The following is a 56,635-nucleotide window of genomic DNA, read 5'->3' as shown; positions in this document are numbered from 1 at the left end:
ACGCCGGAGGGCGCCTTGACGGTGACCGTGGTGCCGATGCGGTAGGCGGTGACCTTTCCGGCGGCGACGGCCTGGTCCCAGGCGGTGCGGCGGCCCAGTTCGGTGCCGACGTCCTTCTGGGCCGGGTTCACCAGGGGCGTGTTCGCGGCGAACAGGGCCCGGTAGTCGGCGAGTACGCGGTCGAGGACGGGGTAGAGCAGCCGCTCCTCGGCGAGGTTGGACTGGTGCACGTAGTGCGGCCGGGGGTCGTTGCCGAGGACGTGGGAGAGGGCGGTGCGGGCCTCCTGCGGCACGATGTGGTCGGCGTAGCCGGTGGCCGTGGGGAGCGGGGCGGGCAGGCAGGTGGAGGCGGGGTTGGACTCGCAGATGCCGCTGCCGCCGTCGGCGCGCGCGGTGTAGATCCAGTTGTACTCGTCGGTCATCTCGGCGGCGGTGCCCACGTTGTAGTACACGTTCATGGGGTGGCGGGGCACGGTCTTCACGGTCCCGGTGCCCACCGTGCGCTGCTGGGGCTCGCGGGAGTTGTCGCTGCCGGTCCACTTCACGCCGTTGTCGGCGAGGGCGGCGGCGAGGTTGGGATTGTCGACGGGCTGCTGGGGCAGGGTCCTGAGGCCGGAGTGCTCGCCGGTGACGAGCTCGGAGCGGTCGACGGAGATGCCCTTGCCGACGGCCCAGTTGTAGTTGTCGCGGATCTGGCCGGAGATCTCGGAGCGGCTGACCCAGAGGGTGTTGCCGGCGGTGTCCTTGGCGCACTGCCAGGGGACGACGGCGTTGTCCTGGACGCAGCCGAGGAAGGGGTGGGTGTAGGTGTGGTTGATCCACCGGTACTGGGCGCGGTCGGCGACGAGCCGGTCGGTGAGCGCGTCGGTGCCGCCGTGCTCGGTCTTCCACTGCTCGCCCTGGCCGCCGTTGTAGACCATGTCGAGCGTGAAGCCGGAGGACTTCTGCCAGGCGGCGGCGTACTGGGCGTCGGCGGCCGTCATGCGGATCGGGTTGACGGCGTCGTCGCCGCCGCCGACGCAGTCGAAGTCGCCGGGGGTGCAGTTGAGCGCGGGGTCCCAGCGGGCGTCGGGCGCGAAGACGTCGTCGACGTGGACGGAGAGGTAGTTGCGGCTCTGCCCGAGGTGGACGCCCTGGGTGAGCCAGTCGACGATGCCGCGGGCGAGGGCGCGGAACTGCCGCTGGTACTGGTTGTAGGCGAAGGTGACGACGAGTTCGCGGCGCCCGTCGGCGGCGTACTCGCCGACGAGGCTGGCCCGGCCGCCGCCCTCGACGGGCATGTCGAGGTAGCTGGTGTAGCCGGCGCGCGGGCGGCCCGCGTAGCCGTAGCTCTCGGCGATCGAGGGGTCGTTGTCCTCGAAGGCGAGCGCCCCGGCGAGGTACCGGAAGGGGCCCGCCTGTCCGGCGGCGGTGACGCCGGCGGTGGTGCCGTCGAGGACGCCGGACCAGCCGCCCTGGTCGGTGTAGTCGAGGCCGACGCCGGGGTGCGACCACGTGTAGGCGTCGACCTGCGGGATCCCGAAGGTCCGCTCGTACGCCTTCAGCGCGGTCTGCTCGGCGGAGTCCGGGCCGAAGACGCTCTCGTGGGGCAGGACGACGCCCTGGTACTTGGCGCGGGGCCGCCCGTCGACCGTGTCGCTGAGGAAGGCCGCGTCGAGGACGGGCCGGTTCGGGTCGTCGAAGTCGATCCTGCGGTACGGGACGCCGGAGTTCTGGAGCTCCGCGGTGATCGCCCCGACCGCGCTGCCGCCGTCGTCGACGACGAGGACGGTGAGGTCCACGCGGGGCGCCGTCTCGGCGACCGCCTGCGCCGACGGGACGACGGTGGCGAGCAGCGCGGCGGCGGCGAGGGCCGCGATCCGACCCGTGCGGGGCGCGGTGCGGGCGGCGCGGGGCGCGGTTCTGGGCGTACGGATTCGGTCGGAGTCCATGGGCGGATGTCCCCCCTCGACGGCCCCGCTCGAACCGGCGGGACGCGTGGAGATGTCGCAGATGAGGCGAAGGACGGTGTGTCGTCCTTGCGTGAATGAGGCGAGTGTGACCGGGCCGCAGAGGCCGGAAGGGTAAACATGAAAGAGACACCACGGATGAGTGAATCAACGCCGCCGTGAGCGAACCGGGTGAGCGAGCGTAGGCTCGTTCTCGGCGCTCCCCGGGCCGAAATACGATGCGGCGGGCACGGTCGGCCCATCCCTCGACCGCCACAGAACTCAATGGAAGCGAGATTTCACCACCGTGACTGCTCTCACTCTCAGCACTGCCGGCGCGGCGACGCTGCGCGCCGACGCCCTCGTCGTCGGCGTCGCGAAGTCCGGGAAGACGCTGGTCGTCGCCCCGGGCGCCGAGGCCGTCGACAAGGCCTTCGACGGCCTCGCCGCCGTCCTGGAGACCCTGGGCGCCTCGGGTGCCGAAGGTGAGGCGACGAAGCTGCCCGCCCCCGCCGGTCTCAAGGCCCCCGTCGTCCTGGCCGTCGGCCTGGGCGCGGCCCCCGAGGACGGCGAGTCCTACGACGCGGAGGTCCTCCGCCGCGCCGCCGGCGTCGCCGCCCGCACCCTGACCGGCTCGAAGAAGGCCGCGTTCGCGCTGCCGATCGCCGCCGCCGAGGACGCCGCCGCCATCGCGGAGGGCGCCCTGCTCGGCGCGTACGCCTACACCGCGTACCAGGAGACCGGCAAGGACGCGAAGAAGCCCCTCGCCGAGGTGGCCCTGCTCGGCGCCAAGCCGCGCGACAAGGCCTACAAGGCCGCCGCGGAGCGCGCCCAGGCCGTCGCCGAGGAGATCAACCGCGCCCGCGACCTGGTCAACCAGCCGCCGAACGACCTGTACCCGGCGACCTTCGCCGCCGCCGTGCAGGCCGCCGGCAAGGAGTACGGCCTCAAGGTCCAGGTCCTCGACGAGAAGGCGCTCACCAAGGGCGGCTTCGGCGGCATCCTGGGCGTCGGCAACGGCTCGGTGAACCCGCCGCGCCTGGTCCGCGTCGCCTACACCCACCCGAAGGCGGAGAAGACCCTCGCCCTGGTCGGCAAGGGCATCACCTACGACTCGGGCGGCATCTCCCTGAAGCCGGCCGGCCACAACGAGACGATGAAGTGCGACATGGCCGGCGCCGCCGCCGTGTTCTCCTCCGTCGTCGCCGCGGCCCGCCTCGGCCTCGAGGTCAACGTCACCGGCTGGCTCGCCCTCGCGGAGAACATGCCGTCCGGCTCCGCCACCCGCCCGGGTGACGTGCTGCGCATGTACAGCGGCAAGACCGTCGAGGTCCTGAACACCGACGCCGAGGGCCGGCTCGTCCTCGCCGACGCGCTGACCAAGGCCTCCGAGGAGCACCCGGACGCGATCGTCGACGTGGCGACCCTGACCGGCGCCATGGTCCTGGCGCTCGGCGACCGCACCTTCGGCATCATGGCCAACGACGACGACTTCCGGACCGCGATCCACGAGATCGCCGAGGAGGTCGGCGAGCAGTCCTGGCCGATGCCGCTCCCCGCCGACCTGCGCAAGACGATGGACTCCCCCACCGCCGACATGGCGAACATGGGCGTCCGGATGGGCGGCGGCCTGGTCGCCGGCCTCTTCCTCCAGGAGTTCGTGGGCGAGGGCATCGCCTGGGCCCACCTGGACATCGCGGGTCCGGCCTTCCACGAGGGCGCCCCGTACGGCTACACCCCCAAGGGCGGCACCGGCTCCTCGGTCCGCACCCTGGTGAAGCTGGCCGAGCGCACGGCGGCCGGCGAGCTCTGAGCGCGTCGCGTGTGAGGAAGGCCCCGGGAGCTTCGGCCCCGGGGCCTTTCCCCTTTTGTCCGCCGGCGGCTCCGTCCACCGGCGGGTTTGTTCGCTCGCGACGAAATCCGTAGGTTCGTACGCGTCCGTGACCCCGCCGTACGGACGATCGGCCGTCTCAGACCACGGCCCCGCGTCCCGTCGTCCGTCAACAAGTGCGAAGATGGGTTCTCGGCAGGACAGGGCCCCCACCACAGGGCCGAAATAAAGCGGCCGGACACCAGCCGCCGCCAGGTCACCGAAGACCGGCGACGAGCGCACATGCATGGAGGACGTGACGTGGCGAACGACGCCAGCACCGTTTTCGACCTAGTGATCCTCGGCGGCGGTAGCGGCGGTTACGCCGCGGCGCTGCGCGGAGCGCAGCTGGGCCTGGACGTCGCACTGATCGAGAAGAACAAGCTCGGCGGCACCTGCCTGCACAACGGCTGCATCCCGACGAAGGCCCTGCTCCACGCCGGCGAGGTCGCCGACCAGGCGCGCGAGGCGGAGCAGTTCGGTGTCAAGGCCTCTTTCGAGGGCATCGACATCAAGGCCGTGCACAAGTACAAGGACGACGTGATCTCGGGCCTGTACAAGGGCCTGCAGGGTCTCGTCGCCTCCCGCAAGGTGACGTACATCGAGGGCACCGGCCACCTGTCCTCCCCGACCTCCGTCGACGTGGACGGCCGTCGCGTCGAGGGTCGTCACGTCCTGCTGGCCACGGGTTCCGTGCCGAAGTCGCTGCCCGGCCTGGAGATCGACGGCAACCGGATCATCTCCTCGGACCACGCGCTGACCCTGGACCGGGTCCCGGAGTCCGCGATCATCCTCGGCGGCGGCGTCATCGGCGTCGAGTTCGCCTCCGCGTGGAAGTCCTTCGGCACCGACGTCACGGTGATCGAGGGCCTGAAGCACCTCGTCCCCGTCGAGGACGAGAACAGCTCGAAGCTTCTTGAGCGCGCGTTCCGCAAGCGCGGCATCAAGTTCAACCTCGGCACCTTCTTCCAGTCCGCCGAGTACACCGACGGCGGCGTCAAGGTCACCCTGGCCGACGGCAAGACCTTCGAGGCCGAGGTCCTCCTGGTCGCCATCGGCCGCGGCCCGGTCTCCGCCGGTCTCGGTTACGAGGAGCAGGGCGTCGCGATGGACCGCGGCTACGTCCTGGTCGACGAGTACATGCGTACCAACGTGCCGACGATCTCGGCCGTGGGCGACCTCGTCCCGACGCTCCAGCTCGCGCACGTCGGCTTCGCCGAGGGCATCCTCGTCGCGGAGCGGCTCGCGGGCCTGAAGCCCGTGCCGATCGACTACGACGGCGTGCCGCGGGTGACGTACTGCCACCCCGAGGTCGCCTCCGTCGGCATCTCCGAGGCCAAGGCCAAGGAGATCTACGGCGCGGACAAGGTCGTCGCCCTGAAGTACAACCTCGCGGGCAACGGCAAGAGCAAGATCCTCAAGACCGCGGGCGAGATCAAGCTCGTCCAGGTCAAGGACGGTGCCGTGGTCGGCGTCCACATGGTCGGTGACCGCATGGGCGAGCAGGTCGGCGAAGCGCAGCTGATCTACAACTGGGAGGCGCTGCCGGCCGAGGTCGCGCAGCTCATCCACGCCCACCCGACGCAGAACGAGGCGCTCGGCGAGGCCCACCTGGCCCTGGCCGGCAAGCCTCTGCACTCCCACGACTGACGCTCACGTCATCACAGGGCGCGACGACCACTTTCCGCAATTCGTTAGGAGCAACTGAAACCATGTCGGTTTCCGTAACCCTGCCGGCGCTCGGCGAGAGCGTCACCGAGGGCACCGTCACCCGCTGGCTCAAGGCCGAGGGTGAGCGTGTCGAGGCCGACGAGCCGCTGCTCGAGGTCTCGACCGACAAGGTCGACACCGAGATCCCCGCCCCCGCCTCGGGCATCCTGGCCTCCATCAAGGTCGCCGAGGACGAGACGGTCGAGGTCGGCGCCGAGCTGGCCATCATCGACGACGGCACGGGCGCCCCCGCGGCCGCCCCGGCCCCCGCCGCCGAGGCCGCTCCGGCCCCGGTCGCCGAGCCGGCCCCCGCCGCCGAGGCCCCGGCCGCACCGGCCCCCGTGGCCGAGGCTCCGGCCGCCGCCCCCGCCGGTGCCGCCCAGGGCACCGACGTCGTCCTGCCGGCGCTCGGCGAGTCCGTCACCGAGGGCACCGTCACCCGCTGGCTGAAGTCGGTCGGCGAGACCGTCGAGGCCGACGAGCCGCTGCTCGAGGTCTCCACGGACAAGGTCGACACCGAGATCCCCGCCCCCGCCTCCGGCGTTCTCCTGGAGATCGTCGTCGGTGAGGACGAGACCGCCGAGGTCGGCGCCAAGCTGGCCGTCATCGGTGCCGCGGGTGCCGCTCCGGCCGCCGCCCCGGCCCCGGCCGCGCCGGCCCCCGCCGCCGCCCCGGCTCCGGCCCCCGCGCCGGCCGCTCCGGCTCCGGCCGCTCCGGCTCCGGCCCCCGCGCCGGTCGCCCCGGTCGCCGCTCCGGCTCCGGTCGCCGCCGCCCCGTCGATCGCCCCGGCCGTCGTCACCCCGGTCCCGGCGGCCCCCGCTGCCGCTCCGGCCGAGGACGGCGCGTACGTGACCCCGCTGGTCCGCAAGCTCGCCACCGAGAACGGTGTCGACCTGGCGACCGTCAAGGGCTCCGGCGTCGGCGGCCGCATCCGCAAGCAGGACGTCCTCGCGGCCGCCGAGGCCAAGAAGGCCGCCGCTGCCGCCCCCGCCGCCGCTCCGGCCGCCGCCGCGCCGAAGACCCCCGCCCTGGAGGTCTCCCCGCTGCGTGGCCAGACGGTCAAGATGACCCGCATGCGCAAGGTCATCGGCGACAACATGATGAAGGCGCTGCACGGCCAGGCCCAGCTGTCCTCGGTCGTCGAGGTCGACATCACCAAGCTGATGAAGCTGCGCGCCCGTGCGAAGGACGCGTTCGCCGCCCGTGAGGGCGTCAAGCTCTCCCCGATGCCGTTCTTCGTGAAGGCGGCGGCCCAGGCGCTGAAGGCCCACCCGGTCATCAACGCCCGGATCAACGAGGACGAGGGCACGATCACGTACTTCGACTCGGAGAACATCGGCATCGCCGTGGACTCCGAGAAGGGCCTGATGACCCCGGTCATCAAGGGTGCGGGCGACCTCAACATCGCCGGCATCTCGAAGGCCACCGCCGAGCTGGCCAGCAAGGTCCGCGGCAACAAGATCACGCCGGACGAGCTGGCCGGTGCGACCTTCACCATCAGCAACACCGGTTCGCGCGGTGCGCTGTTCGACACGATCATCGTCCCGCCGAACCAGGTCGCCATCCTGGGCATCGGCGCCACGGTCAAGCGTCCGGCCGTCATCGAGACCGCCGAGGGCACCGTCATCGGCGTCCGCGACATGACCTACCTGACGCTGTCGTACGACCACCGCCTGGTGGACGGTGCCGACGCGGCCCGCTACCTGACCGCCGTCAAGGCGATCCTGGAGGCCGGCGAGTTCGAGGTCGACCTCGGTCTGTAAGGCACGCTGCCGATAAGGCAACGTAACGAGCCTCACCTGCGGCGCCCCCGTCCGGAAGTGTTTCCGGACGGGGGCGCCGCCGTATTGTCTAAGTGTCAACACTCCCCGAGGAGCCGCTTCATGACCGTCCCCGTCGTCCACTCGCTGCGCGAGCAGATCCGCGAGCACATCGTGGAGGGGATCGTCAGCGGCCGCTGGAAGCCGGGCGAGCGCATCGTGGAGCGCCGGATCGCGACGGAGCTGGAGGTCTCCCAGACCCCCGTCCGCGAGGCGCTGCGCGAGCTGGAGTCGCTGCGGCTGATCGAGTCCGCGCCCAACAAGGGCGTCCGGGTCCGCAACCTCACCGCGGCCGACCTGGAGGAGAGCTACCCCGTACGGGCCGGTCTGGAGCAGATCGCGGCCGAGCTGGCGGCCGGGCGGCTCGCGACGGACTGCTCGGCCCTGGAGCCGCACGTGACGGCCCTGTACGAGGCGGACGCGGCCATGGACGGCACCGCGCAGGTCCGGCACACGGTGGCCTTCCACCGGGAGCTGGTGAAGGCGGCCGGGAACGGCGTCCTGCTGCACACCTGGGAGACGCTCGGCATCGAGGTCTTCACGGCCCTGTCGATCCGCTGGCTGGGCACGGTCCAGAAGTCGTACGCGGAGGAGCACCAGGAGCTGGTGGAGGCCTTCCGGCGGGGCGACCCGAACATCGGCGCCCTGGTGAAGGCGCACGTCCTGGGGTGCGCGCCGAGGGCGTGATCCAGCCAGATACCCGGATGTGAGAACGAGCGGGTCCGCCTCCGGGCGGGCCCGCTCGTTTGTGCGAGAGCGGTCTCAGATTTCCGCCCCACCTGCGAAAACAAGGCACCGGGTGCCCTTCTTCGCGGCACCCTGTGCCGACTTTGGTGCTCCGGGCATCTTTTTCTTGAGGAAGCTTTGATCGATCATCGATCGACGGCTTACAGTCTTCGGCGGGCCGTCACCCGGCCCTTCGCCCTGTCCTGCCAGACAAGGCCCCCTTATCTCCACCCCCATCTGTCCGGAAGGCGGCGATCATGACCGATCCCGTAGGCAAGATTCCGAGCGAGCTCGACCAGCTCCCGGACCGTGACACCGAGGAGACCGCCGAGTGGGCGGCCTCCCTGGACGCCGTCACCAAGGCCGCCGGCCCCCACCGGGCCGCCTACCTGATGCGTCGTACCCTCCAGCACGCCGAGGGCGCGGGCCTCGCCCTGCCGAAGCTCCTGGAGACGGACTACGTCAACACCATCCCCACCTCCGCCGAGCCCTCGGTCACCGAGTTCGGCGGCGACGAGGAGATGGAGCGGAAGATCACCGCGTGGAACCGCTGGAACGCGGCCGCGATGGTCACCCGCGGCTCCAAGCACGGCGTCGGCGGCCACATCGCCACCTTCGCCTCCGCGGCCTGGCTCTACGAGACCGGCTTCAACCACTTCTTCAAGGGCAAGGAAGCCGACGGTTCCGGCGACCAGCTCTACATCCAGGGCCACGCCTCCCCCGGCATCTACGCCCGCGCCTTCCTCGACGGGCGCCTGAACGAGGCCCACCTCGACAACTTCCGGCAGGAGGCCGGCGGCAACGGCCTGCCCTCCTACCCGCACCCGCGCCGCCTCCCCTGGCTGTGGGAGTTCCCCACCGTCTCCATGGGTCTGGGCCCGCTCTCCGCGATCTACCAGGCGCGGTTCAACCGCTACCTGACCAACCGCTCCATCAAGGACGTCTCCGCCTCGCACGTGTGGGCGTTCCTCGGTGACGGCGAGATGGACGAGCCCGAGTCGACCGCGGCCCTCGCCCTGGCCGCCCGCGAGGGTCTGGACAACCTGACCTTCGTCATCAACTGCAACCTGCAGCGCCTCGACGGCCCGGTCCGCGCCAACTTCAAGATCGTGCAGGAGCTGGAGGCCCAGTTCCGCGGCGCCGGCTGGAACGTCGTGAAGTCGCTGTGGGGCAACGCCTGGGACGAGCTGTTCGCGCTCGACACCACCGGCGCCCTCGTCCGCCGCCTCCGCGAGGTGCCGGACGCGCAGGTCCAGACGTACCAGACCCGCGACGCCGCCTACATCCGCCAGGACTTCTTCGGCAAGGACCCGGCGCTCGTAGCGATGGCGCAGCTGCTGTCCGACGACAAGATCCTCGAGTGCTTCCACCTCTCCCGCGGTGGCCACGAGCCGCGCAAGGTGTACGCCGCGTACAAGGCCGCCCTGGAGTTCAAGGGCGCGCCGACGGTCATCCTCGCGCAGACCGTCAAGGGCTTCACCCTGGGTGAGGGCTTCGCGTCGAAGAACGCGAACCACCAGATGAAGAAGCTGACGACGGACGAGTTCAAGAACATGCGTGACCTTCTTGAGCTGCCCATCTCGGACGCGCAGTTCGTCGACGGCCAGGTGCCGTACGGCCACCCCGGCGCCGACTCCCCCGAGGTCCGCTACCTCCAGGAGCGCCGCGCGGCCCTCGGCGGCCCCGCCCCGGCCCGCCGCACCCACCCGCTCGCCCCGCTGCCGGCCCCGGCCGACAAGGCGTTCGCGGCGTTCGACAAGGGCTCCGGCTCGCAGTCGATGGCCACGACGATGGCGTTCGTGCGACTGATGAAGGACCTGATCCGCGACAAGGAGACCGGCAAGCGCTGGGTCCCGATCGTCCCGGACGAGGCCCGTACCTTCGGTATGGAGTCGCTGTTCCCGTCGCTCGGCATCTACTCGCCGAAGGGCCAGACGTACGAGCCGGTCGACCGCGACCAGCTGATGTACTACAAGGAGGCCGTCAACGGCCAGATCCTGAACGAGGGCATCACCGAGGCCGGCTCGATGGCCGACTTCATCGCCGCGTCGACCGCGTACTCGACGCACGGCGAGGCCATGATCCCGTTCTACATCTTCTACTCGATGTTCGGCTGGCAGCGGACCGCCGACCAGATGTGGCAGCTCGGCGACCAGCTCGGCCGCGGCTTCCTCGTCGGCGCCACCGCCGGCCGCACCACCCTGACCGGTGAGGGCCTCCAGCACGCCGACGGCCACTCCCCCGTCATCGCGGCCACCAACCCGGCGGCCCTGACGTACGACCCGGCGTTCGCCTACGAGGTCGCGGTCATCGTCAAGGAGGGTCTGCGCCGGATGTACGGCGAGGCCGCCGAGGGCGAGGACCAGAACGTCTTCTACTACCTCACCGTCTACAACGAGCCGATGCCGCAGCCGGCCAAGCCGTCCGGCATCGACGAGGGCATCGTCAAGGGCCTCTACCGCTTCAACACGGCGGAGTCGGCCGGTCTCGACCTGCCCGCGAACGCCTCGCGGATCCAGCTCCTCTCCTCCGGCACGGCCATCCACTGGGCCCTGGAGGCGCAGAAGCTGCTCGCCGCCGAGTGGGGCGTGGGCGCCGACGTGTGGTCCGCGACCTCCTGGACCGAGCTGCGTCGCGACGCGCTGGAGGCCGACGCGGCCCTCCTGCGCGGCGAGGAGCAGGTGCCGTACGTCCGCAAGGCGCTCGAGGGCATCGAGTCCCCGGTCCTCGCGGTCTCCGACTACATGCGCCAGGTCCCGGACCAGATCGCGCAGTGGGTCGAGCAGGACTGGTCCTCGCTCGGTGCCGACGGCTTCGGCCTGTCGGACACCCGCGACGCGGCCCGCCGCCACTTCGGCGTCGACGCCCAGTCGATCGTCGTCGCGGCCCTGGCCCAGCTGGCCCGCCGCGGCGAGGTCCCGGCCTCGGCCGTGAAGGAGGCGCGCGAGCGCTACGGCCTGTAAGGGCCTCCCATCCGTCCGAGGGGTCGCTTCCGTACGCACATACGGAGGCGGCCCCTCGGTCGTTTCATCCCCGACCCGCTACCGTGCCGGACATCCTCATCCCCGACGAGCTCGACCGTGGTCTCATCCACGCCCTCCACGTGGACGCCCGCGCCCCGTTCACGCTCATCGCCGAGGTGCTCGGGTCCTCCACCCAGACCGTGACGCGCCGCTACCGCCGGCTGCACGCCGAGGCCGGGTTGCGGGTGGTCGCGCTGCCGGATCCCCGGAGCACGCGGACGGACCAGTGGTTCCTGCGGCTGACGGCCGCCACCCGTACCGCCCACGACCTGGCGGCCGCCCTCGCGCGCCGGTCCGACACCTCGTGGGTGCGGCTGACCTCCGGCGGCACCGAGATCGTCGCGATCGTCCACGCCGCGCCCGGCGGCCCGGACGCCCACTCCCTCCTGCTGCGCGACATCCCCCGCACCGCCGGCGTCACCGCCGTCTCCGCCCACTGTCTGCTGCACACCTACCTCGGCGGGCCCACCCCCTGGCGCGGCCGCCTCGGCGTCCTCTCCCCCGAGCAGGAGGCCCGGCTGCGCGCCGGGACCCTACCGGCGGCGGACAGCGGGCCGTACGAACTCACCGACGCCGACCGCCGCCTGCTCGGCGCGCTGCGCGCGGACGCCCGGGCCGGCTACGCGGACCTGGCGGCGGCGACCGGTTCCACGCCCGCCACCGTCGCCCGCCGGCTGACCGCTCTGCGGGCGCGCGGCGCGCTGTTCTTCGACATCGACATCGAGCCGGCCGTGCTCGGCGTCACCGTCTCCGCGCTGCTGTGGATGCAGGTCGCTCCGAGCCGCCTCGACGAGGTCGCCACCGCCCTGGCCGGCCATGACGAACTCGCCCTCGTGGCCGCCACCACCGGCCCCACCAACCTGGTGGCGCACGCCCTGTGCCAGGACGCCGAGGCCCTGCACCACTACCTGACCCGGCGGGTCGCCCTCGACGCGATCACGCGCATCGAGACCGCGCCCGTGCTGCGCACGTACAAGGCCGCCGCCACCCTGCGCGGCTGAGCGCACGATGATGGACGCATGCGCGCCGCCCGCCTCATCAAGATGGTCCTGCTCCTCCAGGACCGGCCCTCCATGACAGCCGCTCAGCTCGCCGCCGAGCTGGAGGTGTCGGAGCGGACCGTCACCCGGGACGCGCTGGCCCTGTCGGAGGCGGGGGTGCCGGTGTACGCGGTCCGGGGGCGGGCCGGCGGGTACCGGCTCGTCGGCGGCTACCGCACCCGGCTGACCGGGCTCGCGCGCGGCGAGGCGGAGGCGCTGTTCCTGTCCGGACTGCCGGGCGCGCTGCGGGACATGGGCCTGGAGGACGCGGCCTCGGCGGCGCGCCTCAAGGTGTCGGCGGCGCTGCTGCCGTCGCTGCGGGACGCGCACGAGTCGGCGGCCCGGCGCTTCCATCTGGACGCGCCGGGCTGGTACCAGGAGCCGGAGACTCCGGAGCTGCTCGCGCCGGTGGCGGAGGCGGTGTGGGACGACCGCCGGGTGTCGGCCCGGTACCGGCGCGGCGACGGCGGCGAGGTGGAGCGGGAGCTGGAGCCGTACGGCCTCGTCCTGAAGGCGGGCGTCTGGTACGTGTGCGCCCGCGCGGGCTCGTCCTTCCGCACCTACCGGGTGGACCGGTTCACCTCGGTGGCCGTGGGCGAGGAGCGCTTCGACCGGGACCCGGACTTCGACCTGCCGGTGTTCTGGGAGGAGCGGTCGGCGGAGTTCGCCCGCTCCCTGCTGCGTACGGAGGTGGTCGTACGGCTCTCGGCGGCGGGCGCCCGCCGTCTGCCGTACGTCACGGACCGGGCGGCCGCCGAGGAGGCGCTCGCGGCGGGGACCGCCGAGGGCGGCCTGGTGCGGGTCGTCCTGCGGGTGGAGAGCGAGGAGGTCGCCTTCGGCCAGCTGCTCGGGCTCGGCCCGGAGGCGGAGGTACTGGCCCCCGGCACGCTCCGGGAACGGTTCGCGGAGGCGGCCCGGGGCCTGGCGCGGCTCTACCGGTAGTCCTCCGGGTCCTGCTTCCCCGTCTCGCTCGCGACGATGAAGCCCCACGCGTCCGGGCGGGAGCCGTCCGCGTCCGTGAAGCCGTACTCGCCGGCGAGCTGCCCACTGGAGAGGGACTGTCCGGTCCAGCGGTGCCGGTCGGGGTCGGCGGCGAGGGCGGCGACGGCCCGTCCGACGTACACCGGCGACTCGGAGACGCCGAAGTCGGGAATCTTCTCCGTGGCGTCGCGCCAGTTCTCCTCGGTGACGCCGAAGCCGGCGAGCATCTGCTCGGACCTGAGCCAGCCGGGGGTGACGACGACGGCCGTGCCGCCGTACTCCGCCAGCTCCTTTGCGAGGCCGAACGCCATCCGGATCGGGGCGTTCTTGGCGAGGTCGTAGTAGAGGTTCTCGCGGAAGCGGGTGCTGTTGTACGCGGCGGTGCCGTCGGTGACCTCGACGACGAGCCCGCCGGGGTTGCGGATCAGCAGCGGGACGGCGAGGTGCGAGGTGATGGCGTGGGTCCGCACGCCGAGTTCGAGCATCCGGAGGCCGCCGGCGAGGTCGTTCTCCCAGGTCTTCTTCCCGAAGGTGATCAGGTGCTCGCCGCCCCACACGTCGTTGACGAGGACGTCGAGCCGGCCCTGCTCGCGGTCGATCCGCTCGACGAGGGCACGGACCTGCTCGGGGTCGAGGTGGTCGGTGGGGACGGCGATGCCCTCGCCGCCCGCGGCCGTCACCAGTTCGGCGGTCTCCTCGATGGTCTCCGTGGCGCGGCCGACCTCGCTGACCTTCTCGCGGGTGGTGCGGCCGGTGACGTACACGGTGGCCCCGGCGGTGCCGAGCTGGACGGCGATGGCCCGTCCGGCGCCCCGGGTGGCCCCGGCGACCAGGCAGATCCGTCCGCGCAGAGGGGTGGTTTCAGTCGTCATGGGCGTCAGACTGGCAGGGAAACCGGACGTCTTCTGTCTGGTTTCATTTCGGGCTTTCCGGGTGCGTCGGACTGCGCGAGCCACGATGCTGTTCCCGTGATGGACGAGACCGAGTTCTGGGAGCTCATCGACGCCACCCGCGAGGAAGCCGAGGGCGACCCCGAGGAGCAGGCCGACCTGCTCGTGGAGCGGCTGACCCGGCTCGACCCCGACTCGGTGCTCGACTACGCGCGCCATTTCGAGGCCCGCTTCAACCGCGCGTACCTCTGGGACCTGTGGGGCGCGGCGGCGGTGCTCTTCGACGGGGCCGGCGAGGAGACCTTCGACTCCTTCCGCTGCTGGCTGATCGGCCAGGGCCGGGAGGTGTACGAGGGGGGCGTGCACGATCCGGACGCGCTGGCGGAGCTGATCGGCGACTTCGACGTGGAGATCGACGGGGACGGCGAGGAGATCGGCTTCGCGGCGGACGAGGCGTACGAGCGGCTGACCGGCGGCGAGACCCCCGACCTGGGCATTCCGATGCCGGGCGGGGAGCCGCTCGGCACCCCCTTCGACCTGGCGGACGACGAGGTGCTCGCGGCCCGCTTCCCCCGGCTGTGGGAGCGCTTCGGGACGGTGTAGCACGGATCCCGGGGGGCGGACCCCGGGATCCGTACGTGTCAGCCCAGCTGGAGCCGGGGGTTCTCCTGGCCGAGGATCATGTCCGTCCTCGGCTGGAGCGCCGGGAAGAGCTGCTCGGGCTGCGGGATCGCCCAGTACTTCCCCTCGGCGATCATCTCGAAGACCCGCTCGGCGTGCTCCTCGGGCGTGAGCCCGTGCTCGTCGGCCATCGCCTGCAGCTGGTCGTTGAAGGCGGCGATCTCCGGCGGGGCGGTCTCCCCGGGGCGGGCGGCCTTGAAGATCTCGCTCTTGACCGAGCCGGGGGTCACGACGGACACCTGGATCGGGGCGCCCTTCATCTGCATCTCGTAGTGCAGCGACTCGGTGAGGGCGAGCGTGCCGAACTTGGTGACGCTGTACGGCGCCATCAGCGGGCTCGGCAGCATGCCGCCGATCGAGGAGACGTTGACGACCCACGCCTTCTCGCCGCGCTCCAGCATGCGCGGGACGAAGGCCCGGATGCCGTTGACGTATCCGCCGATGTTGATCCGGAGCATGGCGTCCCAGCGCTCGGCCGGGATCTCCCAGGAGTAGCCCATGGCCATGATCCCGGCGTTGTTGACCAGCAGGTCGACGGCGCCGTGGCGGGTGTACGCGGTGTCGGCGAGGGCCTCGACCGAGGCGGGGTCGGCGACGTCGGTGACGACGGCGGTGACCTCGGCCCCGGTGGCGGACAGCTCGCCGGCGAACTCGGCGAGGCGGTCGGCGGCGATGTCGGCGAGGACCAGCTTCATGCCGAGCCCGGCGGCGTGCCGGGCGAGGCCGGCGCCGATGCCGGAGGACGCTCCCGTGATGACGGCGGTGCGACCGCGGAAGACCTCGGCGACGGTCATCAGAAGTGGGTCCCGCCGTCGATGCGGACCTCGGTGCCGGTGATGAACCGGCCGTCCTCGGAGGCGAGCATCGCGACGACGCCGGCGACGGTCTCGGGGCCGGCGAAGCCCTGGCCGAGGGCCGGGGCGAGCTTGGTGAAGAGGGACCAGTCGGTGTCCTCGGGCAGGCCGGGGCCCTGGGACTGCCTGGAGGCGCCGGAGCCGTCGGTCATGCCGGAGGAGATGGAGCCGGGCTGGACGGCGGTGAAGCGGATGCCCTGCTTGGAGTACTCGGCGGCGAGCGCGTGGGTCATGGACTGGATGCCGCCCTTGCTGGCCGCGTAGGCCGCCATGTAGGGGTGGGCGAACATCGCGGAGGTGGAGGAGAAGTTCACGACGGCGGAGTCGTCGCCCTCCAGGAGCGCCGGGATCGCCTCGCGGATCATCAGGAAGGTGCCGGTGAGGTTGATCCGGACGACCTGCTCGAAGGAGTCGAGGGTGGTCTCGTGGGTGTGCGAGGAGCGGAGGATGCCGGCGGCGTTGACCAGCACGTCCAGGCCGCCGAGCGCCTCGACGGCGGCGGCGACGCCCTCGCGTACGGAGGTCTCGTCGCCGATGTTCACGACGAGCGTGGTGAGGCGGTCGGCGGCGTCGCCGGCCTTGGCGACGGTGTCCTTGAGGCCGTCCTCGCTGATGTCGGCGGCGACGACCCGGCCGCCCTCGGCGAGCATGCGCAGGACGGTGGCCTGGCCGATGCCGGAGCCGCCGCCGGTGATGAGGGCGCGGCGTCCTTCGTAACGAGTCAGCTGGTTCATGTCGACAACCTCTCGATGTCAAGCTTTCCGGGGGTACCGACACCGTACGCCTGAGTGGCACGTTTTGCCACACTTGCACGTCATGCATCTTCGACAGCCGCAGGCGTACGCTTCGTGGGTGAGCACCAAGCCCGTGGGCGCCACGCCCCCCACCCCCTCGCTCCCCTCGCTGACGGAGCGCCGCAAGGCCGCCACCCAGCTGGACATCGCCCGCGCCGCCGCCGAGCTCTTCACCGAGCGCGGCCCCGACGGCACCACGGCCGAGGAGATCGCCCAGCGGTCCGGCGTCGCCCTGCGCACCTTCTACCGCTACTTCCGGTCCAAGCAGGACGCCGTCGCCCCGCTCCTCTCCGGCGGAGCCGACCGCTGGCGGGCCCTCCTCGCCGCGACCGAACCGGGCGCCGGCGTGCCCGAGGCCCTGGAGCGCTCGATCGCCGCGTCGCTCACCCCTGCGAGCGCGGCCGACACGGAGGGCCTGCGCTGGACGCGCGGACTCCTGCGGGCCGCCGCCGAGGACCCCGCCCTCCGGGCCGTCTGGTACCGGGTCAACCAGGAGTCCGAGGAGCGGCTGCGCGAGGTCGTCGCCGGGCTCGCCGGACCGGACGCCGACCCGCTGGAGGTGCGCCTCGCGGCGGCGGCGGCCACCGACGCGATCCGGATCGCCCTGGAGAGCTGGGCGGAGACGGACGCGCCGGAGCACGGAGACGGCGCACCGGCCGCCCTCGCGGTCCGCTGCCTGCGCGAACTCATGGGCGGGATGCGGCTGTTGCGGGACGCGTCAGGCGAGTAGCGAGCGGCCCATCAGGACGTCGTCCACGTACGCCCCGTCGAGGAACATCTCCCCCGGCAGCACGCCCTCGACCCGGAAGCCCTCGGAGGCGTAGAGCGCGCGGGCCGGCGCGTTGTGCCCGAGGACCCGCAGGGTGATCCGGACGGCGCCCTCCTCCCGGGCCCGGTCCATCGCGGCCCGCAGCAGCGCCCGGGCGACGCCCTTGCCCCGGGCGGACCCGGCGACGGCGAGGCCCTGGACCTGGCGGACGTGCGCGGTGGCGGCGAGCGGGGTCGGCGGCACCACCCGGACGTACCCGACGACCGCCCCGCCGGCCACCGCCACGAGGTAGTGCTCCGGCACGTGCCGCTCGTCGAAGAAGGGCGCGCCCGGCTCCGGGGCGGGCAGCACGGCGTGGAGGGTCGACCAGGTGGCCCGGTCGAGCTCCGAGAGCGCGGCGTCGTCGTCCTGCACGGCGGTGCGTATGCGTATCTGCGTCTCCGGCACGATCATGACGGCCACTGTGCCACGCACCCGCCGGGGAGGGCAGGATGGTGACCATGCAGCGTTCCGCCACCCGCAAGCGCGTCGCCGTCACCGGCGCCTCCGGACTCATCGGCTCGGCCCTGGTCCGCTCCCTGCGCGCCGACGGCCACGACGTCCTCCGCCTCGTCCGCCGCCCGGCCCGTACCGCCGACGAGGTCGAATGGGACCCGAAGCGGCTGTACGTGGACGCCGCCGGGCTCGTCGGCGTCGACGCCGTCGTGCACCTGGCGGGCGCCGGCGTCGGCGAGCGCCGCTGGAACGAGGCGTACAAGAAGGAGATCCGGGACAGCCGGGTCCTCGGCACGACGGCGATCGCCCAGGCGCTCGCCTCCCTCGCCGCCCCGCCGGAGGCGCTGGTCTGCGGCACGGCACTCGGCTGGTACGGGGACACCGGCACCCGCGCGGTGGACGAGAGCGCCCCCGCCGGCACGGGCTTCCTGCCCTCGGTCTGCGTGGAGTGGGAGGCCGCGGCCGCCCCCGCCGAAGAGGCCGGCATCCGCGTCACCTACGCCCGCACCGGCCTGGTCGTGGCCCGTGAGGGCGGCGCCTGGGGCCGGCTCTTCCCCGTCTTCCGCGCGGGGCTCGGCGGGCGGATGGGCGACGGCCGGCAGTACTGGTCGTACATCTCCCTCCACGACGAGGTCGCCGCCCTGCGCCACCTCGTCGACACCCCGTCCCTCTCGGGCCCGGTGAACCTGACGGCCCCCGACCCCGTCACCAACCGCGAGGTGACGGCGGCGATGGGCCGGGTCCTGCACCGCCCGACGCTCTTCACCGTGCCGGCGCCCGCCCTGAAGGCCGTCCTCGGCGACTTCGCGGCGGACGTGCTGGGCAGTCAGCGGGTGCTGCCGGGGCGCCTGTTGGAGACCGGTTTCGACTTCGCCTTCCCGACGATCGACGACTCGATCCGCGCGGCGCTGCGGTAACCCGGGCCCCTGCGCTCCCCCGTGCTGCGTGCACCCCGCCGCGCGCGGGCCGACTTCCCGCCCGGCGCTGCCTAGGCTCGACGCCCACTGTCGAGGCCCAGCGTTCGATACGAACGCGAACTTGGGCATTCCGGGGGCCCGTTGGGGGCATAAGGCCTCCCACCGGCGCGCCGACCTGGGGAGGGGCACGTGCTCAGTACCGCAAGTAGCGCACAGCACAGGGACGTCGTGGAGGCCGTCGACGTCGTCATCGTAGGAGCCGGGATCGCGGGGCTCGCGGCCGCGCACCGGCTGACCGGCGCCGGGCTCGCCGTCGCCGTCCTGGAGGCGGAACCGCGGGTCGGCGGCCGGCTGGCCACCGACCTCGTCGACGGATTCCGGCTCGACCGTACGGGCCCGCTGCCCACCCTCTCGTCCGAGGAACTCCGGGCCACGCCGGGGCTCGCCGGCCTTCCGCTGCGTCCGTTCGCCCCCGGGGTGCTCGTGCACAGCGACGGGCGGTACGCGCGGTGGGGCGTCCCGCACCCGCGGCGGACGCCCGGCCAGCGGGGCGGCGGGGTCCACCGTGGCGTGGGGGGAGCGTTCAGCGTGGCGCGCGCCCTCGCGAGCGCCCCCCGCAATCCGGCCGCCTCGCTCGACCAGGCGCGGCTCGGCGCCTCCCTCGTCCGGCTCGCCGCGACGCCGACCGCGCGGCTGCTCGCCCGGCCCGAGCGGACCGCCCGGGAGGCCCTGACCGCGAGGCTCCCCGCCCGCACGGTCCAGGGGGTGCTGCGGCCGCTGCTCGCCGCGCTCCTCGCCGACCCGGACCTCGGCACGTCCAGCCGTCAGGCGGACCTGGCGCTCCGCGCGTTCGCCCGGGGGCGGCCGGCCGTCCCCGAGGGCGGCTCGGCGGCGCTCCCCGAACGGCTCGCCGCCGCGCTGCCGCCGGGCACGGTCCGCACGGGGGTCCGGGTCACGGACGTGTCGGTCTCCCGGGTCACGACGGCCGACCACGGCGTCATCGGCTGTCGTTCCGTCCTGCTGGCCACGGGGGCGCGTACGGCGGCGTCCCTGCTGCCGGGGTTGCGGGTCCCCGCCTTCCACCCGGTCACGGTCCTGCACCACACGGCTCCCGTGGCGCCGTGTGCGGACCCCACCCTGCTCCTGGAGTCCGACCCCGGCGGGCCGGTCGCCCACACGGCGGTCATGAGCGCGGTCGACCCGTCCCGGGCCCCGGCCGGGCGGGCGCTCGTCACCTCCACGGTCCTCGGCACGCCGCCGGACGACACGGAGCGGCGGGTCCGCAAGCACCTCGCCACGTTGTACGGCACGTCGACGGACGACTGGGAGCTCCTCGCCCTCCACCACACCCCCGACGCGGTCCCCTCGATGCCGCCCCCGCACGACGCCCACCGCTCGGTCCGGCTCCTGGCGGGGCTGTACGTATGCGGCGACCACCGGGACGTGAGCACCCCCCAGGGCGCCCTCGCCTCGGCCCACCGAGCCACGAACGCCCTCCTGACGGACCTGAGGATCCCCCACCAGCCCCGGGCGGCAGACAACGCGGCCTGACCCCGCCGTTGTGGGCATGCGTTCCGCGCCCGCCGCCCGTTGTGGGCAATCGTTCCGCTGGGGCGGAACGGGTGGGCACAACGGACGGCGCCCTTGCCGGCGCCAGAGGCTCCCGCGCCCTGACCCGCACCCCGTTGTGCGCCGCCGCAGATGGTGCGGGTCCAGGCGCGGAACGCGGAGGCGCCGCTGAGGGCACCGTCCCGTGTGCCCACCCTCCCCCGAGCTCTCGGCTTCGCTCGAGCAGGGGGGACCCCCTCGCCCCTGCGGGACGATTGCCCACACGGGCGGGGCGCGGGCCCGCACGGGGGTGGGCGGTGTCAGCCCAGGGCCGCGACCCGGTCCCGGTACGTGCGGGCCGCCGCCGCGTCCCGGTACGGCTCCAGCCGGCGCTCGAAGTCCCGGACGTACTCGACCGCACGAGCCGACCGCATCTCCGACGCCTGCTGCGCCGCCTCCGCGCCCAGCGCGCACGCCTGGTCCAGTTCCCCCAGGGCCAGGCGGGAGGTGGCCAGGACGACCCGGCAGAAGAGGCGGCTGCGGGCGTAGCCGGGCGCCCGGAGCTGGAGGGCGCGTTCGGCGTGCTGCGCGGCGGGCCGGTACTGCTGGAGGTCCCGGTGGCAGTGCCCGAGCTCGTCGGCGAGCTGCGCCTCGTCGAAGTGGCGGGCCCAGTACGGGACCTCGTCGCCGGGCCGGGCCGCTTCCAGGGCCCGTTCCGCGCGGACGAGGGACGCGCTGCAGGCCCGCGCCTCGCCGAGGACCGCGTGGCCCCGCGCCTCGACGGCGTGGAGCATCGCCTGGACGACGGGCGGCGCGGCGGGGCCGACGCCCTGCTGGGCGACCCGGGCGAGCTGCACGGCCTCCCGGCCGTGGCCGAGGTAGACGGCCTGGCAGCTCATGGTGAGGAGCACGTACGAGCCGTAGGCCCGGTCCCCGGCGGCCTGGGCGAGACGCAGCGCCTGGACGAAGTACCGCTGGGCGAGCCCGTGGGCGGCGATGTCGTACGAGGTCCAGCCGGCGAGCCGGGTGAGGTCGGCGGCGGCGGCGAAGAGGCGGCGGCCGGTGGACTCCCCGTACGTGCCGCGCAGCATGGGCTCGGCCTCGTGCTCCAGGTAGCGGACGAGGGCCTGGCGGGCGTGGCCTCCGCCGTAGGCGTGGTCGAGGGTGCGGAAGAGCTCGCCGACGGAGCGGAGGGCGGCGATGTCGCCGCTGGAGACCCGCTGGCCGGGGCCCCGGTCCGTACCGCGCTGGCGGGGGACGGAGAAGCGGCCCTGGGGCGGGACCCGGGGGTCCTGCGGGGGCACCCCGGCGGGCGCCGCGGAGGCGCGGGGCGCGGCGGGGGCGGGCTCGCCGCGGGCGACCCGGTCGTCGGCGCGGCCGATGAGCCAGTCGCGGCTGGGGACGACGAGGCCGGCCGGGGTGAAGGCGATCTTGCGGAGTTCGGCGTGGCTGCCGGAGTCCTTGCGCCACAGGCCGCTGACGATGTCGACGGCCTCCTCGGGGGTGGCGGCGAACTCCAGGCCCGCGTAGACGGGCGCGCAGGCGTCGAGGCCGAGGTCCTGGGCGGAGAGGCGGCGGCCGAGGCGGCGGGTGAAGACCTCGGCGATGAGGGCGGGGGTGGTGCCGCGCGGCTGCTGTCCGCGGAGCCAGCGGGTCACGGAGGTCTTGTCGTACCGCAGGTCGAGGCCGTGTTCCAGACCGAGCTGGTCGACCCGTCTGGCGAGCCCCGCGTTGGAGAAGCCGGCTTCGGCGATGAGCGCGGCGAGCTGGCGGTTCGGGATGCGCTGCGGTGGTCGTTCCGTCATCAGCTGTGCGGTCTCCTGCCTTCCGGGTCCGGGCGGCAGCCCCGTCGGACCCTCATGGAACGGCGTGAATTTAGCGGTCTCCACGGCCCGTACCGCCACCTTCGCCCCACATTCATCCGATCGTGTGAGGATTGACGGCATCGCTGACGTAGGCGCCCCCGTCCACCTGCCGGAGGGGTGTCCCCGGCGCCGCCGTACAGTGGCATGGGCGCGAATGACGCATGGTGCCGAGCCGGCCCGGGATGATCCCCGGTCCCCGTCCGCGGCACCCAGGAGGAGGCATGGCCGTGAGTGAGCTGCGATTCGTCCGCCTTGGGTTCGGCGGGGAAGCCGTCGACTACCAGGTGGCCTGGGACAAGCAGCGCGAGGTGCACGCCGCGCGGTTCGCCGACGAGATCGACGACACCTGCCTGCTGGTGGAGCATCCGCCGGTCTACACGGCCGGCCGGCGCACGCAGGAGAGCGAGCGGCCGCTGGACGGGACGCCGGTGGTGGACGTGGACCGCGGCGGCAAGATCACCTGGCACGGTCCGGGCCAGCTGGTCGGCTATCCGATCATGAAGCTGCCCCGCCCGGTGGACGTCGTCGCGCACGTGCGCCGCCTGGAGGAGGCCCTGATCCGTACGGCCGCCGAGTTCGGCGTGGAGACGACGCGGGTCGAGGGCCGCAGCGGCGTCTGGGTCCTCGGCGACCCCGTCGAGCAGCGGCCGTCGTTCGGCGGGCTGTCCCTGGACTTCGACCCGCGCCTCACGGACGAGGAGTTCGACCCGCGCCTGAACGGCCCCGAGTACGCCCCGTCCAACGCCGGCCAGCGCCGCGAGGACCGGAAGCTCGCCGCGATCGGCATCCGGGTCGCCAAGGGCGTCACCATGCACGGCTTCGCGCTCAACGTGAACCCGGACAACACCTGGTTCGACCGGATCATCCCGTGCGGCATCCGGGACGCCGGCGTGGCCTCGCTCGCGAACGAGCTGGGCCGGGACCTCACGATCGAGGAGGTGCTCCCGGTCGTCGAGAAGCACCTGCGGGACGTGCTGGAGAACGCGGACCTCAAGCCGCGTGAGGTGGAACGGGCCTCGGCCTGAGGAATGCCGGGCTCTGGCCACAGGTTGGCCACGCGTAGAGCAAGGCATGGAAGCAACGGGCGTACCCTGGTGTGCGCCGAAGAATCGAAGCTACAGGAGCCGATGTGTCCGCAGTCGCCCCCGACGGACGCAAGATGCTGCGCCTGGAGGTCCGGAACGCCCAGACCCCCATCGAGCGCAAGCCCGAGTGGATCAAGACCCGCGCGAAGATGGGTCCGGAGTACACGAAGATGCAGGGCCTCGTGAAGAGCGAGGGCCTGCACACGGTCTGCCAGGAGGCGGGCTGTCCCAACATCTTCGAGTGCTGGGAGGACCGCGAGGCGACCTTCCTCATCGGCGGTGACCAGTGCACCCGGCGCTGCGACTTCTGCCAGATCGACACGGGCAAGCCCGAGGCGCTCGACCGCGACGAGCCCCGCCGCGTCGGCGAGTCGGTCGTCACGATGGACCTGAACTACGCCACCATCACGGGCGTCGCGCGCGACGACCTGGAGGACGGCGGTGCCTGGCTGTACGCCGAGACCGTGCGCCAGATCCACCAGCAGACGGCGGAGCGCGCCGAGGGCCGCACCAAGGTCGAGCTGCTCGCCCCCGACTTCAACGCGGTGCCGGAGCTCCTCAAGGAGGTCTTCGACTCCCGCCCCGAGGTCTTCGCGCACAACGTCGAGACCGTCCCGCGGATCTTCAAGCGGATCCGTCCGGGCTTCCGCTACGAGCGCTCCCTGGACGTCATCACCCAGGCCCGCGACTACGGTCTGGTCACGAAGTCCAACCTGATCCTCGGCATGGGCGAGACCCGCGAGGAGATCAGCGAGGCGCTGCGGCAGCTGCACGACGCGGGCTGCGAGCTCATCACGATCACGCAGTACCTGCGCCCGTCGGTCCGGCACCACCCCGTGGAGCGCTGGGTGAAGCCGCAGGAGTTCGTGGAGCTCAAGGAGGAAGCCGACGCGATCGGCTTCTCCGGCGTGATGTCGGGCCCGCTGGTCCGCTCCTCGTACCGCGCGGGCCGGCTGTACCAGCAGGCGATCGAGAAGCGCGGCGCGGTCGACAACGCGACGCAGGCGGTCTGAGTCCGTCCCGGGACCGTGTGAATCCGAGCACAAGCAGTTACCGGCCAGTAGAGGCCACATTCGGCGCGGCCCGTACGCCTCCGCAGCTCAGCGGGGGCGTACGGGCCGCTTCGGCGTCCGCGGGGTCCTCCACATGGCCGCATCAACGTTTCATCAGTGTTTGACCACCGGGTCACGCCCTGGTAACACCGATCTGTGAGCCTGGTTTCACTCACCGCCACCACTCGCTCACACCCCCCACCTCGTCTCACCCGCAATCGAGGGAGGACCCCGCATGCCGGCCGCATCGACGCATGTCCGCGTCAGCGCGATCCCGTCCGTCACCGACGCCCTGAAGGCCGTGGAGGCCCTGCTCCTGGGCGCCGGCCAGCGCACCGCGCGGCGCAACGCCTGGAACTCCGTCCTGGAGGACCGCCGCCGCGCCAAGGACCGGGTGGAGGCCCAGCACGTGATGGAGGTCGCGTCGGGCCGGGCTTCCCGGGCCACGTAAACTTCAGGACATGGCGAGGAAGGCAAACACGAGCAGCGCTGACGCTGCGAACCCCGGGCGACTGAAGCAGATCGCCCTCACGTACCAGATGACCCGGAAGGCCGACCCGAAGGTCGGTCTCGTCGTCGCGGGCGTGGGCATCGGCGTACTCGGTGTCCTCCTCGCGATCGGCTTCCTCATCGGTCATCCGGTCTACCTGGGCATCCTGGGCTTCGTCCTGGGTCTGCTCGCGGCGGCCATCGTCTTCGGGCGGCGTGCCGAGCGCGCGGCCTTCGGGCAGATGGAGGGCCAGCCGGGCGCTGCCGCGGCGGTGCTGCAGAACGTCGGGCGCGGCTGGACGACGACCCCCGCGGTCGCGATGAACCGCAGCCAGGACGTCGTGCACCGCGCGGTCGGCCGGGCGGGCATCGTCCTGGTGGCCGAGGGCAACCCGAACCGGGTGAAGACCCTGCTGGCGGCCGAGAAGAAGCGGATGAGCCGCGTCGTGGTGGACGTGCCGGTGCACGACATCATCGTCGGCGACGGCGAGGGCCAGGTGCCGCTGAAGAAGATCCGTACGACCATGCTCAAGATGCCCCGCGTGCTCACGGGCCCGCAGGTGACCGCGGCCAACGACCGGCTGCGGGCGATGGGCGACCTCATGAGCAACATGCCGCTGCCGAAGGGTCCGATGCCGAAGGGCATGCGGATGCCGCGCGGCGGAAAGACGCGCTGACACCCGACCTGACGAGAAAGGCCCCGGACCGTGCGGTCCGGGGCCTTTCTCGTATCCGTGTTTCAGATGCGGACCTGGACGGCCGCGGAGAGGCGGTCGTGGAGGCCGCGGCCGTCGCGGTCCCAGATGAGGGCCGGGATGGCGAGGCAGACGAGCAGGGAGCGGATCAGCACGCGGAACAGGCCGAGGCGGCCGCCGTTCGCGGAGACGACGCGCAGGCCGAAGAGCCGCTTGCCGGGCGTCGAGCCGACGGTGCCGACCGTCAGGACGCTCAGGACGAACAGGATGAGGAGCGCCCAGTTGCCCGTGGCCTGGTTGTAGCCGTGGGTGATCAGGCCGTATGCGATCAGCATGCAGAGGGCCCAGTCGACGGCGAGGGCGCCGAGGCGCCGCCCGGGGCGGGCGATCGAGCCGGGGCCGGCCTCGGGCAGCCCGAGCTGCTCGCCGCGGTAGCCGAAGTCGACGCCTGCGTCCTCGGCCGCCGCGCGGGGTCCGGAGAGCCAAGATCCGAGTGCTTGCCTGTTGTCCACCCGACCACGGTACTGTGCCCGTTTTTGATCACTTCGGCCCGGGTGCGGGTACGGCGCCGGAGAGGCGGAACAGCAGCCGGGCCGGTTAACTTCGACGAAACAATTGGGTCATGCTTGAGAAATCCCGTCTGCCTATGGTCGGGTCCAGCGTGTGCCACCGCACTGGCCGCATGACCGAGCTGCAACCCCGCCCCTCCCCGGGCCGGGAGTAGGAGGAGTTGGATGTCCCAGAACAACGGGTTCCAGAACGCCGACGAGGTCCAGAAGTTCATCAAGGACAACGACGTCAAGATGGTCGACGTCCGGTTCTGTGACCTTCCGGGCGTGATGCAGCACTTCACGATCCCCGCGACGGCGTTCGACCCGTCCGAGGAGCTCGCCTTCGACGGCTCGTCGATCCGCGGTTTCCAGGCCATCCACGAGTCCGACATGGCGCTCCGCGCCGACCTGTCGACGGCCCGCGTGGACCCCTTCCGCCGCGACAAGACGCTGAACATCAACTTCTTCATCCACGACCCGATCACGGGCGAGGCCTACAGCCGCGACCCGCGGAACATCGCGAAGAAGGCCGAGGCGTACCTCGCCTCCACCGGCATCGCCGACACCGCCTACTTCGGTCCCGAGGCCGAGTTCTACGTCTTCGACTCGGTCCGCTTCGAGACCTCCGCGAACCAGGGCTTCTACCACATCGACTCCGAGGCCGGCGCCTGGAACACCGGTGCGGAGGAGAACAACCGCGGCTACAAGGTCCGCTACAAGGGCGGCTACTTCCCGGCCCCGCCGGTCGACCACTTCGCCGACCTGCGCTCGGAGATGTCCCTGGAGCTGGAGAACGTCGGCCTGCAGGTCGAGCGCCAGCACCACGAGGTCGGCACCGCCGGCCAGGCCGAGATCAACTACAAGTTCAACACGCTGCTGGCCTCGGCCGACGACCTGATGCTGTTCAAGTACATCATCAAGAACGTCGCCTGGCGGAACGGCAAGACCGCGACCTTCATGCCGAAGCCGATCTTCGGCGACAACGGCTCGGGCATGCACGTCCACCAGTCGCTGTGGGCGAACGGCGAGCCGCTGTTCTACGACGAGACGGGTTACGCGGGCCTCTCGGACACCGCCCGCTACTACATCGGCGGCATCCTCAAGCACGCCCCGTCGCTGCTCGCCTTCACCAACCCGACGGTGAACTCGTACCACCGCCTGGTCCCGGGCTTCGAGGCCCCGGTCAACATGGTGTACTCGCAGCGCAACCGCTCCGCCGCCATGCGCATCCCGATCACGGGCTCGAACCCGAAGGCCAAGCGCGTCGAGTTCCGCGCGCCGGACCCGTCCTCGAACCCGTACCTCGCCTTCTCGGCGCTGCTCCTCGCGGGCCTCGACGGCATCAAGAACAAGATCGAGCCGGCGGAGCCGATCGACAAGGACCTGTACGAGCTCGCTCCCGAGGAGCACGCGAACGTCCAGCAGGTCCCGACCAACCTGGAGGCCGTCCTCAACGCCCTCGAGGCCGACAACGAGTACCTCCAGGCCGGCGGCGTCTTCACCGCGGACCTCATCGAGACCTGGATCGACTACAAGCGCACCAACGAGATCGCCCCGATCCAGCTGCGCCCGCACCCGCACGAGTTCGAGCTCTACTTCGACCTCTAAATCGAAGCCGCTCGTCTGACGAGGCCCGTCGCCCCCTTCGAGGGGGCGGCGGGCCTCGTCGTTTCCGGCCAAGATCACGGAGGTGTGAACAGCTGACGAACTATCGCCCGTACCCGTGGGTAGAGGGTTCACTCTCCGCGACTGGTCGATAGCGTGTCGTCGTCGCTGCCGCCACACCCGGAGCACAGGGCTCCGCTGGGACTAGCTGGCGCGATGAGGACTGCCTACGTGACTCAGGCGGCTTTCGCCCCTGCCGAGACGCTCCGACTCCAGCCGTACACCGATCACTGCCGCGTCATCGCCGACGAGGGCGCGCACGTGGTCATCGGCGTCTCCCCGGGGAACAGTTATTTCACCGCCCAGCGGCTGCGCGAGCTGACGCGCTGGGGCTTGGACCACTTCGATCAGGTCGATCTCGTCTACACCGATCTGCATGTCGCCGACATGTACGAGGCGCTCGGGTACGGGGCCGACGAGGCGCGGCGGAAGGCCGTGAAGAACCTGCGGGGGGTGCGGGCCAAGGTCGGAGCGGCCGTGGCGGAGGCCGATCCCGCGGGGGTACGGGTCCGGGCCCGCGGGATGTCGGAGTTCGAGGACGTGCCGGCCTACCGGGAGCTGCACCGCACGGTGCTCGACGCGGTGGCGGCGGACCCGGTGGTGCGGGAGACCTGCGACGCGCTGACCGGGATCTTCCTGGCCGGGAAGCTGGCGCCCGGGCAGGTGACCGACGAGCGGCAGCGGGAGGTGTGCCGGGCGTACATCTGCGCCGAGGTGCCGCTGTTCCTGGACACGCCCGCGATCCTCGGGGTGCCGTCCTCGCTCAACTGCTACCACCAGGCCCTGCCGTTGGCCGATCTGCTGTACGGGCGGGGGTCCGGGCTCCGGGCCTCGCGCAACCAGGGCCACGGCATCCTCACGCCCGTCGAAGGAGTCTCCGCATGAGCACCGTCACCACGAGCGCCCTGCCCGCGTTCCCCTTCGACTGGGACGGGACCCGGCTGCCCGCCGAGATCGCCGGACTGCGCGCCGAGCCGGTCAGGAAGGTCCGCACGATCGCCGGGGCCGAGGCCTGGCTGGTCTCCTCGTACGAGCTGTGCAGGTTCGTCCTGGAGGACCAGAGGTTCAGCCTGAAGGACACCTCGGCGCCGGGGGCGCCGCGGCAGTACGCGCTGACGATCCCGCCGCACGTCGTGAACAACATGGGCAACATCACCGGGGCCGGGCTGCGCAAGGCCGTCATGAAGGCGATCAACCCGAAGGCGCCCGGCCTGGAGGAGTGGCTGCGGGCGCGGGCCGCGTCCCTGGTGGACGCGCTCGTCGCCGAGGGGGCGCCCGGCGAGCTGCGGGGCGGCTACGCCGACCCGTACTCGTCGGGGCTGCACTGCCGGATGCTGGGCATCCCGGAGGAGGACGGGCCGCGGCTGCTGCGCAGTCTGGACGTCGCCTTCATGAACGCGCCGCGCGAGATCGAGGCGGCCCGGCTGAACTGGGACCGGGACATCGCGTACATGACGGAGCGGCTCGACGATCCGGCGACCGGCGGGCTGATGGCGGAGCTCGCGGCGCTGCGCGAGGACCCCGACTACGCGCATCTGACGGACGAGATGCTGGCGACGGTGGGCGTGACGCTGTTCGGGGCCGGGGTGATCTCCACCGCCGGGTTCCTGACGATGGCGCTGGTGTCGGTGCTGACCCGGCCGGACGTGCGGGAGGCGCTGACCGCCGGCGGGGTCGCCGGGGCGATGGACGAGCTGCTGCGGGTGAACCTGTCGATCGGCGACGGGCTGCCCCGGGTCGCCCTGGAGGACGTACGGCTCGGCGACGTCGACGTACGGGCCGGTGAACTGGTCCTCGTGCTCGTGGAGGCGGCGAACCACGATCCCGAGCGCTTCCCCGACCCGCTGGCCTTCCGGCCGGACCGGGAGAACGCCGGCGAGCACCTCTCCTTCGGCGGCGGGTCGCACTACTGCCCGGCGACGGCCCTCGGCAAGCGGCACGCCGAGATCGCCCTGGAGACGCTCCTCGACCGGCTGCCGGGGCTGCGGCTCGCGGTGCCGGTCGAGCAGCTGGTGTGGCGCACCAACTTCATGAAGCGGCTTCCGGAACGCCTGCCGGTGGCCTGGTAGCGGGCGGGACCGTACGGGGGCGTCGCCCGGCCCGGTCCGGGTCGGGCGGCGCCCCCGCCGCGTCAGCGGCCGTAGCGGATCAGGGCTCGGACCATGCGGCAGGTGGTGTCGGAGGGCGGGTGGATTCCGATGCTCTCGGCCGTGGTGCGTATCGTCGCGTCCGTGGCCTTCGACGGGACGTAGACGCCCGCGTCGAGAAGGGCGATCGCGAGGCGCATGGCCTTCAGGCGGCGGTTGTGCGACACGTACCACTCGCGGGGGCGGCCCGCGGGGAGCGGCTTCTTCTGGAGCGGCTTCCAGGGTTCGAGGGACGGCGTCCGGATCACGGCGAGAGCCATGGGCTACCTCCTGGCGAACGGTGGGGTGCGGGCCCTCCCCGGGACCCTCACCTTCACCCCCTATTTTAGAGACCCCCACTGACAATCGCCCCTGGCCAGGTGGGGTTTGGGGGGTGGTGGCGAGGGCCGTGGGGGGTGCCGTGCGGGTACCGTGTGGGGCATGGAGATCTGGATCAATCCCGCCTGTTCCAAGTGTCGCAGCGCCCTCACCCTTCTCGATGCCGAGGGCGCCGACTACACCGTGCGCCGCTACCTGGAGGACGTGCCGACGCCGGAGGAGATCCGGGAGGTGCTGAAGCGGCTCGGGCTCGAACCGTGGGACATCACGCGGACCGGCGAGGACATCGCCAAGGAGCTCGGTGTGAAGGACTGGCCCCGGGACGAGGCCGGCCGCGAGCGGTGGATCGAGGCGCTCTCCCAGCACCCCAAGCTGATCCAGCGGCCCATCATCACGGCCGAGGACGGCACCGCCGTCGTCGGCCGCAGCGAGGAGGCCGTGCGGGACGCGCTGTCCCGCTGACGCCGGCCCTTCAGGACGCGCCGAGCCGCCGACCTCGGTCCCTTCAGCCCTTCAGGAAGGCCGCGATCCGGGTCAGCGCGGCGGGCGGCAGGCCCTCCGGGAGCGTGTGGTGGGTCGCGGCCGGCAGGGTCTCCGTCATGACGCCGGGGACGGTCGCCCGCGCCCGGTCGGCCACCCGCCGCGCGTCGTGGACGCGGCTCTGCCCGGCGAAGAACAGCAGCGCCGGGGGCCGCAGCGCGGCCAGCTCGGCGGGGGTCGGGCGCGGGCCCGTGACCGGGCTCTGCCGGGGCTGTTCCGCCGCGAGGGCGTCGAGGCGCCGCAGCACCCGGTCGTGTTCCGCGCCGCCGGTCTCCCAGGTCAGGAAGGCCTCGGCCCGTGCGGCGCTCGGGCGCAGCAGCATGGGCAGGGCGTGCAGGAGGTACGCCGGACGGAAGCCGGCGAAGCAGCCGGTCGGGTCGAGGAGGACCAGGCGGTCGGTGCGGTCGGGGGCCGCGAGGGCGTACCGGAGCGCGATCCACGCCCCGTACGAGTGGCCGAGGAAGGCCGCGGAGGCGAGCCCGAGGCCGTCGAGCACGGCGTCGAGCCAGGTCCTCAGGTCGGCGGCCGTACGGATCGGGAGGCCGTCGGACCGGCTGTGCCCGGGGCCGCCGGCGAGATCGACGGCGTGGAGCCGGTGCGTCGCGCCGAGCGAGGCGGCCGTCGCACCCCAGGAGGCGGCGGTGGACCCGCCGCTGGGCAGGAGGAGGACGGGCGGGCCGTCCTCGGGGCCGTGGTGGAGGACGTGGGTGGTGCCGTGCGGGGTGCGGAGTTCCGAGGTGGCGGTGGGCCGGGGCCACTGGGCGAGGACCGCGTCGTAGGCGGCGGCGAAGTCCGTTTCGCCGGCGTGGGACAGAGCACGGGGCATGGCGCGAGTCCTCTCGTTTGTCGAGAATCACGTTCAGCGAGAATCACGTTCGGCGATACTCTCGCTCAGCGAGATAATAGGAGGTCGCGGTGGCCGAGTCACCGGAGATGCGCATCTTTCATCTGCTGCGCGAGGTCACGGTCGAATACGGCCTGCGGCAGGCCGAGTTCGCCACGCGCAACGGCATGCACCCCACGGACGTACGGGCCCTCATCTGCCTCCTCGACGCCGAACGCGCCGGCACGGACGCGACGGCCGGATGGCTGGGTGAGCGCCTCGGCCTCAACTCGGCCGGCACGACCGCCGTCGTCGACCGGCTCGAACGGCTCGGCCACGTGGCCCGCTCGCGCGACGCCAGGGACCGGCGGCGCGTGCTGCTCACCGTCGAGGACCGGGCGAAGGAGCTGGGCCGCGCCCACTTCGGACCGCTCATCGACGGGACGGTGGCGCTGCTCGGCGGCTTCACGGAGGAGGAGACCCGGGGGGTGCGGCGGTTCCTGACGGGCGTACGGGACCTCATGGACGGCGACGACGGGACGCCCGGGGCCGCAGGGGTTTCGTCATGACCAGTTCCCGGCCCGTGCGGTCCGCCGGCGCGTAACCGAGGCGCTCGTACAGCGCGACGGCCCGGACGTTCGCCACGAGGACGGAGAGCCGGAGGGTTCCGGCCCCGGTGCCGAGCGCCCAGGTCTCGACGGACGCGATCAGGCCCGCCGCCAGGTCCTGTCCGCGGGCCTCGGGCGCGACCCAGACGGAACGCAGTTCCGGTACGCCGTCGGCCGCGGGAAGCCCGGCCGCGAGCCCGACGGCCCGCGCGCCGAGCACCGCGAGCACGCCGTACGCGGCCGGGTCCTCGAACCGGGCCCGCCACTGCTCCTCGCCGCCGCGCTCCCAGTCGGCGAGCCGCGCCTTGAACGCCTCGGGCGAGGCGGTGAGCGAGGCGATGCGGGCGGCACGCCACAGGGGCCAGTCGGCGGGGGTGACGACGCGGAGGTCCGGCCGGCCGGTGCCGGGCGGGGGCGGGACGGCGGCGGGCGGCGGCCCCCCGTGGTCGTCAGCCGCGGGCCGCACGCCGTTCCGCCTCCGTCAGGATCTCCGTGAGCCGCAGGCCGAAGCGGGCGTCGCAGGGGTGGGGCGTGCCGGTGCGGGCCGCCGTGACGAGGGCGTCCACGGCCGCGCCGAACGCCCCCACCGCGCCGTCCCAGCGGGGCATCTCGGCCCGGCCCCGGGTGCCGTGCAGGGTGAGGGCCGCCTCCGCCGCCTCCGGGGGTGCGCTCAGGGTGAGCGTGGCCGTGCTGCTCGCCCCCGAGCCGTGCCGCAGCACCAGGTGGTGGGTGTCGTCCGGGCCCGGCGCGGCGGTGATCTCGGTGACGTCGCCGAGGACCGGCAGGTAGACGGAGAGGACGTGCGGGCCGACGTCCCAGAGGCCGCCCTTCTCCCGCCGCCAGGGCGAGGCGGCGTACGCGCTGGTGGAGCCGGGGCCGTACAGCGAACCCAGCCAGTGGGCCTCGCCCAGGAACCAGCCGCCCGCCGCCGCCTGCTCGTCGATCCAGCGGGCCGTCGGCTCCGCGAACCGCAGGGTGCAGAAGACCACGGAGGCGACCCCGGCCGCCTCGACCGCCTCGGTCACCTCGCGGGCGAGGGCCACCGTCGTCGCGACCGGCTTGTCGAGCAGGACGTGGCAGCCGGCCGCCGCCGCCCGGACCGCGAGCGGGGCCTGGACGTCCGGCGGGAGGGCGAGGGCGACGGCGTCGCTGGCGTCGAAGAGGGCGTCCACGTCCTCGTACGCGCGCGTGCCGGACGCGACGGCGAGCTCGGCGGCCGCCTCGGGGCGTCTGCCCCACACCCCGCTGAACTCGACGCCCGGATGCCCGGCGAGCGCGGGCGCGTGCGTGCGGGCGGCCCAGGGGCCGGTGCCGAGGAGTCCGATACGGGGCTTCGCCCCCAGCTGCTTCGCCATGCCCCCAGTCTGCCGGTCGGCACCGACAGCGGGCCCCGTATACGACGGGCCGAGTTCCAGGTGGCGGTGACCTGGATCGATCGCACGGTGGCTCCGCGAAGATCGGGAAAGCCGAGTAACACCGCGTTCACATTCGGGCAACGGACGGGAAATCCCGTGTTGCGAAGCTGCGGTCGAACACACACCGCGCAGTCGGCGCGGTGACCGCAGCTTCTCGCAGTGCCGCGAGCCGCAGCGGATCCCCGCAGCAGCACGCCAAAGGATGAGACCCGTGACCTTCAAGGCTGAGTACATCTGGATCGACGGCACCGAGCCGACCGCGAAGCTTCGCTCCAAGACGAAGATCATCGCGGGTGAGGGCCTCGCCCTCGACGCGCTGCCGATCTGGGGCTTCGACGGCTCCAGCACGAACCAGGCCAAGGGTCACGCCTCGGACCGCGTCCTCAAGCCGGTCTTCTCCTGCCCGGACCCGATCCGCGGCGGCAACGACATCCTGGTGCTGTGCGAGGTCCTCAACACGGACATGACGCCGCACGAGTCCAACACGCGTGCCGCGCTGGCCGAGGTCGCCGGCAAGTACGCCGCTCAGGAGTCGATCTTCGGCATCGAGCAGGAGTACACCTTCTTCGACGGCACCCGCCCGCTCGGCTTCCCGGTCAACGGCTTCCCGGCCCCGCAGGGCGGCTACTACTGCGGCGTCGGCGTGGACGAGATCCACGGCCGCCCGATCGTCGAGGCGCACCTGGAGAACTGCCTCAAGGCCGGTCTCGGCATCTCCGGCATCAACGCCGAGGTCATGCCCGGCCAGTGGGAGTTCCAGGTCGGCCCGCTGTCCCCGCTCGAGGTCTCGGACCAGCTGTGGGTCGCCCGCTGGCTGCTCTACCGCACGGCCGAGGACTTCAACGTCTCCGCGACGCTCGACCCGAAGCCGGTGAAGGGCGACTGGAACGGCGCGGGCGCGCACACCAACTTCTCCACCAAGGCGATGCGCGAGGGCTACGACGCGATCATCACCGCGTGCGAGTCCCTCGGCGAGGGCTCGAAGCCGCTCGACCACGTCAAGAACTACGGCGCCGGCATCGACGAGCGCCTGACGGGCCTGCACGAGACCGCCCCGTGGGACGAGTACTCCTACGGCGTCTCGGACCGCGGCGCCTCGGTCCGCATCCCGTGGCAGGTCGAGCAGGACCAGAAGGGCTACATCGAGGACCGCCGTCCGAACGCGAACGTCGACCCGTACGTGGTGACCCGCCTCATCGTGGACACCTGCTGCGAGGCCCTGGAGAAGGCCGGCCAGGTCTGATCCCCCGCACACCCCGACAGGGGCGCCCGCCGTTTCGTACGGCGGGCGCCCCTGTCGGCGTTGTCGGTGCCGCGTTGTCAGTGGCGAGTGGTTCAGTGGGCTCATGCTCGACATCGCGGTGGAGACCGAGAACCAGGAGAAGCACGTCCGGCCGTCCGAGGAGGACCTGACCGGGCTCGTGCGGCGCATCGGCGCCGACGGGGACCACTTCCTGGTCCTGCAGCGGATACCGGACCTGCCGTCCGTCTTCGCGCAGGTGTGGCACGACGCCGGCGGCGACTACCAGGTGGAGCACCGGGCCGGCGCGCCCGAGCTGCACTTCGGGACGCGACTCGACGACCCCGAGCGGGTCGCCGGGGTCCTGGCCGCCTGGGCACGCGGGGAGGCCGGCTGGGACGCCGGGCCGACCTGGCAGAACATGGGCTTCCCCGCCGCGCCGGCCGTCCCCGAACTCCCCGGGGAGGTACGGGAGGAGATCGAGGGCCGGGTGCGCTCGCTGCTCGTCTGCGGTTACGACGACCGGGCGCGGCTGACCCGGATCGCCCAGGAGGAGGTGTTCTCCCCCGACGAGCACCCGGTGTCCCGGGAGCAGGCCGAGGCGCTGGTGGACCGGCTGTGGCTGGAGCGCGTCGAGGAGATGGCGGGCTGGGAGGGCACGACCGATCCCGAGCGCCTCACGGCCGCCTTCGCCGGGCTGGACGCGGCCGGGATCGTCGCCCGCGAGCACTTCACCTGCTGCCGGTCCTGCGGCACGGCGGAGATCGGCGCGGAGGAAGGGGCGGACCGGGCGCGCGGGTTCGTGTTCTTCCACACCCAGTGCACCGAGGGCGCGGCGGACGGCGGGCCGCTGTATCTGCTGTACGGCAGGTTCGACCACTCGCCGGAGACCACGGCGGGGACGACGGCGGAGACGGCCGCGGGGACGACGGCTGCGGCGATCGGCGAGGAGGTGGCCGCGGCGCTGCGCGGGCGGGGGCTGAGCGTGGAATGGGACGGGGATCCGGGACAGGCGATCCAGGTCACGGGGCTCGACTGGCGGAGACGGCTGACCGGTTGAGGGCGGGGCGGTTGAGGGCGGGGCGGGGCGGCGGAGTAGGTCCGTGGGACCGGTCGACGGGGGCGCCGCTTTCCGGTCGGTCGGGGATGTGACGTGACAGGGGGTGCTCAGCCCGTTTCCCTCCTGGTTTAATAGGGATATGGCCAGCATGAAGAACGACACCGCGACGGGTCGCCACGACCTCGAGCCGTTCTGGCCTTCCCGGCAGCACCACGACTTCGACCGGTGCTGTCGACGCGTGAGGAACGCGTCGGCCCTCTAACGCCCCGATCGGTACGGTCCGATCCCGGCCTTCGGCCCACGCGCACGACGTACGAGACCTTCCGTCCGTTCCTCCGCGTGAAAGAGCTGACCTGCCATGGCCCACACCCAGATCGCCCACAGCGCTTCCCTCACGGCCGTCCGTCCCGGCCGGCACCGACTCCGTGCCGTCGATCCGAACGAGGTCGTCGACCTCTCCCAGGTCGCGGACTTCCTGCCGCCCGGCGCCACCCTGCTGCCCGCACCGCAGCACGCGCTGCCGACGCTGCCCGGCCGGCCGCCGATGGTCGGGTACCTCGTCCTCGTCCCGGCCGACCAGCAGCCGCACCTGCCCGCCGCCGCCCCCGCCCCGGCGCCCGTCGCGGCGGAGGAGCAGGGGCCGGTGACCATCGACGGCGTCCAGCGGATCGCCCTCGTCGACGGGCAGGCGCTCGACCTCACGTACCTCGAGTTCGAGCTGCTCGCCCACCTGGTGGCACACCCTCACCGGGTGCACACGCGGGACCAGTTGGTCACGACGGTGTGGGGGTACGGGCACGTGGGCGACGGCCGGACGGTCGACGTGCACGTGGCGCGGCTGCGCCGCAAGCTGGGCGCCGAGCACCGCCACACGATCCAGACCGTGCGGCGGGTCGGCTACAAGTACACCCCCTGATCAGGCCGTTCGGGACCTCGCCCTGACCTTGGACACCAGCGCCAGGGCGAGGTCCACGAGCAGGAACAGCAGCAGGCTGACGCCGAGGAGCGGTACGAACCAGGCGACGGCGGCCGTCGCCGCCGCGATCGGCAGCAGCAGCGTCACCGGCACCTTCCGCCACGTCCCGCGCGCCACCGGGCGGCCCGGGCGGCGCAGCCACCACATGCGGTAGCCCCAGAGGATCAGCAGGACGAGGGCGAGCGCGAGGGCCGCGAGCGCCAGCTGGTTGAAGAGACCGAGGAAGACGCCCGTGTGCGCGTCGATGCCGATCCGGGTCAGCTTCGCGAGCAACGGGTGGTCGGAGAAGCGCAGTCGGTCGAGGACCGTGCCGTCCGCCGGGTTCACCGCCACCGAGTCCAGCTCGACCGGGAACTGCGTGTCGGTCTCCTTGATCACGTACCCCTTGCCCTCGGCGGGGAGCGTCACCGAGATCCACGGGCTGTCGATGCCCGCCGCGCGGGCCGCCTCGACCGCCTTGTCGAGGCCGATGTCCTGGCCCTGCGGGCTCGTTCCGCCGTGGCCTCGGCCTCCGCCGTGGCCCTGGTGCCCCTCGTGCCCCGCGTGTTCCGAGGAAGGTGCCGTCCCCGCCGACAGTGTCGGGGTCGCGCCGCCGAGGGCGTCCTGGACGGTGCCGATGTTCTCGCCCGCGTACCGCGACCACGTCAGGCCGGTGGCGGAGAGCAGGACCAGGCCGAGCGCCGCCCACAGGCCGACCGAGCCGTGCCAGGAGAGCGTGCGGCGGCGGGACTTCGGGCCCCGCTCGGGCAGCACGAGCGCACGGCGGTTCTTCCGGCGCCTGCCCGCCCAGAGCAGTACGCCGCCGAGCGCGAGCACCCACAGCCAGCTCGCGGCGAGCTCGCTGTAGTTGCGGCCGAGCTCGCCCAGGTGCAGATCCCGGTGCAGCCCGTCGATCCAGGTCCGCAGCGGAAGGGCGCCGGAGCTGCCGTAACTGGGCAGCTGTCCGCGTACGTCACCGGTGTACGGGTCGACGAAGACGGCGAGCGAGGTGCCCTCGGGGACGTCGGGGTCGCTCATCAGGACCCGGGTGGTCGCGCCGGGTTCGGCACCGGGCCGGACGGCGGTGACGGTGCCGTCCGGGTCGGCCTCGCGGGCGATGTCCACCTGCCGGGAGAGCGGGAGGGCGGTGTCGCCGACGGGGACCTCCAGCTCGTGCGCGTAGACGATCTTCTCCGCCTGGAAGGAGAGCGCGTAGAGCAGACCGCTGACGGCGGCCACGAGGAGGAAGGGGGCGACGAGGACGCCCGCGTAGAAGTGGAGGCGCAGGACGAGGGGGCGCAGGGCGCTCCACGCCCCGGGCTTGGACGGGGCCGGCGTCGGTGGCGCTTCGGATTCGGGGGTTTCCGGGCGCGCGAGATCGTCGAGTGTCATGACGGACTGTCCTTGGAGTCGGTGAGTCGACAGGGGGAAGCGACCCCCGGGTCAGACGTGTGCTCCGAGGGCCGTGGCGCGGGGTGTGGACAGCCGGGGCGGGCCGCGCCGGGAGAGGGTGTGCGCGAGGACGACGGTGTGCGGGCGCCGGGCGTCCCGCCGCGCCCGGCGGACCCGGCGGCGCGGGGTCTCGGGGGCGGGGACGAGGGCGCGGGCGCGGAGCAGGCGCAGGGGCGTGAAGGCGTACGCGAGGGCGGCACGCGCGAGCGTGAAGAACGCGGCCTCGCCGTGCGCGAGCCAGAGGCCGCAGAGGAGGGCGACGAGGAGGTGGACGGCGAGCATGCCGGTGTCGCCGGAGGCGAGGGGGTGGTCGGCGGGGGCGGTGGCCATGCGCATGCCCATGGCCATGTCTGTGGCCATGCCGTCCATGCCGGGCATGCTCTCCATGCCGGGCATGCTCTCCATCCCCGGCATCTCGTGGTGCATCCCCTGCAGGGGCGCCGCCCCGTGACCCGCCACCGAGAAGAGCAGGTGGAGCGCGCCCTGGAGGAGCAGCAGCGCCCCCGCGATCGTGGGCGTACCCCTGCGTCGTCCGGCCCCGGCCCAGGCGGTCGCCGCCGTCGCGGCGAAGGCGCCGAGCAGCGTGGTCGCCGGAAGCTGGTGCGCAGACATGGACGAATGCCCCACAGCGGCCAAAGTCACGCACACGACCGCGAAGAGCGCGGCTCGCAGGGCGCGCAGGGGCGACCGGGCATCCGTCATCGCGACCATGCTGTCATCCCCGGCCGGCGGACCGGCAGACGCCCTCCGGTGCCGCCCCTCCGTCGGGGTTCCTCCCCTGGCGGAATCCTCCGGGAGCGGAACCCGCTGTCCCCGCCCGTCCCCGCCGGGCAGGCTCGGATCATGAAACTGCTGATGCTCGGAGGTACGGAGTTCGTCGGCCGCGCGATCGTCGAGGACGCGCTCGAACGGGGCTGGGAGGTGACGGTCTTCCACCGGGGCCGCCACGCGGCCCCGCCGGGAGCGGCGTCGCTGATCGGGGACCGCACCGCCCCCGACGGTCTCGCCGCCCTCGCCGCCGGTTCCTGGGACGCCGTCGTGGACACCTGGTCGGCCGCGCCCTCGGCGGTGCGGGACGCGGCCCGGCTGCTCGCGGACCGGGTGGGGCGGTACGCGTACGTGTCGAGCCGCTCCGTGTACGCCTGGCCGCCCGCCGCCGGGCTCGCGGAGGACGGCCCGCTGGTGGAGGGCTCCCCGGACGACGGGGAGGTGCCCTACGCGGAGTCCAAGCGGGGCGGCGAGCTCGCCGCGACCGCCGCCTTCGGGCCCGACCGGACGCTGCTCGTCCGCGCGGGCCTGATCCTCGGGCCGTACGAGAACGTGGGCCGGCTCCCCTGGTGGCTGGGCCGGATCGCGCGCGGCGGCCCCGTCCTCGCGCCCGGGCCGCGCGCGATGCCCGTCCAGTACATCGACGTCCGCGACCTCGCCGCGTGGACGCTGGACGCGGTGGCGGCCGGTCTTTCGGGGCCGTACAACCTCGTCTCGCCGGCCGGGCACACGACGATGGGCGGGCTGCTCGACGCGTGCGTACGGGCGACCGGGGCGGACGCCGAACTGCGCTGGACGGAGCCGGAGGCGCTCCTCGCGGCCGGGGCGGAGCCCTGGACGGAGCTGCCGGTGTGGCTGCCGCCGGGCGAGATGTACGACGCGATGCACACCGCCGACGTCTCCCGCGCCGTCGCGACCGGGCTGCGCTGTCGGCCCGTGGAGGAGACGGTCGCGGACACGTGGGGGTGGTTGGAGTCCCTGGGCGGGGTCGCGCCCCAGCGGCCGGACCGGCGGGGGGCGGGGCTCACGGCGGAACGGGAGGCGGAGGTCTTGGCGGCGCTGGCGAAGGGCTGACCCCGCCCACCCCACGTGTTGGGCCCGCGCCCGGCGGGGCGGTGCCCCGGCCCACCCCCTTGTGGGGCCCGCATCCCCGCCCGTGTGGGCAATCGTCCCGCAGGGCGAGGGGGGTCCCCCCTGCTCGAGCGAAGCCGAGAGCTTGGGGGAGGGTGGGCACACGGGACGGCGCCCTTAGCGGCGCCTCCGCGTTCCGCGCCTGGACCCGCACCACGTTGTGCGCCGTCGCTCGCGGTGCGGGTTCAGGCTCGGGAGCCTCTGGCGCCGGCAAGGGCGCCGTTCCGTTGTGCCCACCCGTTCCGCCCCGGCGGAACGCATGCCCACAACGGGGGGCTTCGGGTTGATCTGCTCGGATTCGGGCGATCCACTACCGTCGACACGAGACCCGCATGATTCGGAGGATTCGACGCCATGACCGCCATCCCCGCCACCTCCGTCGCCAACCTCCGTGATCTCGGCGAGCTGCCGCTCGGTGACGGGCGGTCCGTCCGGCGTGGGCTCGTGTTCCGTTCCGCGCAGCTCGACCGGCTCGACGCGGACGAGCCCGCCGTCGCCGGCCTCGGCATCCGTACCGTCGTCGACTTCCGGACGGAGACCGAGCGCGGCGACCGGCCCGACCGGCTGCCGTACGGTGCCCGGCCGGTCGTCGCGGACGTCCTCGCCGACTACCTCGCCGGCAGCGGGCTGCCGCCCGCCGCACGCCTGAAGGCCCTGCTCACCGACCCGGCGCTCGCCGAGGAGCACCTCGGCGGGGGCCGGGTCCGGGCGGCCTTCGCCCGGACGTACCGGACCTTCGTCTCCGGCGACTCCGCCCGCGCCTCCTACCGCGCCCTGCTCGCCGAGCTCGGCACCCCTGGCGCCGGGCCGCTGCTCTTCCACTGCTCGGCCGGCAAGGACCGTACCGGCTGGGCGGCGACGGTCGTCCTGTCGCTGCTCGGCGCGGACGAGGAGACCGTGCGGGCCGAGTACCTGGCGGTCAATCCGGCGGTACGGCTGGCGTTCGCGCCCATGATCGAGGGGTTCACGGCCCAGGGCGGCGACCCCGAGCTCGCGCTCGAACTGATCGGGGTCCTGCCGGAGTACCTGGACGCGGCGCTCGACGAAGTGGCCGTCCGGCACGGGTCGATGGAGAAGTACGTACGGGAGGGGCTCGGCATCCCGGACGAGGTGACGGAGCTGATCCGCGAGCGCCTGACGGTCACGGCGGCCTGAGCCGCACCCGTACGGGTCCGGGGTGACCATCGGAAGAATCGCTCGTTCTGCTGAACGTGAGCACCCAGGATCTCGTCCCCTCGCCCGTGGGCCCCGTCGACGTCGAGCAGGCCGAGGCCGCGCTCGTCGAGCGGTATCCGCGGCTCGTCCGCATCGCCTATCTCGTCCTGCCGCCGGCGCTCGGCCGCAACCGCCGGGTGCTGACCGCGCACGCCCTCGTCCAGCGGTCGCTCCCCCGCCGCCGGGTCCCGGGGCCCGCGGTGCCGGGCCCGCGGCGGGACGAGGACGCGGTGGATCCGGGGTACGCGTACGTACGGGGTGAGGTGCTGCGGCAGGCACTGGTCGCCGGGCTGCCGCTCCGGCGGCTCGCGCTGCCGCGCCGGGCGCAGTTCCCGCCGCTGCTGCCGCACGTGTGGGGGCTCCGGCTCTTCCCCCGGGTGGGCGGCGCCGACGAACTCGCCCTGGACCAGCGGCTGTCCCGGCTCTCGGGCCCCGGCCGGGCGGCGTACGTGCTCCGCGGCCTGGAACGCCAGGGCGACCCGGAGGTCCTGCGCGTCCTGGCGGCGGCGGGCGTCGAGGACCCGGCGGCGGCCCTGGCGGAGGCGGATGCGCTGGACGCGACGGAGGACCTGGACGACCCGGCCGCCCCCGGGGCGCTTCCGCCGGGAGACGGCGCGGCCAGGGTCGGCGAACAGGGCGGTCCCGGGAGGGCCGGGATCTCGGACGACGCCGGGTTCCTCGGCGGGGCCGGCCGGCCGCACGGGACCGACGGTGTGGGCGGCCGTCCCGGCCGCGCGGGCCTGCCCGGCCGAGAGGGCGGCCCCACCAGCCCCGGCGCCGTGACCGGTCGCGCCGAGAGGGTCGGCGAACAGTCCGGCCGGGGTAGGGCCGACGGTACAGGTGCCGGCCCCACGGGCACTGCCGGCATGCCCGGCGGCCCGGCCGGAACCCACATCCCAGGCCGGGACGGCCTCGCCACCCGCTCCGGCGGGCCCGGCCGGGCCGCCGGACACCCCGGCGGCGCCTCGGGTGCCGGACGGGACGCAGCCCCCGACGGCCCGGGCCCTGCCGCCACTGGGGCGCACCTCGACCCCTCCCCCGCCCGCCCCGGGCGGCTCAGCGGTGCCGCCCTGCTCGAGTCCGACGAGTTCGACCCGTGTGCGCTGCAGGCGCGGCCGACCGATCTGGTGCGGCGGCGGCAGCACGCGCGGGCCGCGTTCGTCGCCGTCGTGGCGCTCGTGGTGTGCGGGGCGCTGCTCGGGCTGCCCGGGGACGGATGGGGCAGAAACGGTGCTGCCGCGCCCTCGTACGCCCGTAATCCCGCCGCCGAGACCGCCCTCGACCCGGGCGCGGTCAAGCGGGTGGGGGCCGACGTCTGGCCCGGGGCCACCCGGCAGGACTTCTCCGTGTGGCCCGCGCGCGGCGGGCTGACGGGCGACACCGCGCTGCTGCGGCGGGCGCTCGCCGTGTGGGCCAGGCCCGGCGGCGCCGTGCGGTCCTCCGCGACGCCGGGGACGCCCGTCGGGCCGCCGATGGGGCCGCCGCAGCTGCTGTTCGCGGGGCGGGTCGACGCGATGCGGGTGGTGCTCTTCCACGACGGGCTGCGGGCCGTGCGGTACGCGGAGCCGGTCGAGGGAACGGCGGGCGCCGCGCTCGACTTCGCGCGGACGGACGCCGCCGACGCCGTCGGCGCCGCCGCGCTGGTCGTCTCCCGGGCGTCCGGCAACGTCCGCTATCTGACGGCGCCCTGGGTGCGGGACACGGCCGTGCGGGACCTCCTCGCGCCCGCGAGGGCGCCCCGGCCGCTGGTGCGGGACGCCGACGGGGTCACCGATCCCGTGCCGAGTCCCGCGCGGGCCGCCGGCGCCTGCGCGAGGTGGAACGCCCTTCAGGTGCGGGACGGTTCGGGGCTGCGGCTCCTCACCGACCTGGGCGAGCTGGCGCCCGCCCGGCTGCTGTGGGGATCGCCCGCCGCCCCCGTGGACGCGACCGGCACGGAGGCGCGGGAGGCGTGGGCGCGGACGGCGTGCCAGCTGGCGGCCGTGGAGGGGCACGGGGTGCGGTCCGTGAGTGCCTGGCGGTTCGCCCGGCAGCCGCTCCCCGAGGGCGCCGGGCACGGCACCTGGGTGTGCACGCGCGCGGAGACCTGGCGGGGCACGGGCAGCCGGGTCCTCGCCCAGTTCCTGGTCCCGTCGCCCGGGGTCCCGGCCGCGCTCGCGGCCCGCTCCGAGGGCTCGCCGGCCTGCGGGGTGCGGGATCCCCGGGTCCTCGCGGGCGTGCTGTGGCAGGCGCCGGGCGGCGGCTGGTACGTCCTGGCCGCGGGCAGCCCGGACTTCACGTCCCTGGAGACCTCGGGCGGCGTGAAGAGCCGGTCGGAGGGCCCCCTCCTGGCGGTGAGGGCGAAGCCGGGCGCCCGGGCGGACCTGACGGGCACCCTGCGGGACGGCGCCCGGAGGACCGCCCTGCGGTGACGGGCCCAGGAGCCGCCCGCGGGAACCGGTCCGTCGGCCGCCCTGCGGTGAACGGCCGGCGCCACCCCGCCGTGACCGGAGGTAACAGCTCCGAAAAAGACCGCGCACGCACCTGTTGCCAGCGGCTTACCCCTCAGTACATTGACATCATGTCTAATACGCAGCCTGCACCGGTGGCGTCGGAGCACGTCGAGCTCAAGGCCCGCAAGGTCTCCTTCGACTGGGAGGAGACACCGCTCCACTGGGTACCGGGCGACCCCTTCACCACCCACACCATCAACGTGCTGCACCTGCTGCTCCCCGCCGGCGAGCGCTGGTTCGTGCACGTCTACAAGCAGGCGCTGCCGTACATCACCGACGACCGGCTGCGCGAGGACGTCATCGGCTTCATCGGCCAGGAGGCCATCCACTCCCAGGCCCACGACGACGTCCTCCCCCACCTGCGGAAGCTGGGCCTCGACCCCACCCCGTACACCGCGCACGTCGACTGGTTCTTCGAGAAGCTCCTCGGCGACCGGACCCTGCCGCCCGGCCGGCCGCGCCGCTGGTGGCTGATGGAGCGGGTCGCGCTGATCGCCGCCATCGAGCACTACACCGCCTTCCTCGGCGACTGGGTCCTCAACGCCGACGCGCTCGACCGCGCCGGCGCCGACCCGACCATGCTGGACCTGCTGCGCTGGCACGGCGCCGAGGAGGTCGAGCACCGCGCGGTCGCCTTCGAGCTCTTCATGCACCTCGACGGCGGCTACCGGCGCCGCGCCCGCACCTGGGCGCTCGCCTTCGCCGCGCTCATGTTCCTCTGGCAGCGGGGCGTCCGCTTCTTCATGGAGAACGACCCCAGCCTCCTCGACCCCAAGGCCTCCTTCGCGGACTTCGTCCGCAAGGGCCGGCAGGGCGTGCTGCCCTCCACCCCGGCCATGCTGCGCTCCATCCCCCGCTACCTCAGCCGCGCCTACCACCCCTCGCAGGAGGGGAACACCGCGCAGGCCATGGCCTACCTGGCCTCCTCCCCCGGCGCGAACGGAGGCCGCTGATGCCCCGGTTCACCACTGTCGCCCTCGTCGCCGGGGCCGCGCTGCTCGTCCGCCGCGCCGTCCGCAGCCGCATGAGCACCGCCCCGCTGTGGCCGATGCCCGCCCTCGACACGCCCATATCCGGGTACGGGCGGGGCAGCACCGTCCCGCGCAAGGTGCGGGTCGCCGGGCGCGCCGCGCCCGCCGAAGGCGTCGTCGAACTGCGCCTGGAGGGCGAGGGGCTGCCCGCCTGGCAGCCGGGCGCCCACGTCGACCTGGTCCTGCCCTCCGGACTCGTCCGGCAGTACTCGCTCTGCGGCGATCCGGCCGACCTGTCGGCGTACACGGTGGCAACGCGTCTCATCGAGGAACCGCAGGGCGGCCGGGGCGGCTCGCGCGAGGTGCACGAGCAGCTCCGCGAGGGCGTGGAGATCGAGATCCGGGGGCCGCGCAACCGCTTCCCGCTCGTCGACTCCCCCGCGTACGTCTTCGTCGCCGGCGGCATCGGCATCACCCCGGTCCTGCCGATGCTGCGCGCCGCCGAGGCGGCCGGGGCGGACTGGCGGCTCGTCTACTGCGGGCGGAGCCGGGCCACCATGCCGTACCTGAAGGAGATCGAGGCGCTGGGCGCGGGCGGGCACCTGACCGTCGTCGCCGAGGACGAATCCGGTTTCCCCGACCTCCGGTTCCTCGCGGACCTGCCCGACGGGACGGCCGTGTACTGCTGCGGGCCCGACGGGCTGATGGACGCCGTGGCCGCGGCGATGCCGGAGGGCCGGGCGCCGCGTCTGGAGCGCTTCACGGCCGCCGCGACGACCGGCGGCACCGCCTTCGAGGTCGAACTGCGCCGCACCGGGCGGACGTTGACGGTGGCGGCCGACCAGTCGCTCCTGTCGGCGGTCCGCGAGGAGCTGCCCGGCATCACGTACTCCTGCCGGCAGGGCTTCTGCGGGACCTGCCGACAGCGGGTCCTGGAGGGCGAGGTCGACCACCGGGACGAGCTGCTCACCGACGAGGAGCGGGACGGCTCGATGCTGATCTGCGTCTCGCGCTGCGCGGGGAAACGGCTCGTCCTCGATCTCTGACGAGACTTACGGCAGGACCAGCCAGTCCAGGGCCAGGGCCGTGAGGAGGCCGCCCGCCAGAAGCCAGGTGCCGAGGCGGGTGCGGCCGTTCCGGGAGAGTTCGATCACGATCCCGCAGAGGATCATCGCGAGTCCGTACACGCCGACGACCAGGACGGACGTACGGCTCGCGAGCCGGATGACGAGCACCACGGCCAGGACCGCGAGGAGCACGGACGCGGCGGCGACGCGCAGTCGCCGCGCCTGCTTCGGCGTGAGTCCGGAAGCGGGGGCCTCGGGGTCCTCGTCCGACTCCTCGGGGTCCTCGTCCGACTCCTCGGGGTCCTCCTCCGACTCCTCGGGCTCCTCGGGGACTTCGGGGGAATCCGGCTTTTCCTCGGCCTCTTCGGCCTCCCTCGGCTCGTCGGCCTTCGGGGCCTCGGCCGTCGGGGTGTCCTGGTCGGAAGCGCTCATGAGGCAGGAGCGTAACGGACACCGTTAGGCTGTTCGCATGACGACCGGGGTACGCCGCAGGATGGGCGTCGAGGAGCGCAAGCAGCAGCTGATCGGGGTGGCCCTCGAACTGTTCAGCCACCGCTCTCCCGACGACGTGTCCATCGACGAGATCGCCGCGGCCGCGGGCATCTCCCGGCCGCTGGTCTACCACTACTTCCCCGGCAAGCAGAGCCTCTACGAGGCGGCGCTGCGCCGCGCGGCGGACGAGCTCGCGGCCCGCTTCGTGGAGCCGCCACAGGGGCCGCTCGGGCCGCGGCTGCTGCGGGTGATGGGCCGGTTCTTCGACTTCGTGGACGAGCACGGGCCGGGTTTCGCGGCGCTGATGCGCGGCGGGCCCGCGGTCGGCTCGTCGACGACGAACGCGATGATCGACGAGGTCCGGCAGGCCGCGTACGAGCAGATCCTGGCCCATCTGGAGGTCGAGAAGCCCTCCGCCCGGCTCGAACTGGTCGTCCGCTCCTGGGTGTCGCTCGCCGAGTCGACGGCGCTGCTGTGGCTGGACGGCCGCCGGGTCCCGCGCGCGGAGCTGGAGCTCCAGCTGGTGCACGACTTCGCCGCGCTGGCCGCGGTGAGCGCCGCGTACGACACGGAGATGGCGGAGATCCTCGTCCGGATCCTCGCGGACGAGCCGGCCGACGGTCCCTTCGGGGAGCTCGTGGCCAGGCTCGCGGCGCTCGTGCCCGGTATGCCCGGCGTGCCCGATCAGCGCTTGCGGTAGGACCCGTCGAGGTCGCGGACCTCGACGGAGAGCGCGACTCCCTCGGCGGCCTTGAGGTACGCGGGCAGCAGCTCCAGGACGGCGTCCGCGAGCCGCGCCTTGGCCTCGTCGGTCCGTCCGGCGAGCAGGGCGATCTCGACGTGCACGAGTTCGTCGTCGGCCGCCCCGCCGCCGACGACGAACTCCTCGACCTCCCGGAACCGGGTCTTGCAGGCGTCGAGCGTCGCGTCGACCGTCTCCACGACGATCGGGTGCAGGGCCAGCGCGAAGCCGCGGCGGTCGAGGGGCGCGGAGTAGTCGACGGTGATCTGCGGCATGAGGGTCACTCCCGGGGAAAACAATGTCTGGCCACAGCTTTACGGTGATCGCCATGACGACACAAGTGACCTTCCGGCAGGCGGACGAACGCGATCTCGACCTTCTGGCGGGAATGTTCGACGGGGTGGCGCACTGGATGGTGCGCAGCGGCATCGACCAGTGGAAACCGGGGGCCAGGGGCCCCGAGCACTTCCGCGCGCGGATCGCGGAGGGCGAGGTCTGGATCGCGTCCCACGGGGGCCGGGCGGTCGGCGCGTACGAACTGTGGTGGGAGGACGAGGAGGTCTGGGGGCCGCAGCCGCCGGTGGCCGGGTACGTGCACCGGCTGATGACCGACCGGGAGGCGGCGCCCGCCGGTGCGGGGCGGGTGGTGCTCGCGCACGCGGAGGAGCGGATCGCGGCCTCGGGCCGGTCGCTGGCGCGTCTCGACTGCGAGGCGCGCAACCCGCGCCTGGGGTCGTACTACGAGGGCGCCGGGTACACGGCCGTCGTCCCGCACCTGGAGAAGGTGGGGGCCGACGGCCGGGTGTACGCGGTGCGGCTGATGGAGAAGGCCCTGGCGTGACGAGTGCCGCGCCGGGGCCGTCCGTCAGCTCGTGGCCTTGAAGACCGCCACCGTCCGCGCCGGGACCGTGAAGGTGCCCGTGGACCGCTCGTACGCGGACGACTTCACGACCGGGTCGGAGCCGGCGGCCTGGACCGGGTGCAGGCCGTAGCCCTTCCCGGCCAGGTCGGCGATCTTCTGCGAAGTGCCGTCCGGGGTCGCGTTGAGGACGACGACGAGGTCACCGAGGCGCATGGTGATGACGCCGGGGGTCTCGTCGCGGCCGGAGAGCGGGAAGGACAGGGCCTCCTGGACCCGGTCCGCCGTGGCCAGCGAGAACACCGGCTCGGTGGTACGGATCTTCTGGAGGTCCCGGTAGGCGGCGGAGGCGCCGTCGATCTGGGCGCAGCCGACCGTGAGGGCCGGGTTCACGAGGAGCGGCTTGCCGTAGGACCACTTGGCCTTGTTGTCGGCGGCCGGGGGCAGGCCGCGGCCGAAGCCGTTGCCGTCGCGGCAGTCCCAGTGGATGGCGTTGAACCAGTCGCCGCTGTCGAAGGAGTTGCGGTCCAGGGACTTGGAGCGCAGCAGGTCCGAGCCGGCCTGGGAGAGGGACGGGCCCTGCGAGAGGGTGGCCGTCGCCATGGCGAGGACCTGCATGCGGGCGCGGTCGGCCGGGGAGGTGCCCGCCGGCAGCTTGAAGGCGAGCGCGTCGTACAGGGACTCGTTGTCGTGGGCGTCGGCGTAGGCGAGGGCGTCGCCGGGGGCGGCGGCGTATCCGGCGGGGGCGCCGTTGTAGTCGACCTGGCCGCCCTTGACCGTACGGCCCGAGGTGTCGGTGAAGCGGTAGTCGGCGAGGTTGCCGGTCAGGCCGACCTTGATGAGGTCCTGGTAGTGCAGGAGGCGGGCCTTCTGCTCGGCCGGGCTCCCGTTGGCGGCGGAGCCGTTCGGGTCGGTGTAGAGGCCGGAGGCGAAGCCCTGGATGCCGGGGTCCCCGTCGAAGGGGCCGCCGCCGCGGACGGCGTCGCGGGCCCGGTCGGAGAAGGTCGCGATGCCGGTGCCGGCCATGTTCTTCTGGGTGGCCTGGACGAAGCGGGCGTCGTCGGCGATCTCGCCGAAGTTCCAGCCCTCGCCGTAGAGGACGATCGCCTTGCCGTCGACGCCGTCCTTCTCGACGGTCAGCGCGTCGAGCGCGGCCCGTACGGCGAGGATGTTGGCCTTGGGGTGGTGGCCCATGAGGTCGAAGCGGAAGCCGTCGACCTTGTACTGCTTGGCCCAGGTGACGACCGAGTCGACGACGAGCTTGCCCATCATGGCGTTCTCGGGCGCGGTGTTGGCGCAGCAGGTGGAGGTGGCGACGGAGCCGTCGGCCTGGAGGCGCTGGTAGTAGCCGGGGACGATCCGGTCGAGGATCGACTTGTCGGACTGTCCGGCGGCGACGGTGTGGTTGTAGACGACGTCCATGACGGTGCGCAGTCCGTCCCCGTTGAGGGCCTGGACCATCTGCCGGAACTCGACGGTGCGGCGGGTGCCGTTCGGGTCGGTGGCGTAGGAGCCCTCGGGGACGGTGTAGTGCAGGGGGTCGTAGCCCCAGTTGTAGCCGTCCTCGGCCGCGGCGGCGGTGACGCAGGCCTGCTGCTCCTCGGAGTCGGGGGCGTAGACCTTCAGGTCGCAGGCGGGCGTGGCCTGGTCGGACTTCTTCTCGGGGACGGTGCCGAGGTCGAAGGCCGGGAGGAGGTGGACGTAGGAGGTGCCGGAGGCGGCGAGCGCCTTCAGGTGCTCCGATCCCTTGCTGTCCTCGTCGGTGAAGGCGAGGTAGGTGCCCCGGTGGTCGGCCTTCGCGGTGGGGTCGGCGATCGAGAAGTCCCGGATGTGGAGTTCCTGGATCTGGGCGTCGCGCAGCGGTACGGCGGCGGGCTTCTTCAGGGTCTTCCAGCCGGCGGGGGCGAGCTTCGGGTCGGTGAGGTCGACGACGAGGCTGCGGGCGGAGTCGGTGGTGAGGGCGGTGGAGTAGGGGTCGGTGACCCGGTTCTCGACGACCTTCTGCACGCTCGGCGCCCAGACCTTCACGACGTACCGGTACGGCTTGCCCGTCCAGGTCGTCGGGCCGGTGACGGACCAGACGCCGGAGGCGGGGTCGCGCCGCATGGGCACGGCCTTGCCGTCGAGTTCGAGGGCGACGGACCGGGCGGTGGGGGCCCACAGGGAGAGGGTGGGGCGGCCGGCGCGGAAGACGGGGCCGAGCGCGGCCTTGGTGGCCTTCGGCGCGTACAGGTCGTCGAGGATGCCGGCGGTCTGGACGCCGGTGGCGGCGAGCAGGGCGCCGTTGGCGGCGCGCTGGGTGGCGATCAGCTGGCCGCGCAGGGAGTCCCTGACCCGGTCGGCGTCGCGCGGGTCGACGGTGAAGGCCGGGTAGTCCTTGAGGTGGGGGTACGTGGCCTTCTGGGCGTCGGTCAGCGAGGAGGGCGTGAGGCGGAGCCAGCGGCCCTCGTCGCTCAGGGCCCCGTCGGTGACGGTGATCCCGCCGTCCTTCGCGTACACCAGCTGCTGGCTGGTGGAGTCGGTGGTCTTCACCTTCCAGACGACGGTGTTCCGGTCGATCCACTGGGCCTCGGCCTTGCCGAGGTCGAGGTTCGGGGCGCCGCCGGTGGTCGGCAGGAGGTACTTGGGCTGTCCGGAGAGGAGCCAGACCTCGTGGCCGTAGGTGCCGAGGTCGAGGGACTGGTCGGTGGGCAGGTCCTTCTCGTCGCCCTTGTGGAGGATGTACGAGAGGGAGCTCGCGCCCTCGGTCAGCGGGACCTCGTAGACCGCGCCGTACGCGTCGACGCGGACGGGCATGAGGGGCTTGGACCAGTCGGTGGGCTGGGCGGCGCCGGTCCAGGTGTGGAGGCCCCAGCCGTCGTAGTCGCCGTCCTCCCGCTTGTAGTGGAGGACGGCCTTCGTCTTGTCCGGGGCCGCCGGTGCCGGGTTCGTGTCGGACTGTCCTTCGGCGCCCTGCGTGATCCAGACCTCGCCGGTGCGGCCGAGGGTGATGCTGCGCTGCGGGCCGTCGGCGGTGCCGTCCTTCTCGACGGTGTACGCGACGGTGGAGGCACCCTCGGGGACCTTGACCCAGGCGAAGGCGCCGAAGGCGTCCCTGCCGGTGAAGGCGGCCTCCTGGCCGTCGGCCTTCAGCTTCCAGCCGTCGTAGTTCCCGTCCTGGCGCTTGTAGTGGACGACGGCGTACGCCCGCTCGACGGCGACCGGCTTCTCGGGGGCCGGGGGCGCGCCGGCCGTGGTGGCGGCGAGGGCGCTCGCGGTGCGGCCGGCGCTGTCGACGACGACGGCCTTGTAGCGCAGGGCGGTGCCGGCGGGGGCGGTGACGTGCTGGGTGACCTTGTAGGGGGCGTGGTCGGCGGTGCCGAGGGTCTGCCAGCGGCCGTCGCCGACCTGGGCGGCGAAGACGACCCGGTTCAGGCCGCCGCCGGTGACGTCGGCGGAGAGCTCGACGGTGCCGGTGGAGCCGGCGGCCGGGGCCTTCAGGGAGACGGTGGGCTTCGTCGCGGGGGCGGGCAGCGGGCCGGCCGCCTTGAGGACCAGGGAGGAGAGGGCCGGGACGGTGACGGTGACCTTGCCGTCGTCCGCGGTGACGGCGCCCTGACCCCCGTACAGGGTGCGGAAGTCGGCGGAGTCGACGGGGACGGTGACGGTCTTCGGCTGGGTGGCGCCGTTGACGGCGACCAGGTACTCGGTCCGGGTCTTCGGGTCGGTGCGGGTGAAGGCGTAGACGGAGCCCTCGGCGTACCGCTCCCGCTGGACGCCGTCGCGGAGGGCCGGGTTCTCCCGGGTGAGCTTCGACAGGGCGGCGATCGAGCGGTAGAGGGGGTGCGTGGTGTCGTACGCGTCGGAGGCGTGCGTGCGGTCGGTGCCGAGCTGGTCGTCGTCGAGGTAGTCGGCGGTCTGCGAGGCGAAGAGGGTCTGGCGGGCGTCCTTGTCGCCGCCGGGGCCCGTGAAGCCCTGCTCGTCGCCGTAGTAGACCACCGGGTTGCCCCGGGAGAGGAACATCAGCTCGTTGGCGAGGCGGTCGCGGCGGACGAGCTCCTCGTCGGACGCGTTCGGGTTGTCCTGCTTCAGGAAGGTGCCGATGCGGCCCATGTCGTGGTTGCCGAGGAAGGTCACCTGCTCGTAGGCGTTGGCCTTGTCGGTGGTGTACCGGTAGTCCTCGGCGAAGACCTTGGCGAGGCGGTCGGCGCCGGCGCCCTGGGAGGCGAAGGCGCGGGCGGCGTCCTGGAAGGGGAAGTCGAGGGTGGCGTCGAGCCGGCCCCGGGTGACGTACGGGGAGGTGACGGCGGTGTCGGCGGAGTACACCTCGCCGAACATGAAGAAGTCCTCGCGGCCCTGCTTCTTCGCGTACGCGTCGAGGGCGGTGGCCCACTGGGTCCAGAAGTCCAGGTCGACGTGCTTGACGGTGTCGATGCGGAAGCCGTCGATGTCGAAGTCGCGGACCCACTTCTCGTAGATCCGCTTCATGCCCTCGACGACCTCGGGGCGCTCGGTCCACAGGTCGTCCAGGCCGACGAAGTCGCCGTACTCGGCGGACTCGCCCACCCAGGTGGAGTCGCCCCGGTTGTGGTACATCGTGGGGTCGTTGAGCCAGGACGGGACCTTGCCGCCGGTCGTCGTCGGCGTGTACGGGAAGGAGTCCGCGTCCACCTTGCCGATCTTCGTCCGGTCGTCGAAGGGGCGGCCCGAGGCGTCGAGGTACGGGTAGGCGCCCTTGGGGCGGTAGCCGTACTTCTTCTCCGCGTAGTCGACGGTGTCGGCGGTGTGGTTGGTGATGACGTCGAAGAAGACCTTCATGCCCTTGGCGTGGGCGGCGGCGATCAGTCGCTCCAGGTCCTCGTTCGTCCCGAAGTGCGGGTCGACCTGGGTGAAGTCGGTGATCCAGTACCCGTGATAGCCGGCGCTGGCGTCCTTGCCGGTGCCCTGCACGGGCCGGTTCTTGAAGATCGGCGCCATCCAGATGGCGGTGGTGCCGAGGCCCTTGATGTAGTCGAGCCGCTCGGTGAGGCCCTTGAGGTCGCCGCCCTGGTAGAAGCCCTTGTCGGTGGGGTCGAAACCGGTCGCCGTGCGGCTGCCGGTGAGGCCGCCGCGGTCGTTGGAGGTGTCGCCGTTGGCGAAGCGGTCGGGCAGCACGAAGTAGAACTGCTCACGGGTGAGGTCCTGCCGGGCCGGCTGGGCGGCGAGGGCCTGGTCGGAGGGCGGCGCGGGCGGCCGGGGTGCCGCGGTCGCGGGGACGGCGGGCACGAGGGCGGCGCACAGCGCGGCGGCCAGCGCGACCGCCGTTCTCTTGCGTATCACGGGGGTGCTCCCTGGAGGTACGGGAAGAGAGGGCCGCCCCGGCGGGGCGGCCCTTGCGTGGGGGGAGGAGGACCTGTCCGACCATTCGCGTCGGATCAGGCCGGGTCGTTCGGTGCGTGCGATCGGCGTGCGGCCGGGACGCCCTCGAAGGGGGTCCCCCCGCTCGAGCGAAGCCGAGAGTGGGGGAGGAGCTACTTGGGCGTTTCGGCCGTGCGGCGAGCGTGCGTGCCGGGCGGGCCGGCCCCGACGCGAATGGTCGGACAGGCCCTAGTTGCGGAAGGTGTCGTTCAGGACGAGCTGGCCCGAGGCGGGGACCGTCGCCGTGCGGTTGGCGCCCGACTCCCAGGTCACGTTGCCGGCCGCGTCCTTGCGGATGTACTTGTACTCGAAGGCCGTTCCGGCGGGCAGGGACACCGTCAGCTTCCAGACGGGGTACGCGGCCGGGTCGAGCTTGAGCGCGGCGGCGGGGGCCCAGTTGCCGAGTTCGGCGCGGTTGCCGGTGACGTAGACGTTCTGGCCCACCACGGTCGTGGCGTTGACGTTGAACGAGGCGCCGGAGGTGGCCGGCTGGGTCCCGCAGGTCATCGCCCCGGTGTGCAGGGCGAGGGCGGTGTTCGCGGCGAGGGTGGCCGTGAACTGGCCCGAGGAGTTCACCGTCACGGCGGTGTTCGACTGCACGTCGCAGTAGGTGCCGGCGGCGAGGGACGTCTGGAAGGTGCGGGTCAGGGCCGAGGCCTCGTGGTTGATCGCCACGTACGCCTTGGAGCCGCGGCCGAACGCGATCGCGTTGCCGCCGTTGTCCCACCAGTCGGTGACGGCCTGCCCGCGGGCGGTGTTGCGGAAGGCCACCATGGAGGAGATCTCGCGCCAGGCGTGCTGGCACTTCCAGCCGTCGGCGTAACAGGCGTTCACGGCACCGCCGTTGGGCGGGCCCGCGTCCTTGTCGGTCCACTCGTAGCCGGAGTGGACGTCCGGGGAGCCGTACGGCCAGGCGAGCATGAAGACGGAGGCGAGGGTGTAGTTCGCGCCGTCTTTGTAGTTGAGGGTGTCGCCGCCGCGCTCGGTGTCGTGGTTGTCGACGAAGACGCCGGACTGGCCGGACGGCATGTAGCCCCAGGCCTCGCCGAAGTTCTTGAGGTAGGCGAGCTTCTCGTTCTGCAGGACCCGCTTGAGGTCGCGGGCGTAGCGGAACTCCTGGACGTCGCCGTTGCCGAGGTACTCGCTCGGCTGGACGGCCTCGCCCGCGCCGTAGATCGCCTCCTGCTTCCAGTAGACGGAAGGATTCGTCAGGCGCGACTTGATGTTGGCGAGGTCGGCGGCCGGCATGTGCTTGGCGGCGTCGATGCGGAAGCCGTCGACGCCGAGGGAGAGCAGGTCGTTGAGGTAGCCGGCTATCTTCCCGCGGACGTAGTCCTCGCCCGTGTCGAGGTCGGGGAGCTGGACCAGCTCGCAGTTCTGGACGTTCGCGCGGTCCTGGTAGTTGGAGATCGCGGCGCGGCAGTCGTCCATGTCCGCGCCCGAGTAGAGGCCGGGGTAGTCGTACTTGGAGAACGGGGTCCCGCCCGTTCCCGTGCCCGACCCGTTCGCCATGTGGTTGACGACGGAGTCGGCGACGACCTTCACGCCGGCCGCGTGACAGGTGTCGATCATGTTCTTGAAGGCGGTGCGGTCGCCGAGACGTCCGGCGATCTTGTAGCTGACCGGCTGGTACGAGGTCCACCACTGGCTGCCCTGGAGGTGCTCCTGGGGCGGGGACACCTGGACGTATCCGTATCCGGCGGGGCCCAGTCGCTCGGTGCACTCCCGGGCGACCGAGGCGAAGTTCCACTCGAACAGCACCGCGGTGACGTCCTTGGTGCCGGGCGGGGCGGCCTGCGCCGGGGCGTTGCCCGTGACGGCCACAGCGGCTCCCGCCACGAGGGCGAGTGCAGCGGCCACGGTCTTTCTCGCCATGTCTCCTCCTGCTGACTTCACTGTCGCAAGAAGTTGCCGAAAACTTCAGCAACTGTTTTCAGCCGTGACCGTACGAGTGCCCCGGCGCCCGGTCAACCCTCCGGGCGCCCGAACGCAACTTGTTACGGAAGGACTTGCGGAAGCCGGCCGGGCGGCTGCGCCGTGGAACCGCGCACGACGAGTTCCGGCTGGAAGACGAACTCCGTGCGCTGCACCGGGTTCCCCTCGATCTCCTCCAGGAGCGCGCCGACGGCCGCCGTCGCCATGGCCTGCACGGGCTGGCGCACGGTGGACAGCGGCGGGCTGGTGAAGGCGATCAGCGGCGAGTCGTCGAAGCCGACGACGGAGACGTCGCCGGGCACGTCGAGGCCGCGGGCGCGCACCGCGCGGATGACGCCGAGCGCCATCAGGTCGGAGCCGCAGACGATGCCCGTGCAGCCCTCGCGGAGCAGGATGTCGGCGGCCGCGTGACCGCCCTCGACGCCGAACAGGGTGGGCCTGATGAACCGTTCGGCCTCGGCGCGCTCGATGCCGAGGAGTTCGTACAGCTCGGCGGTGAAGCCCTCGGCCTTGCGGCGCGAGGGGACGTAGCGGGTGGGGCCGATGGCGAGGCCGATCCGCTCGTGGCCGAGCTCGACCAGGTGCCGGACGGCCATCCGGGCCGCGGCCCGGTCGTCCGGGGAGACGAAGTTGGCGTCGATGTGCTCGTTGTAGCCGTTGATGAGGACGTACGGGACGCCGCGCTCGGTCAGCCGGGCGTAGCGCGCGGGGTCGGCGGTGGCGTCCGCGTGCAGCCCGGAGAGGAAGACGATGCCGGCCACCCCGCGCTCCACGAGTTGTTCGACGAGCTCGTCCTCGGTGGCGCCGCCGGGCATCTGGGTGCACAGGACCGGGGTGTAGCCGTGCCCGGCGAGGACCTGTTCGACGACCTGCGCGAAGGCCGGGAAGATCGGGTTGGTCAGCTCGGGCACGACCAGCCCGACGAGGCCCGCGCTGCGGCGTTTGAGCCGTACGGGACGCTCGTAGCCGAGGACGTCGAGCGCCGCGAGCACCTTGTGCCGGGTCGCGCCGGCCACCCCCGCCTTGCCGTTGAGGACACGGCTGACGGTGGCCTCGCTGACCCCGGACTGGGCCGCGATGTCCGCGAGCCGCGGGGCGCCGTTCCCGGCGCCCCGCGGCAGGGGGATCGTCACACCGCCCACCAGACGGTGGTGTCGGCGGGCAGCTCCACCGTCCCCTCCACGGCGGAGCCGTCCACCTCCTCGCTGGCAAGGAGATACCGGCCGGGCAGCGGGACGGTGATGGCCCGGCCGGTGGTGTTGGCGGTGCAGACGAAGCCGTCGCGGCGGAAGGAGAGCACACCCTCGGGTGCCTCCAGCCACTCGACGGCGTCGCCCGCACCGAGTTCGGGGCGCTCGCGCCGGACGGCGAGCGCGCTGCGGTAGAGCTCCAGGGTGGAGCCGGGGTCGCCGGTCTGCGCCTCGACGCTCAGGGCGCTCCAGGTCGCGGGCTGCGGCAGCCAGGAGCCGCCGTCGCCGAAGCCGTACGAGGAGCCCTCGACGGTCCACGGGATCGGCACGCGGCAGCCGTCGCGGAAGCCGTCCTGGCCGCTGGCCCGCCAGAAGGACGGGTCCTGGCGGA

General features: G+C 72.9%; 49 protein-coding genes (2 of these 49 cut by a window edge). 30 read left to right on the top strand and 19 right to left on the bottom strand.

The window, feature by feature from the left end; genetic code table 11:
* Positions 1–1,931: the 5' portion of a hypothetical protein gene (locus tag GGE06_RS04055; protein ID WP_184930031.1), read on the bottom strand. Its footprint begins 151 nt before the window's first position; only the first 1,931 of its 2,082 coding nucleotides appear in the window; it begins with the start codon at positions 1,929–1,931; its stop codon lies beyond the left edge, outside the window.
* A gap of 304 nt (positions 1,932–2,235) precedes the next feature.
* Here GGE06_RS04055 and GGE06_RS04050 point away from each other — a divergent pair, with 304 nt between their 5' ends.
* The 7 genes from GGE06_RS04050 (at position 2,236) to GGE06_RS04020 (ending at position 13,059) form a co-directional block, all read left to right on the top strand.
* The gene (locus tag GGE06_RS04050) at positions 2,236–3,741 is read left to right on the top strand and encodes a leucyl aminopeptidase (protein ID WP_116161386.1); all 1,506 of its coding nucleotides are present in this window, start codon (positions 2,236–2,238) and stop codon (positions 3,739–3,741) included.
* Positions 3,742–4,059: 318 nt separating this feature from the next.
* Complete coding sequence (gene lpdA / locus GGE06_RS04045) at positions 4,060–5,448, top strand: dihydrolipoyl dehydrogenase (RefSeq protein WP_116161385.1); 1,389 nt, start codon at positions 4,060–4,062, stop codon at positions 5,446–5,448.
* A gap of 62 nt (positions 5,449–5,510) precedes the next feature.
* Complete coding sequence (gene sucB, locus GGE06_RS04040) at positions 5,511–7,271, top strand: 2-oxoglutarate dehydrogenase, E2 component, dihydrolipoamide succinyltransferase (protein ID WP_116161384.1); 1,761 nt, start codon at positions 5,511–5,513, stop codon at positions 7,269–7,271.
* Between the two features lie 120 nt (positions 7,272–7,391).
* Positions 7,392–8,015, top strand: coding sequence for a GntR family transcriptional regulator (locus GGE06_RS04035; RefSeq protein ID WP_116161383.1), 624 nt, complete (start codon positions 7,392–7,394; stop codon positions 8,013–8,015).
* Positions 8,016–8,311: 296 nt separating this feature from the next.
* Complete coding sequence (aceE, locus tag GGE06_RS04030) at positions 8,312–11,017, top strand: pyruvate dehydrogenase (acetyl-transferring), homodimeric type (RefSeq protein ID WP_116161382.1); 2,706 nt, start codon at positions 8,312–8,314, stop codon at positions 11,015–11,017.
* 92 nt (positions 11,018–11,109) lie between these two features.
* Positions 11,110–12,078: an Lrp/AsnC family transcriptional regulator gene (locus tag GGE06_RS04025; RefSeq protein ID WP_116165582.1), complete on the top strand. Its 969-nt coding sequence runs from the start codon at positions 11,110–11,112 to the stop codon at positions 12,076–12,078.
* Positions 12,079–12,096: 18 nt separating this feature from the next.
* The gene (locus GGE06_RS04020) at positions 12,097–13,059 is read left to right on the top strand and encodes a helix-turn-helix transcriptional regulator (protein ID WP_184930030.1); all 963 of its coding nucleotides are present in this window, start codon (positions 12,097–12,099) and stop codon (positions 13,057–13,059) included.
* On the opposite strand, the gene GGE06_RS04015 is transcribed toward GGE06_RS04020, so the two are convergent.
* Positions 13,050–13,970 (bottom strand): SDR family oxidoreductase, encoded by a 921-nt coding sequence (locus GGE06_RS04015; RefSeq protein WP_184930029.1) that lies wholly within the window; start codon positions 13,968–13,970, stop codon positions 13,050–13,052. The two genes, GGE06_RS04020 and GGE06_RS04015, sit on opposite strands and share 10 nt — an antisense overlap.
* Before the next feature lie 99 nt (positions 13,971–14,069).
* Between GGE06_RS04015 and GGE06_RS04010 the strand changes: the two genes are divergently transcribed.
* Entirely contained in the window at positions 14,070–14,591 is a 522-nt protein-coding gene (locus tag GGE06_RS04010; protein WP_116161378.1) for a DUF4240 domain-containing protein, read from the top strand.
* A gap of 38 nt (positions 14,592–14,629) precedes the next feature.
* On the opposite strand, the gene GGE06_RS04005 is transcribed toward GGE06_RS04010, so the two are convergent.
* A complete protein-coding gene (locus tag GGE06_RS04005) occupies positions 14,630–15,463 on the bottom strand; it encodes an SDR family NAD(P)-dependent oxidoreductase (protein WP_184930028.1) in 834 nt (277 codons plus the stop codon).
* Entirely contained in the window at positions 15,463–16,257 is a 795-nt protein-coding gene (locus GGE06_RS04000; protein ID WP_184930027.1) for an SDR family NAD(P)-dependent oxidoreductase, read from the bottom strand. The genes GGE06_RS04005 and GGE06_RS04000 overlap by 1 nt, the downstream gene beginning before the upstream one ends.
* Positions 16,258–16,375: 118 nt before the next feature.
* Here GGE06_RS04000 and GGE06_RS03995 point away from each other — a divergent pair, with 118 nt between their 5' ends.
* Positions 16,376–17,047 carry a TetR/AcrR family transcriptional regulator gene (locus GGE06_RS03995; protein WP_312883023.1) on the top strand — a complete coding sequence of 224 codons (672 nt, stop codon included), beginning with the start codon at positions 16,376–16,378 and terminating at the stop codon, positions 17,045–17,047.
* Here the strand turns inward: GGE06_RS03995 and GGE06_RS03990 are convergent.
* Positions 17,036–17,539 carry a GNAT family N-acetyltransferase gene (locus GGE06_RS03990; RefSeq protein ID WP_116165581.1) on the bottom strand — a complete coding sequence of 168 codons (504 nt, stop codon included), beginning with the start codon at positions 17,537–17,539 and terminating at the stop codon, positions 17,036–17,038. The genes GGE06_RS03995 and GGE06_RS03990 overlap by 12 nt on opposite strands.
* A 38-nt stretch (positions 17,540–17,577) precedes the next feature.
* Between GGE06_RS03990 and GGE06_RS03985 the strand changes: the two genes are divergently transcribed.
* Both GGE06_RS03985 and GGE06_RS03980 read left to right on the top strand, forming a co-directional pair.
* On the top strand, positions 17,578–18,498 hold the full coding sequence (locus GGE06_RS03985) for a TIGR01777 family oxidoreductase (protein ID WP_116161374.1): 921 nt from the start codon (positions 17,578–17,580) through the stop codon (positions 18,496–18,498).
* 189 nt (positions 18,499–18,687) lie between these two features.
* A complete protein-coding gene (locus GGE06_RS03980; RefSeq protein ID WP_116161373.1) occupies positions 18,688–20,049 on the top strand; it encodes an NAD(P)/FAD-dependent oxidoreductase in 1,362 nt (453 codons plus the stop codon).
* 317 nt (positions 20,050–20,366) lie between these two features.
* Here the strand turns inward: GGE06_RS03980 and GGE06_RS03975 are convergent, their stop codons facing one another.
* Positions 20,367–21,851 carry an NsdA family TPR-like regulatory protein gene (locus tag GGE06_RS03975; protein ID WP_116161372.1) on the bottom strand — a complete coding sequence of 495 codons (1,485 nt, stop codon included), beginning with the start codon at positions 21,849–21,851 and terminating at the stop codon, positions 20,367–20,369.
* A 287-nt stretch (positions 21,852–22,138) separates the two neighbouring features.
* Here GGE06_RS03975 and lipB point away from each other — a divergent pair, with 287 nt between their 5' ends.
* The 4 genes from lipB (at position 22,139) to GGE06_RS03955 (ending at position 25,214) form a co-directional block, all read left to right on the top strand.
* Positions 22,139–22,936, top strand: a complete 798-nt coding sequence (gene lipB, locus GGE06_RS03970) for a lipoyl(octanoyl) transferase LipB (protein WP_116165580.1) — start codon at positions 22,139–22,141, stop codon at positions 22,934–22,936.
* A gap of 104 nt (positions 22,937–23,040) precedes the next feature.
* Positions 23,041–24,009, top strand: coding sequence for a lipoyl synthase (lipA, locus tag GGE06_RS03965; RefSeq protein WP_116161371.1), 969 nt, complete (start codon positions 23,041–23,043; stop codon positions 24,007–24,009).
* Positions 24,010–24,283: 274 nt separating this feature from the next.
* Positions 24,284–24,499 carry an SCO2195 family GlnR-regulated protein gene (locus tag GGE06_RS03960; RefSeq protein ID WP_116161370.1) on the top strand — a complete coding sequence of 72 codons (216 nt, stop codon included), beginning with the start codon at positions 24,284–24,286 and terminating at the stop codon, positions 24,497–24,499.
* 10 nt (positions 24,500–24,509) lie between these two features.
* Positions 24,510–25,214, top strand: coding sequence for a DUF4191 domain-containing protein (locus GGE06_RS03955; RefSeq protein ID WP_116161369.1), 705 nt, complete (start codon positions 24,510–24,512; stop codon positions 25,212–25,214).
* A 62-nt stretch (positions 25,215–25,276) separates the two neighbouring features.
* On the opposite strand, the gene GGE06_RS03950 is transcribed toward GGE06_RS03955, so the two are convergent.
* Entirely contained in the window at positions 25,277–25,744 is a 468-nt protein-coding gene (locus GGE06_RS03950; protein WP_116161368.1) for an RDD family protein, read from the bottom strand.
* Between the two features lie 222 nt (positions 25,745–25,966).
* Between GGE06_RS03950 and glnA the strand changes: the two genes are divergently transcribed.
* From glnA to GGE06_RS03935, 3 genes are all read left to right on the top strand, one after another.
* Entirely contained in the window at positions 25,967–27,391 is a 1,425-nt protein-coding gene (glnA, locus tag GGE06_RS03945; RefSeq protein WP_116161367.1) for a type I glutamate--ammonia ligase, read from the top strand.
* A 228-nt stretch (positions 27,392–27,619) separates the two neighbouring features.
* Complete coding sequence (locus GGE06_RS03940) at positions 27,620–28,333, top strand: cyclodityrosine synthase (RefSeq protein WP_184930026.1); 714 nt, start codon at positions 27,620–27,622, stop codon at positions 28,331–28,333.
* Positions 28,330–29,517: a cytochrome P450 gene (locus GGE06_RS03935; protein WP_184930025.1), complete on the top strand. Its 1,188-nt coding sequence runs from the start codon at positions 28,330–28,332 to the stop codon at positions 29,515–29,517. Before GGE06_RS03940 ends, GGE06_RS03935 begins: the two co-directional genes overlap by 4 nt.
* A 62-nt stretch (positions 29,518–29,579) precedes the next feature.
* Here the strand turns inward: GGE06_RS03935 and GGE06_RS03930 are convergent, their stop codons facing one another.
* On the bottom strand, positions 29,580–29,855 hold the full coding sequence (locus tag GGE06_RS03930) for a hypothetical protein (RefSeq protein ID WP_116161364.1): 276 nt from the start codon (positions 29,853–29,855) through the stop codon (positions 29,580–29,582).
* 160 nt (positions 29,856–30,015) lie between these two features.
* On the opposite strand from GGE06_RS03930, the gene GGE06_RS03925 reads away from it, so the two are divergent.
* Positions 30,016–30,375, top strand: coding sequence for an arsenate reductase family protein (locus GGE06_RS03925; RefSeq protein WP_116161363.1), 360 nt, complete (start codon positions 30,016–30,018; stop codon positions 30,373–30,375).
* Between the two features lie 43 nt (positions 30,376–30,418).
* Here the strand turns inward: GGE06_RS03925 and GGE06_RS03920 are convergent, their stop codons facing one another.
* Positions 30,419–31,279 (bottom strand): alpha/beta fold hydrolase, encoded by an 861-nt coding sequence (locus GGE06_RS03920; RefSeq protein ID WP_116161362.1) that lies wholly within the window; start codon positions 31,277–31,279, stop codon positions 30,419–30,421.
* A gap of 107 nt (positions 31,280–31,386) precedes the next feature.
* Here GGE06_RS03920 and GGE06_RS03915 point away from each other — a divergent pair, with 107 nt between their 5' ends.
* Positions 31,387–31,845 carry a MarR family transcriptional regulator gene (locus GGE06_RS03915; protein WP_184930177.1) on the top strand — a complete coding sequence of 153 codons (459 nt, stop codon included), beginning with the start codon at positions 31,387–31,389 and terminating at the stop codon, positions 31,843–31,845.
* On the opposite strand, the gene GGE06_RS03910 is transcribed toward GGE06_RS03915, so the two are convergent.
* Together GGE06_RS03910 and GGE06_RS03905 are read right to left on the bottom strand one after the other, a co-directional pair.
* Positions 31,796–32,350, bottom strand: coding sequence for a GNAT family N-acetyltransferase (locus GGE06_RS03910; RefSeq protein WP_116161361.1), 555 nt, complete (start codon positions 32,348–32,350; stop codon positions 31,796–31,798). The genes GGE06_RS03915 and GGE06_RS03910 overlap by 50 nt on opposite strands.
* The gene (locus GGE06_RS03905; RefSeq protein ID WP_184930024.1) at positions 32,334–33,239 is read right to left on the bottom strand and encodes a Gfo/Idh/MocA family protein; all 906 of its coding nucleotides are present in this window, start codon (positions 33,237–33,239) and stop codon (positions 32,334–32,336) included. The genes GGE06_RS03910 and GGE06_RS03905 overlap by 17 nt, the downstream gene beginning before the upstream one ends.
* A 271-nt stretch (positions 33,240–33,510) precedes the next feature.
* Here GGE06_RS03905 and glnII point away from each other — a divergent pair, with 271 nt between their 5' ends.
* The 3 genes from glnII (at position 33,511) to GGE06_RS03890 (ending at position 36,515) form a co-directional block, all read left to right on the top strand.
* A complete protein-coding gene (gene glnII, locus GGE06_RS03900; RefSeq protein WP_116161359.1) occupies positions 33,511–34,542 on the top strand; it encodes a glutamine synthetase in 1,032 nt (343 codons plus the stop codon).
* A gap of 103 nt (positions 34,543–34,645) precedes the next feature.
* Positions 34,646–35,599: a DUF6891 domain-containing protein gene (locus GGE06_RS03895; protein ID WP_116161358.1), complete on the top strand. Its 954-nt coding sequence runs from the start codon at positions 34,646–34,648 to the stop codon at positions 35,597–35,599.
* Positions 35,600–35,957: 358 nt separating this feature from the next.
* Entirely contained in the window at positions 35,958–36,515 is a 558-nt protein-coding gene (locus tag GGE06_RS03890; RefSeq protein ID WP_116161357.1) for a winged helix-turn-helix domain-containing protein, read from the top strand.
* Here the strand turns inward: GGE06_RS03890 and GGE06_RS03885 are convergent, their stop codons facing one another.
* Both GGE06_RS03885 and GGE06_RS03880 read right to left on the bottom strand, forming a co-directional pair.
* Positions 36,516–37,946 carry a PepSY-associated TM helix domain-containing protein gene (locus tag GGE06_RS03885; protein ID WP_184930023.1) on the bottom strand — a complete coding sequence of 477 codons (1,431 nt, stop codon included), beginning with the start codon at positions 37,944–37,946 and terminating at the stop codon, positions 36,516–36,518.
* A 51-nt stretch (positions 37,947–37,997) separates the two neighbouring features.
* Positions 37,998–38,618, bottom strand: coding sequence for a hypothetical protein (locus GGE06_RS03880; RefSeq protein WP_246532302.1), 621 nt, complete (start codon positions 38,616–38,618; stop codon positions 37,998–38,000).
* Positions 38,619–38,849: 231 nt separating this feature from the next.
* On the opposite strand from GGE06_RS03880, the gene GGE06_RS03875 reads away from it, so the two are divergent.
* From GGE06_RS03875 to GGE06_RS03855, 5 genes are all read left to right on the top strand, one after another.
* Positions 38,850–39,848, top strand: a complete 999-nt coding sequence (locus GGE06_RS03875) for an NAD-dependent epimerase/dehydratase family protein (protein ID WP_184930021.1) — start codon at positions 38,850–38,852, stop codon at positions 39,846–39,848.
* A 411-nt stretch (positions 39,849–40,259) separates the two neighbouring features.
* The gene (locus tag GGE06_RS03870) at positions 40,260–41,060 is read left to right on the top strand and encodes a tyrosine-protein phosphatase (RefSeq protein WP_116161354.1); all 801 of its coding nucleotides are present in this window, start codon (positions 40,260–40,262) and stop codon (positions 41,058–41,060) included.
* A gap of 56 nt (positions 41,061–41,116) precedes the next feature.
* Entirely contained in the window at positions 41,117–43,531 is a 2,415-nt protein-coding gene (locus tag GGE06_RS03865) for a hypothetical protein (protein ID WP_184930020.1), read from the top strand.
* A 149-nt stretch (positions 43,532–43,680) separates the two neighbouring features.
* Positions 43,681–44,565, top strand: a complete 885-nt coding sequence (locus tag GGE06_RS03860; RefSeq protein ID WP_116161352.1) for a metal-dependent hydrolase — start codon at positions 43,681–43,683, stop codon at positions 44,563–44,565.
* Complete coding sequence (locus tag GGE06_RS03855; RefSeq protein ID WP_116161351.1) at positions 44,565–45,629, top strand: PDR/VanB family oxidoreductase; 1,065 nt, start codon at positions 44,565–44,567, stop codon at positions 45,627–45,629. Before GGE06_RS03860 ends, GGE06_RS03855 begins: the two co-directional genes overlap by 1 nt.
* 6 nt (positions 45,630–45,635) lie before the next feature.
* Here the strand turns inward: GGE06_RS03855 and GGE06_RS03850 are convergent, their stop codons facing one another.
* Positions 45,636–46,082, bottom strand: a complete 447-nt coding sequence (locus tag GGE06_RS03850) for a hypothetical protein (protein ID WP_116161350.1) — start codon at positions 46,080–46,082, stop codon at positions 45,636–45,638.
* A 37-nt stretch (positions 46,083–46,119) separates the two neighbouring features.
* On the opposite strand from GGE06_RS03850, the gene GGE06_RS03845 reads away from it, so the two are divergent.
* A complete protein-coding gene (locus GGE06_RS03845; protein WP_116161349.1) occupies positions 46,120–46,842 on the top strand; it encodes a TetR/AcrR family transcriptional regulator in 723 nt (240 codons plus the stop codon).
* On the opposite strand, the gene GGE06_RS03840 is transcribed toward GGE06_RS03845, so the two are convergent.
* Positions 46,827–47,159, bottom strand: coding sequence for a 5-carboxymethyl-2-hydroxymuconate Delta-isomerase (locus GGE06_RS03840; RefSeq protein WP_116161348.1), 333 nt, complete (start codon positions 47,157–47,159; stop codon positions 46,827–46,829). The two genes, GGE06_RS03845 and GGE06_RS03840, sit on opposite strands and share 16 nt — an antisense overlap.
* 53 nt (positions 47,160–47,212) lie before the next feature.
* Here GGE06_RS03840 and GGE06_RS03835 point away from each other — a divergent pair, with 53 nt between their 5' ends.
* Complete coding sequence (locus tag GGE06_RS03835; RefSeq protein ID WP_246532301.1) at positions 47,213–47,725, top strand: GNAT family N-acetyltransferase; 513 nt, start codon at positions 47,213–47,215, stop codon at positions 47,723–47,725.
* Between the two features lie 24 nt (positions 47,726–47,749).
* Here GGE06_RS03835 and pulA read toward each other — a convergent pair whose 3' ends face one another.
* The 4 genes from pulA to GGE06_RS03815 all read right to left on the bottom strand — a co-directional run.
* The gene (pulA, locus tag GGE06_RS03830) at positions 47,750–53,041 is read right to left on the bottom strand and encodes a pullulanase-type alpha-1,6-glucosidase (RefSeq protein WP_184930019.1); all 5,292 of its coding nucleotides are present in this window, start codon (positions 53,039–53,041) and stop codon (positions 47,750–47,752) included.
* A gap of 267 nt (positions 53,042–53,308) precedes the next feature.
* Positions 53,309–54,994 carry a carbohydrate-binding module family 20 domain-containing protein gene (locus GGE06_RS03825; protein WP_184930018.1) on the bottom strand — a complete coding sequence of 562 codons (1,686 nt, stop codon included), beginning with the start codon at positions 54,992–54,994 and terminating at the stop codon, positions 53,309–53,311.
* A 122-nt stretch (positions 54,995–55,116) separates the two neighbouring features.
* Entirely contained in the window at positions 55,117–56,196 is a 1,080-nt protein-coding gene (locus tag GGE06_RS03820) for a LacI family DNA-binding transcriptional regulator (protein ID WP_116161344.1), read from the bottom strand.
* Positions 56,184–56,635, bottom strand: the end of a protein-coding gene (locus GGE06_RS03815; protein WP_184930017.1) for a glycoside hydrolase family 13 protein. The gene runs 1,222 nt beyond the window's last position; 452 of the gene's 1,674 nt are visible here — the last part of the coding sequence; its start codon lies beyond the right edge, outside the window — the gene reads right to left on this strand; the stop codon is at positions 56,184–56,186. The genes GGE06_RS03820 and GGE06_RS03815 overlap by 13 nt, the downstream gene beginning before the upstream one ends.

The sequence above is a fragment of the Streptomyces nymphaeiformis genome, from assembly GCF_014203895.1.
Taxonomy (GTDB): domain Bacteria; phylum Actinomycetota; class Actinomycetes; order Streptomycetales; family Streptomycetaceae; genus Streptomyces; species Streptomyces nymphaeiformis.
This window is presented reverse-complemented; position numbering and strand designations above follow the sequence as displayed.

Excerpts from the sequence above, each read along its gene's own strand:
- GGE06_RS04020 (WP_184930030.1), top strand. The coding sequence starts at position 12,097 with ATGCGCGCCGCCCGCCTCATCAAGATGGTCCTGCTCCTCCAGGACCGG.
- GGE06_RS03880 (WP_246532302.1), bottom strand. The coding sequence starts at position 38,618 with ATGTCTGCGCACCAGCTTCCGGCGACCACGCTGCTCGGCGCCTTCGCC.
- GGE06_RS03825 (WP_184930018.1), bottom strand. The coding sequence starts at position 54,994 with ATGGCGAGAAAGACCGTGGCCGCTGCACTCGCCCTCGTGGCGGGAGCC.
- GGE06_RS03905 (WP_184930024.1), bottom strand. The coding sequence starts at position 33,239 with ATGGCGAAGCAGCTGGGGGCGAAGCCCCGTATCGGACTCCTCGGCACC.
- GGE06_RS04035 (WP_116161383.1), top strand. The coding sequence starts at position 7,392 with ATGACCGTCCCCGTCGTCCACTCGCTGCGCGAGCAGATCCGCGAGCAC.
- GGE06_RS03985 (WP_116161374.1), top strand. The coding sequence starts at position 17,578 with ATGGTGACCATGCAGCGTTCCGCCACCCGCAAGCGCGTCGCCGTCACC.
- GGE06_RS03855 (WP_116161351.1), top strand. The coding sequence starts at position 44,565 with ATGCCCCGGTTCACCACTGTCGCCCTCGTCGCCGGGGCCGCGCTGCTC.
- GGE06_RS04010 (WP_116161378.1), top strand. The coding sequence starts at position 14,070 with ATGGACGAGACCGAGTTCTGGGAGCTCATCGACGCCACCCGCGAGGAA.
- GGE06_RS03890 (WP_116161357.1), top strand. The coding sequence starts at position 35,958 with ATGGCCCACACCCAGATCGCCCACAGCGCTTCCCTCACGGCCGTCCGT.
- GGE06_RS03875 (WP_184930021.1), top strand. The coding sequence starts at position 38,850 with ATGAAACTGCTGATGCTCGGAGGTACGGAGTTCGTCGGCCGCGCGATC.
- GGE06_RS03885 (WP_184930023.1), bottom strand. The coding sequence starts at position 37,946 with ATGACACTCGACGATCTCGCGCGCCCGGAAACCCCCGAATCCGAAGCG.
- GGE06_RS03960 (WP_116161370.1), top strand. The coding sequence starts at position 24,284 with ATGCCGGCCGCATCGACGCATGTCCGCGTCAGCGCGATCCCGTCCGTC.
- GGE06_RS03870 (WP_116161354.1), top strand. The coding sequence starts at position 40,260 with ATGACCGCCATCCCCGCCACCTCCGTCGCCAACCTCCGTGATCTCGGC.
- GGE06_RS03930 (WP_116161364.1), bottom strand. The coding sequence starts at position 29,855 with ATGGCTCTCGCCGTGATCCGGACGCCGTCCCTCGAACCCTGGAAGCCG.
- GGE06_RS03915 (WP_184930177.1), top strand. The coding sequence starts at position 31,387 with ATGCGCATCTTTCATCTGCTGCGCGAGGTCACGGTCGAATACGGCCTG.
- GGE06_RS03925 (WP_116161363.1), top strand. The coding sequence starts at position 30,016 with ATGGAGATCTGGATCAATCCCGCCTGTTCCAAGTGTCGCAGCGCCCTC.
- GGE06_RS03955 (WP_116161369.1), top strand. The coding sequence starts at position 24,510 with ATGGCGAGGAAGGCAAACACGAGCAGCGCTGACGCTGCGAACCCCGGG.
- GGE06_RS04000 (WP_184930027.1), bottom strand. The coding sequence starts at position 16,257 with ATGAACCAGCTGACTCGTTACGAAGGACGCCGCGCCCTCATCACCGGC.
- GGE06_RS04005 (WP_184930028.1), bottom strand. The coding sequence starts at position 15,463 with ATGACCGTCGCCGAGGTCTTCCGCGGTCGCACCGCCGTCATCACGGGA.
- aceE (WP_116161382.1), top strand. The coding sequence starts at position 8,312 with ATGACCGATCCCGTAGGCAAGATTCCGAGCGAGCTCGACCAGCTCCCG.
- GGE06_RS03975 (WP_116161372.1), bottom strand. The coding sequence starts at position 21,851 with ATGACGGAACGACCACCGCAGCGCATCCCGAACCGCCAGCTCGCCGCG.
- GGE06_RS03835 (WP_246532301.1), top strand. The coding sequence starts at position 47,213 with ATGACGACACAAGTGACCTTCCGGCAGGCGGACGAACGCGATCTCGAC.
- sucB (WP_116161384.1), top strand. The coding sequence starts at position 5,511 with ATGTCGGTTTCCGTAACCCTGCCGGCGCTCGGCGAGAGCGTCACCGAG.
- GGE06_RS03860 (WP_116161352.1), top strand. The coding sequence starts at position 43,681 with ATGTCTAATACGCAGCCTGCACCGGTGGCGTCGGAGCACGTCGAGCTC.
- GGE06_RS03990 (WP_116165581.1), bottom strand. The coding sequence starts at position 17,539 with ATGATCGTGCCGGAGACGCAGATACGCATACGCACCGCCGTGCAGGAC.
- GGE06_RS03840 (WP_116161348.1), bottom strand. The coding sequence starts at position 47,159 with ATGCCGCAGATCACCGTCGACTACTCCGCGCCCCTCGACCGCCGCGGC.
- GGE06_RS03850 (WP_116161350.1), bottom strand. The coding sequence starts at position 46,082 with ATGAGCGCTTCCGACCAGGACACCCCGACGGCCGAGGCCCCGAAGGCC.
- GGE06_RS03920 (WP_116161362.1), bottom strand. The coding sequence starts at position 31,279 with ATGCCCCGTGCTCTGTCCCACGCCGGCGAAACGGACTTCGCCGCCGCC.
- GGE06_RS04015 (WP_184930029.1), bottom strand. The coding sequence starts at position 13,970 with ATGACGACTGAAACCACCCCTCTGCGCGGACGGATCTGCCTGGTCGCC.
- GGE06_RS03845 (WP_116161349.1), top strand. The coding sequence starts at position 46,120 with ATGACGACCGGGGTACGCCGCAGGATGGGCGTCGAGGAGCGCAAGCAG.
- GGE06_RS03935 (WP_184930025.1), top strand. The coding sequence starts at position 28,330 with ATGAGCACCGTCACCACGAGCGCCCTGCCCGCGTTCCCCTTCGACTGG.
- glnA (WP_116161367.1), top strand. The coding sequence starts at position 25,967 with ATGTCCCAGAACAACGGGTTCCAGAACGCCGACGAGGTCCAGAAGTTC.
- GGE06_RS03895 (WP_116161358.1), top strand. The coding sequence starts at position 34,646 with ATGCTCGACATCGCGGTGGAGACCGAGAACCAGGAGAAGCACGTCCGG.